This is a genomic window from Acetobacter senegalensis (assembly GCF_001580995.1).
Classification (GTDB): Bacteria; Pseudomonadota; Alphaproteobacteria; order Acetobacterales; family Acetobacteraceae; genus Acetobacter; species Acetobacter senegalensis.
The window spans coordinates 1-42,706 of the sequence record NZ_LHZU01000115.1; the positions used below are offsets into that span (position 1 = coordinate 1).

Here is a 42,706-nt window from a genome sequence, read left to right on the forward strand (position 1 = left end):
CCGGAACCCACCCTGACCCCGGCCCCGCCGGATATCGAGATCCACCCCTTCCCCGTGCCGCCGCAGCCTGCGGTTGATCTGAACGCAAAGGGTGCGGTCACCACTATTCCCGGCGGCGTAAGGCTGACCTTTGCACCGGGCTCCTCCGCCCTGAACCCGGAGACCCATCAGGCCATTCTGGCGTTTGGGCAGCGTCTGTCTGACAAACCCCATGTCCGCGCACTGATTGACGTCTACAGCTCCGGCGCTGCGGATGATCCCTCCCTGCCGCGCCGCATGGCGCTGGCGCGCGGTCTGGCGGCCCGCAGCGTGCTGATGAATGGCGGCACGCCCTCCACCCGCATCTATCTCCGTGTGATTGGTGTGCCCAAAACACCCGCTCCGGATGGCGTGCAGGATTACATGGACATTTATCAGTCTGACGCTGTCCCCTGACGATTCCCCTCTAAAAATCGGAACCGAAGAGCATGACCCGTCCTACACAGTATCTGTTCAGAATGATCGGGTTCCTCGTCTGCGTGGCGCTTGTGGCCGCCACGCTCTGGCGGCCCCTGCGGGATGCCTTCTTCAGCAACCCTCTGCTTGACGGCCTGATTCTGGGCATTCTGGCGGTGGGCGTGGGCTGGAACATGATGATGGTCCGCCGCCTGATGCCGGAAGTGCGGTGGGTGGAAACCATTCGCCAGTCCCGCGCCGGGCTGACCACCGCCCCCGCACCCCGCCTGCTGGTGCCACTGGCCACAGCGTTGGGCTCCCGTCCTGATCATCGCGGGCAACCCATTGCGCTCTCCACACCGGCCATGCAGGCCGTGCTCGATTCCGTCTCCGGCAGGCTGGATGAGGGACGTGAAGTCTCCCGTTACATGACGGGCCTGCTGATCTTTCTGGGCCTTTTGGGCACCTTCTATGGCCTGCTGCTGACCGTGGCCGCCATTGCAGATGTGATTGCGGGCATGTCCGTTGGCAGCGGGGATCTGGATGCCATGTTCGGGCAGCTTAAAACCGGGCTGGCCAAACCGCTGCACGGCATGAGCACGGCGTTTTCAGGCTCTCTGTTCGGGTTGGCGAGTGCATTGGTGCTTGGGTTTCTGGACCTGACGGCAGGACAGGCCCAGAACCGCTTTTTCAACGAACTGGAAGAATGGCTGGCCGAACAGACCCGCTTTGGCGCGACGGGCTCCGCATCGGCCCCAGCCACGGAGGGCGGTGCGCCCATTCCCGCCTATATTCAGGCCCTGCTTGAACAGACAGCGGAAAATCTGGAATCCCTGCAAAATCTGGTGCGGGTGAGTGAAGCCCGGCGCGAGAAGGAAAGCGCTGTTCTAAGCAAACTGTCTGACCGGCTGGAAGGCACGGCCACCCAGACGGAGACCCTGCACAATATTGAGCGCCTGCTGCAAATACTGGTGCAGACTTCAGAGGAAGGCCGCACCCGCATGACGGCGGATTTGCGGAATGATCTGCGCGTACTGGCCCGCACCATTGCAGCCGCGGCCGATAACGCGCCTCATACCCCGAAAGCACCCTGACCATGGCCCGCCGCCGCAGAAAACTGCATGCCGGGCTGGATGCATGGCCCGGTTATGTGGATGCCCTTTCCACCCTGCTGATGGTGGTTATTTTTGTGCTGCTGGTGTTCGTGATGGGGCAGACCCTGCTCTCCGCGGCGCTCAACCGGCGTGAGCATGTGCTGGAAAAGCTGGAGGGACAGGCAGCCGAACTCTCACGCCAGCTTGATACGGAACACGCCCGCAACCATGCACTGAGCGATACCGTAACTGGCCTGCAAACCCAGCACCAGAAAGATGCCTCGGCCCTGGCCACCGATGCCGCCGCCATTGAAACCGCCAAAAAAACAGCCGATGCCGCCACGGCCCTGACCGTGGCCGATCAGGCACGCATCACCCAGTTGGATGATACGCTGACAGACCTCAACGCCCGCCTGGCCGTCTTGGGTGAGGCGCTTGATGTCTCGCAAAAAAACGTGCAGGCGCGTGATGCCAAAATTACGGATCTGGCCGCGAAACTGAATACGGCACTGGCGAACAAGGTGACGGAACTCAGCCGCTATCGCTCGGAATTTTTTGGCCGCCTGCGGGATATCCTGCACAACCAGAAGGGCGTGCATGTGGTGGGAGACCGCTTTGTCTTCCAGAGCGAGGTGCTCTTTCCCGTTGGCAGTGCTGATCTTTCTGCTGAGGGCAGGAAGGAAATCACCACGCTGGCGCATACGCTCAAAGAGGTGACAGCCCATATCCCTGCCGATATCCCATGGATTCTGCGCGTGGATGGCCATGCAGACCGGCAGCCCATTCACACTGCCTTCCCCAGCAACTGGGAGCTTTCAAGTGCGCGCGCCATTACCGTGGTCAAGCTGCTGGTGGCGGAAGGGATTGACCCGCACCGTCTGGCGGCCACCGGCTTTGCGGACTACCAGCCGCTCGACGCCCAGAACACGCCAGAAGCCTACGCCCGTAACCGCCGTATTGAATTCCGCCTGACAGACCGCTGAGAAGCGGCCTGCACATGCAGGAACGGATGCCAACAGGCAGAACCCGCCGCAAAGAGCGTTAGCCCAAACAGCCTGTTAGTCGTCTCTGCCTCCAACACACACGAGGCAGAGGCAGAGGCAGAGGCATAAAAAAAGTTTTCACACAGTTCTTTCGCGCATCTGGTATTTCAACAGGATACACACTCAACAGTGTCCTTATCTCTGAGCCAGAATAGGTTTTTTATGAGATCCCTTTCAAAGCGCACCGTGATTACAGCCGTTCTTTCAGTCACCACCCTTTTCAGCACCGGCATGGGCCTTCATTTCTCCGCAGCATGGGGACAAGCCGCCACACCACCGCCAGCCGCATCATCCTCCTGCCCTGTCGCTGCGCACATGCCCTCTGCTCCAGAACTCAAGGACATTGCCCGCACGGCCACAGACCGGGGGTTTTTATGGCAGGTGACCAGCGACGGTCATTCCTCATGGTTGTATGGCACCATACATGCGGCCAAGCTGAACTGGGCCTTTCCCGGCCCCCTCATACGGGCAGCCCTCCGCCGGAGCGACACCATTGCCGTGGAGCTCTCCCTGTCTGATCCCGCCACCTTGCAGGTATTACGCGATAAAGAAGACCCTGCCCGCCTTCAGCATCTTGTTGAAACACACCGCAAGGCCCGGCTGGATGAGATTGCCGCACAGCAATGCCTGCCGCCTCATGCGTTTGATGCGCTTGCCACAGGAATGGAAGCTGCCGCTCTTGTTTCCCTCAGTGGCCGCAAGGATGGGATTTATCCTGATTACGCCATTGATTCCGTCATACAGGGATATGCCCGTTCCGTACACAAACCCATTGTGCCGCTTGAAACAGCCACGGCCCAGCGGCAGTTACTGATTGGGACCACCGCAGCAGAAGAAGATGCCCTGATTGATGACGCCCTGCATGATCTCAGCTCTGATACAGGCCGTAAGGAGCTATTGGCCATAGCCACCATGTGGGCCAACAGTGACCTGAACAAACTTGAGCATTATCGGGAGTGGTGTGACTGCTTGAAGACCACGCAGGAAAAAGCCCACACCAAAGCCATGCTGGATGACCGCAATATAGAAATGGCAAAGAAGATCATCCAGATGCACACCAGCAGCCATAAGCTGTTTGTGGCGGTCGGTGCCCTGCATATGAGCGGCCCTAACGGCCTGCCCGCGCTGCTGCGCAAGGAAGGGTTCAAGGTCACGCAGATAGTACCCGCACCATCAGCGACAGCAAGCCAGCTTTAAAGGCCATATGGACAATCAGCGCGTCAGAACCGCGAGGGGATTTCGAGTCTGAAAAGGCGGATTTGATCAGATGCTGCAGGTCTGGCTGAACGAAATTCCAATGAGTTCAGCCGCAAAAGGACCCGCTTCATACTCCCCTGAAAGACGCTTCACGCTGTCTTTCAGACTTTCAGGAGAGCGTTTCTTCAATCAGCTTGCGGGCTTCCGTCGCCAGAACGTCCACACGCTCGTTTTCCGGCACGCCGGAATGGCCTTTCACCCAGTGCCAGGACACATCATGCTGTTTGGCAGCATCCAGCAGCCTGCGCCATAAATCCATATTGGCAACCGGATCACCCGAAGCATTGCGCCAGTTGCGACGCACCCAGCCCGTGTGCCAGCGGGTAATGCCGTTGCGCACATATTCGCTATCCGTATGCAGGCGCACCACACAGGGGCGCTTCAACGCTTCCAGCGCCTCGGCCGCGGCGGTCAGTTCCATACGGTTGTTGGTGGTTTCCGCCTCCCCGCCTGAAAGCTCCCGCTCCGTGCCCTTGAAGCGCAGCAGCACACCCCAGCCGCCAGGGCCTGGGTTCGGGCGGCATCCGCCATCGGTCCAGATTTCCACCACATCTTGCGTGGCTTCTGGCGCATTTGCCGGTGCGTTTTCAGACGCCATATCCATCCACATTCTCCGTCGCCAGATGGAAGCGTAGCCGCTTGAGGTAATCCAGCGGGTCTTTGGGGGTTACCAGCGCATCCGCTGGGGTATTGATCCAGTCGTACAGCCGCGTCAGCAAAAAGCGCATGGCGGCACCCCGGGCCAGAACAGGCAGGGCCGCAAGTTCCGGCGCGCTTAACGGCCGAATATCCTGATATCCCTGCAAAAGCTGGCGGGCAAACGTCACGTTAAAGGAGCCATCCACATCAAAGCACCAGGCGTTCAGGCAGATGGCAATATCGTAGGCCAGAATATCAGTGCAGGCGAAATAGAAATCAATCAGGCCGGAAACGCTATCATGCAGAAAGAACACGTTATCCGGGAACAGATCAGCATGAATCTGCCCGCGCGGCAGGTCCGGGTTGCCGTCACGGCCCGGCCAGAGGGGCAGAATATGGGCAAAAGCGGCATCAAGCTCTGCTTCCAGCCCCCGCTGAACGGTTTCTGCTCCACTGCGGCAGGAATTCAGCAGCGGCTGCCACGCCGCAGGCCCAAGGCTGTTGTGCCGCACGGGAGCGTAGCTGCGTCCGGCCTCATGCAGTTGGGCCAGCGCCCGCCCCAATGGGCGACAATGGCAGGGGCGGACCTTACGGGGCCACACGCCGGGCAGAAAAGTGGTAATGGCGGCAGGACGGCCCGCCAGTGTTTTCAGCGTGGCGCCTGTTTTATCTGCCACAGGCTGCGGGCAGGTCACCCCCTGCACCGCCAGATGCTGCATCAGGCCGAGAAACCAGGGGAGTTCACGCACATTCACCCGCTTTTCATACAGGGTGAGAATAAAATCCCCCTGTGTGGTGCGCAGTTGAAAGTTGCTGTTTTCCACCCCTTCGGCAATGCCACGGAAGGCAACCAGCCCCCCGATGGCATAGTCAGCAAGAAACGCCTCAAGCGCCTCGTCACTCACATCCGTGTAAACGGCCATATAGCAGCAGCAGCCTCTTTTTAACCGAGCGGGGCCGGCAGACGGAAGGTCACGTTTTCTTCCTTCACCGTGCGTTCATCAATGCACAGCGTGTACCGCTTGGCCAGTTCCGCCACCATTTCCTGCACCAGCGCTTCCGGCGCGGAAGCCCCGGCCGTAATGCCCAGCGTGTCCACACCTTCCAGCACGGACCAGTCCAGCGCATTCAGGCGCGGCACCAGCAGCGCACGGGTAGCGCCAGAACGTTCCGCCACTTCCCGCAACCGCTGAGAGTTGGAGGAGTTGGGAGAGCCGATTACGATCACCAGATCACATTCCGGCGCAATGGCCTTCACGGCTTCCTGGCGGTTGGTGGTGGCGTAGCAGATATCCTCACGCCGGGGGCCTTCAATCAGCGGGAACCGCTCACGCAGGATATCCACAATTTCCGCCGTATCATCAACGGAAAGGGTGGTCTGGGTGATAAAGGCCAGACGGGAAGGATCAGCAGGCTGCACGCTGCGGGCTTCATCCGCATCATTGATCAGCGTCACGGCACCCGGCGGCAACTGGCCCATGGTGCCCACCACTTCCGGGTGGCCCGCATGGCCGATCATCAGAATATGGCGGCTTTCCGGGCCACCACCGGCAAAGTGGCGCTCGGCTTCACGATGCACCTTGGACACCAGCGGACATGTGGCATCCAGATACAGCAGATTGCGGCGCTCGGCTTCAGCCGGAACGGTCTTGGGCACACCATGGGCGGAGAACACAACATGGCCATCGGGCGGAACCTCATCCAGTTCCTCCACAAAAATGGCGCCCTGGGCTTCCAGCTCTTCCACCACCGTACGGTTGTGAACAATTTCATGCCGGACATACACCGGCGCGCCATAACGGCGGATGGCTTCCTCAACCACACGGATGGCGCGATCGACCCCGGCGCAGAACCCGCGCGGGCCAGCCAGAAGCACTTTAAGAGATTTGCCATGAGAGGCCGTGGCGGTCTCTGCTGTGGCAAGGGTTTGAGTTTGATCGGGCATGGTGTTCCCCAAACTTGCGGCGGACGGTATAGAAGAAGTGGCTATGACAAAGCATATTGAAAAAAGGCTATGCCCGAAACCCGGAGAAGGCACGGTAACCGTGCGCATGGCCTACGCAAAGCGCGGGGCGGATGCAAGCCGTTTTCGGGCATCGGAGCCCCACGTTTGATAGGTGTGTCTGTCTTTAGTCCTTTTTTGGTCCTGTTTTCTGCCTGTTCAACCCTTTAACTGATGAGCCCGGATTCGCACATGCCGCATGACCTTTCCCACCCACACCGCCTGCTACCGCGCGTTGCGCTGTCCGGCTTTGTGGCACTTGGCCTGCTGACCGCACTGGCCGGATGTGGAGATGAAGAAAGCCAGTCCGTCTCATTCGCGCCCAGCTGCCCGCTGACCCATATCCCCCCCGAAGCGGCGGATTACTACCAGTATGAAGGCAAAACCTTCACCTTCCCGCATCTGGTCACGCGTGCCAGCATTCTGAAGTTGCAGGGTGATTGTCTGGCCGCAGGCCGCAAGGACCTGCAAACCCGAATCGCGCTGCGGTTTGTGGTCAGCCGTGGCATGGCCGCGCATGACGGCACGGTCACCCTGCCGTGGTTCATTGCCGTGGTGCATGGCGATAAAATTGTAAACAAGCACGTGTTCCACCACACGTTCCAGTTCCCGGCCAATCTGTCCAGTTACACCACAGATACGCATGTGGTGACGGTTGATCTGCCCATTCCCCCCAAGAACACGGAATCCGACTACCGCTTTGAAGTGGGCTTCCAGTTGACCAAGGACCAACTGGATTACAATGAAACACACCTGAAAAAAGTGGACTATCAGGCCTACTAAGCCCCAATATCACCAAACCGTACCCTGCCTGAAAAAGGAGGATACGGTTTGCTACTGTGCCCGGACACGCACCTCCTGCCACCAACGCCAGCGGAAACGCCCTGATCTTCCCCCTATTGTGGGATAGGGCGACAGGGCGACAGGGCGACAGGGCGACAGGGCGACAGGGCGACAGGGCGATCCGCTGAGGCTTATGCGCGTGGCAAGCAAGCCAACAGTGCGCCTCATCAGCAGATAAATACCCCCGAAAGAGAAGCCTCTCCCCCACAAAAAAAGAGCGCCCTTACGGAGCGCTCTTTCCTCAACATTCTCTGATGAGATCACTCAGAGATCGTTGATTTTCCCTTTGACGGTGCCTTTGGCGTTTTCAGCCTCGCCTTTGAGCTTCTGCGCTTTGCCCTTGATTTCAAGCTCCTTGTCGTTGGTCACTTTCCCAACACCTTCCTTCACAGAGCCCACAACCTTGTCAGCGGCACCTTTTACTTTGTCAGAAAACTCACCCATGGATGCTCTCCTAAAGACTGGTGGGGCTGATCAAACCAGCCCCTTCATGGATGATAACGCGCCATGGTCTACCGGGTTCAGCGTCCCCCGCCGTTCCGTGCCGCCGCTCCCTTCACCCCGTCACTTGTGCGAGACTAGGTGGCCTCACAAGAACGACCTGTGAACACGCAGCCACGCTGGCCATCATCTGAGGAAACGTGCCTCACGCGAAGCAAGCGCCTCGCCAATGGGACGCATATATGCCGTAGGGATTTCCAGCGCACGCGCCAGTCCATTGGGCACCAGTTGACCATTAAGCGTGGAGAAAATTTCGGCCACGCAGCGCAACAGAAGTCACTTTGAAAGAGACGGGTTAGAAGGAGCCGCAGAACCACTCAATCTCCGCAACACACGCCATCCAGCAGCACGTCCAGCGCGGCACGGATCGGCTCCGGTCCAACCTTCTCTTCAAGAAGCTGACCATTGATGACCAGCATGGCCAGACCATGCACCTGTGCCCAGCTTGCTGCCGCCAGTGCATTGATAGCAACCGGACGGAAACTCCCGCTCCGTTGCCCCTCTTCCAACAGGCACAGAAGAATCCCGAATGTGTTCATAGCGGCGTCATGCAAGTTGGGGTCCGCTGCCTTGTCCGCATCGGAACTGAACATCAGACGATACAGACCGCGGTTATGGAGAGCGAACTCAATGCACGCCTGCGCACCCGCAACAAATTTCCCACGCATGGCCCCACGGGCGGAAGCCGTTGCCTCGGCCATGGCCTGCCCTAGCCGTTCAAAACCAATTCGCGCCAGTTCACGCAGCAGAACCTCTTTGTCACGAAAGTGCTTGTAGGGTGCAGCATGGCTCACCCCCGTGCGCCGCGCCACCTCCCGCAATGTGAAGGCCCAGTTCTGATCCGTAGCCAGCATGGCAAGCGCTGTCTCAATCAATGCGCGGCGCAGATCACCATGATGATAAGGGCGCTCTTTTATGTCACTCATTCGTGAGGTCCATGTTTACACAAGAAACTTTCATTGACACTCAATCGTTCTGCTTCATATCCTGCCAAGATAAGTTTCTCCTGTAAACATGGAGGGCGCAATGTCCGATACTGTTTCAACGCCTGCGCAGCCATCTGATCTCTCCCGCATTCTCGACCGCCAGCGGGCTGCCTTCCTCAATGATGGACCGCCAGGGCTGGAGCAGAGACGCGCCGATCTGCGCCGTCTGAAAGCGGAAATTCTGAAGCACAAAGTAGAGATTCTTCAGGCGCTGAATACGGATTTTGGGCATCGCTCCGTGCGGGAAAGCGCCATTGTGGAGCTGATCCCTCTGCTGCATTCAATCACCTATCTCATCCGAAATCTAAGGCACTGGATGAAGCCGGAACGTCGGCATGTCGCACCCTATTTCCAATGTGGCCGCGCATGGGTCATCCGTCAGCCGCTTGGGGTGGTGGGCATTATCGCACCGTGGAATTATCCGCTCTCTCTCGCCCTTGTTCCTCTGGCTACGGCACTTGCCGCCGGCAACCGCGTCATGCTCAAGCCTTCGGAACTTACGCCGACTACATCGGCAGTTATCGAAAAAATCATTCAGGCTATCTTCCCACCAGATCAGGTTTCCGTGGTCACGGGAGATGCCGAGGTGGGGGCTGCATTCTCGGCTTTGCCCTTTGATCATATCCTGTTCACTGGCAGCACGGCAGTTGGCAAGAAGGTTGCCGCGGCAGCGGCCCGCAACCTGACCCCGGTTACACTTGAACTGGGCGGCAAATCTCCCGTGATTATAGAACCCGCTTTTTCCATGAAGGACATGGCGGAGCGTGTCGCCTATGGCAAACTGACCAATGCCGGACAAACCTGCATCGCACCGGATTATGTGCTGGTCCATAAAGCGGATCAGGACGCTTTTGCCGCAGCCTTTCAGGAGGCCGCTACAAAGCTTTATCCGCAGGGTTATGCAGGATCTCCCGATTATACAGCCATCCTTAACCAGCATCATTATGAACGGCTGAACCGCCTGATTCAGGACGCCACAACGCTTAAGGCGCGTGTTATCCGGCTGGGAGATGATTCACCTGCCGATCATCTCCTCGCCCCCGTTCTTGTGCTGGACGCAACACCCGAAATGGCCGTCATGCAGGAAGAAATTTTCGGGCCTGTCCTACCTGTTCTGACATACTGGCATCCCGATGAAGCCATCGCCTTCATCAACGAACGCCCTCGCCCGCTGGCACTGTATTATTTTGGGAAAAAACGCCATGAACTCAACAGGGTTCTGAAATATACCATTTCAGGAAATGTCACGGTCAATGGCACATTGCTGCATTACGCTCAGGAAGATCTGCCCTTTGGCGGCGTGGGAGAAAGCGGCATTGGAGCCTATCACGGAAAGGAAGGCTTCATGGCCCTCACCCACCCACGCGGCATTTACAAACAGGGCCGCTTCAACGCTGCAACCCTCCTCCAGCCCCCGTTTGGAAAGCTGACTGATATCATCACAAATTTTATGACACGATGAGAAAAATAGTTTATATTTTTCATTCGTCACGAAGTTGTTCTAAAATATTTTTATCTCTAATCTTATGGTCTTTTTGCAACAAGGCGATCCGATAGAGAATGGAATTCAGGATATCGTCATCATATAGAGGCTGATAATCACCAATATCTTCTTCACGTGTCGAGTGCGAGAGTGTTTCTAATGTGAGGTGGCGATACTGAGGGACCATAATGACTTCACCGCTTCCAAGATGAATACGGTACTGGTGAAGCCTACCGGTAACGATAACATGCCGCTCGTCCAGTGTTACAGCCCCCTTTTCTTGTAAAGAAGGCAGCAGAGCTTCGATAATCTGCCGCCTGCTTTGGGCCAGCCCACCATAATGGGGTTCATCTGGCAATGCTATATCTGACAAACCCTGCTGGCGTCTCCATTTTCCTAGTTCTGGCACAGCCTGAATAGAAGATGCATCAAACTTCAGGTTACTTGCGGCAACACTCACCATAAGATCCAGATCTCGCATAACTTCCGAAAATACGATCTGATCTATATCTGCCAGCCGAACTGGTTTTTTCATGGGCGTCAGCTTTCGCCCTCCATCAAATCGCCAGTCTCCCCGATCTTTAAGAATACAGAACCTTACTCGATCAGTCATGATATGCGTAAAAGCCGGAGCAGATCGACCGAGGTCATTATACCCTACTCCTCCAGTACGGAATTCCGCATAAATGCCATGCGCCGGTATGATTAGCGACCACGGTGCACCCTCGCTGGATGGAATATGCGCGGTAAGGGTTCGGATGCGCCACCCGCGTTTACGCCCAATTTCTATTACCTGAGCCTGACCAAGAATACGTTGTGCATAACGGTAGGAGGAAGGAGAGCTTTCTCGCTCCGCTTGGGTTATTGTGTAGGTCTCACGCCATACTTGACGGATAGGTTGCCGGATATCCAAACGCTCCAGTGTCTCCCGCCACCGTGCAACAACACTCCCCTTGCAGTCATCGCTCATTTTTGAAGTAGGTGCCACAAGCTAAGAAGAGTATCGGGATGAAGCGGAGGCGCTTTATTACCATCTGGATCATATACTGTGGTCGCCTCCTTTCCAAACAGACATGTTCTAATAGAACCTCCCGGTTCAGCAACAAGCCATATCTGCCGACGCGCCAGCCAACCAAGAAGCGGGTGGATTAACCATCTTTCGATAAACGCCCTCAAAGTCCAGGTTTGGCCGGTCAGCCATGAACGCTCCAACCTGTAACGATGCACCAGCATATCCGCCGAAATTGCCTTGGCATCTGACCGCATACTTTTCAGAAGCGCCTTGCATTTTTCTTGTTCAAGGACAAATGGAGGCAGTTTTGAAATGCGATCTCCCTTTTCCCCCTCATAATAAATCGAACCCTGACCGGAACCAGTAATCGAGAGGACGGCCGCGTAACCGTCCGGCAAGTTCAACCGATGACAACTTGTTGAATCGAGTTCGTATTCCTGAGCAAGAAGTTCTTCCGCCTCAACTGTCGTAAGCCCTGAAGCTGCGGCCGCTTTTGCCAAAGATCTTTCCAGAGCATTGAACATTGTGGCATGCCTGACACGCGCGCGTAAGCGGACCATTCCCCGAATGGCGTCGGGTGTTCCAATCAGGCCTACCGTTGCAACCAGACGATTGAAAATAGCCACATCTTCCGCGGCCAAAGCCTTTTTACAGGCTGGAAGAAGCCATTCAAGATCCACAGCATCCGCAGCAGCGGCGATCATCCACAAACAACCTGCTATGATATCAGAGGAAATTGTCGGGGATGACAATGAAGAGGAACATGGATGACAATCTGGCTTTACAGATTTGACGGGAGGTGGATTTTTATAGCGCAATCCCTTTTGACGCCCTAACCTCATTATGCCGTTATTTTCGCCACCACCAAAACGAAATGAATAAAGCGAAGGGGAGAGAAGAAATGCTTCAGCAACCTTCCGAACAGACTGTGTTCTGGAAACTGCTCCTGTAACCAACCGAACAAATCTTGGCAAAATAGCAGCCCGATAAAGGGATGGCTGTTTCAACAAGTGCCAAGAGGTTAATATCTTTTCTGAAGACTCAAAAGCTTCTCGAACAAACGATCTTGCAAATTCAAGATCTTTTATCCCCTCTGGTTTTGCGAGATGCTCTTTATAACGTGCAAGCGTTTTTAACGATGGTTGAGGGGCTTCTGGAACCTGGAAAAGCTCCAACCGTGAATCCATTGACTCTGTGGAACTTGCGGCATCCTCCCGCAAAACCATTTCACGCGCCAACCAGAGAAGATGTGGTATATCCCGTTCCATCTTCTCACAATCCTGCAACGCCTGATCAAACCATTTTTCATCAGGCAGGCTCGTACCTGAATCACTGAAACTGTAGAAATACTCACGCAGGTTGTTTGGCGTTCTATTATAATATGAGCCATCCGACCTTCGGACGGGTTTTGGCAAAAAACTTGATGTTATGAAACCAAGCGCATTTGTCTGATACTTACGCGCAAAACTTCTATACCATGCAGGCGGCCGAGGCAGACTCTGTCTATTGAGCAATTCCGGCATCATGGCTGCAGCCAGTGGCATGTGCGCCAACGTTACATTCTGCAATAAAGGCTGTTGGGTTATCTTATAGCACGAGGATATTTTCTGCTCATAACGCTCAAGCCAGGCTTGTTGGAGCTTATCAAAAACCCGCGGGTCAACCTGTTTCATTTCAGCCATCCACCGAACCAAAGGGCGTTCGAGTTGACCGACTTCAAAAAGAACCATGCGTGTTATAGCCAGATCAGAATCAATCATATCTATTGCCATTATCTGCGCTCTCCCGTTCTATTCGGGCTCCCCAAAAAATGATTCGTATATTAAATAAGGCGCAAAGAAAATTTTCTAACACATCGTGTAGAAGCATGTAAAAATATTTAGCAGTTGAAATAGTAAAATTTTTCTAGCGCGAAAAATATTATATATTTTTGTTACAATATTATTAAAAACGTGTTTCTACCTCTATCAATCAGACTTACGCCTCATAGGGAAGGTTATCTCTATAAGCAGAATACGCTACCCACAGACTATACATATTCCTAACAACAATGAAATTTTTTCTATTTATCGAGGAAAAATTTAGGATAAAATTTCTATAGACGATATATTATCCCATAACGTTATTGTCTCTTCAAAAGAGAAATCAGGAGGTCCATTTGAGTAATCCCGAAGTTTTCCTGGTAGGAGACCTCTTGCGCGCAAGAAAAATCTTGCCTCACGAAAATAAAACTTTACTGAGAGATCTTCATGGTTCGTATTTCTTGAATAGATCTCCCGTTCTTCTACTGCATCGCAAAACAGCCCACAGGCAAGATTCCCCTTTTGGCATCATTGCCTACAAACAAAAAAATGGGGTATGGAAAGAAGACAAATGGCCAGTTCGTTTAAATAATTTTGAGCTTGTTGCCCGTCCCGCAGCAAGCAAAATATTAAACCCTTATCATACTTACAAAGGGGTTATTCAACCCCGATCTATTTCGATATATATGAACAAATACTGTTATTTCATAACCGGCCGATTGGCAGCTCCAGCTTTCGACGATCCTGATGTCGAGTGGCCTATTCTGCCTAAACCTTGCTTGGAAAGTCAACTTGGGTCAGCTGCCAGAAAAGTCTTGATGGAAGTACATGATTATGAGTGTCTGTGGGATGGAAAATCTTATCCTCATGCATTTATTGTAAAAATGAAGGAGCGGCATAAGCTGGCACATGACCTTCTTAAAACCAGACTTTCAGAAGCCTTTGGGCCGAAAGTCAATAAAGCGTCATCAAAAGATACCCTCTTAAAAATGAATATGCTTTTTGATTGCTTTCAAATGAAGCCGACAACCTGGACAGGTCAGGGCTGGGCTGGCCAGACTGCGGAAGCATTCATACATGTAGGCTTAGACGCTTCCGACCATGACCTGGGACGAGAAATCATGTCAATTTTAAACAGACCAAACGTAAAAACAGACTTTTACAAGAAAAATCACCCATTCCTTTCTCAAGTTTTGCCTTATCTTGAAAGCCACATTGTAGATGCTCGTTTTTAATAACATTCTTTACAGGATATAAGAATCCACACCTGAATCATAAACGCCTGCTATAAGCAGACGTTGGAGTTAACCTGTCACTCCCCTTCACTGACAAAGGCCACCTTCCTTGCAAGATCATCATCCTCATATATGTATACCTGTGGCACGATGCTTTCATTTGAAAAATACTGATCTCTTCCTGTAGTCTCACGTCCATCTTACCAGCATGAGGCCTGTCGATGGCTCCCGCGCCTTTTGATCCACCGCCTTCCCTTGGCCGTTCTCCGCAGGAGGATGAGCAGCCTGCGCTCTCTGCCCGCCCCCAGAAGCAGAAGAAAGCGGTTCATGCCAGAAGCTGGATTGTTAGCGCTGCCGCAGCCTGTTGTGGTCTTTATATGCTGGTTATGGGTATCGCCCATCGGCCCGATACGTCTCCAACCCAGACATCCGCATCATCCGGCAGCTACGCCTTTCTGGATGACAATCACAAGCCTGTCCTGAACAGAGTAGAGACACCACGCCTGCACGCTCCACCAGAAATGAGGGACAAAGGTATTTCCGGCATCAGTATTGTAGGGTGCGATATTGGCGAAGATGGCAAGGCCCATGCCTGCCGTATAGAACGAGGCACCAATCCTTATTTCAACCGCGCGGGCATGGAGTATATGGCCCGCGCGGTTTTCTTTCCTGCCATGGAGCACGGCAAACCGGTTACACGGCATTTTCGTATGCGGCTGTTTTTCGGCATAAAGCCGGAGCAGGCACAGTCCTTCGCCAAATATGGACCACCGCTTTTTACCGGCAGCCCCACTCTCCTGCCTTATCTTCCGTGAAAAAAGGTCTGCGAAAAGCACGAGTATTTAAGAAACAAGAAATCAGGTGCAGCCCATAGAAAACAAAGAGCCACTCGCCCACCCAGACCGTTTTTTGGAGTGCCCTTTGCAAAAGCGGAACTATAGAAAACGTGAGGATGGTCCTGTACGCTTTTTATTGAAACGGGGTAGCCTCTGCCGGTAGCCTGTCCTCTTGCTCCGCTCTCCTGACGAGGCTGCTTCATGGCTTCTGCCCCGCCTGACCCTGATGAAACCCAAAAACATCGGCCGCCTCCGGCAGAACCAGTCGCGCACCCGCTGTTACAAAAGCAGGAAGAGGCCCCCAATGCCAAAAGCTGGATACTGACCGCCGCAACGGCATGCTGCGGGCTGTATGTGCTGGTGATGGGGATGACACAGCCGACGCCACACCCTGCGCCGCCCCCGCCTACACAGTATAATGGCTTTGTGGATGATAACCGCGGACCACACCTCAACAAACTGGCCACACCCCCACCCTATTACCCGACGCTCATGGAGCAACGGAACATTACCGGTATGGCGATAGTGGGATGCGACATTGATGAAAAAGGGAAAGCCCATGGCTGCCACATTGAAAAAGGGACCAACCCTTATTTCAATCAGGCCGGACTGGATTTTATGAGCCACGCCGTTTTCTTCCCGGCAATGCAGCACGGCAAACCTGTAAGCCACCCTTACCACCAGCGAATCAAATTTCGCATGGGGGCACCCCAGTCCACCTCGAAATATGGTCCCCCTCTTTTTACGGGTGAGCCAATATTCCTGCCCTTCCTCCCATAAGAGTCTGGTTAAAAACTCAATGGTTGGAAAGTAATGCAGGCTTTTGGGGAATGAAAAACAGAAAATTTGCGGGCTTGATAAAACGTTGTTGGAATGCCCGCCCAACACACTCAGCCCCCAGAAACGTGGCCCGGCTGATCTGGCTGACGTTTCAAACAACCTGCGTGAAGAAGGCAGAACCCGATTGGCAGGAGAGACTGAAAGAGCACGGGCCTTTGCCGTCTCTCCTGCGGCAGATAACCCGTTACGTTATCGGCGTTTCAGGAAAGCGTGCGGCTGCCACGGCGGCTTTCTGGCGTTCAGCCAAGGCCTGCTCATCAAATTCCGCAATGATTTCATGGAACAGTTGATACCAGTTCATCTTCACCTTCAGGCGCATGAAGACTGAACCAAGCCCCACGGCAGAACGGTCCACCAGCACAAATTCGCGCGGCAGGCGGACGCCGCCCGTGCGTTGCAGGCCTTCATGCACTTTTGTCAGCACTTCGCGCCCGAACACAGGGTTGCTGTCTTCTTGAATGAACCGTTCACGGTCGTCCATCAGCGGAGCGTACAGGAAGCCCGCCCATTCATTCAGCACGTCCACCTTTTCAGGCGTCAGGTTCGTAAAGCCCCAGGCGGCATAAGCCTCGGTCGCCATGGCTTTATCGCCACTCTGCAAGGCCCGGTAGAGGTCAATGTTCCCCTTGATGAAGGACGGCTGGAAAATACGGATCGCCCCGAAATCCAGCAGGTTCAGCCCGTAATCATCGCGCAGGGTGAAGTTGCCCATATGCGGGTCACCATGCACCACGCCATATTGATACAGCGGCAGATACCATGCGCGGAACAGGGAGCGGGCAATCTTCTTTTTCTGCTCCTCGGTCAGTCCAGCTTCAATTGCGGCGTTCAGACTGCGGCCGCTCACCCACTCCATGGTCAGCAGGCGATGAGTGGAAAGTTCATCAATCGGCGCAGGAACCGTGATCTCCGGGCAGTCGGCCAGAATGGCGCGATACAGCCGCATGTTGGCGGCCTCCCGCGTGTAGTCCAGTTCCTCCCGCAGGCGTTCGGCCAGTTCCTCCACCACGTCATCCTGCCGGATGGCGTTATCCAGCCGGTGGTAGACACCAATGGCCATACGGAACTGCCGCAGATCAGACTCCACGGCGGCTTTCATGTCCGGATATTGCAGCTTGCACGCCACGCGACGGCCGTCTGTCAGCACGGCCTGATGCACCTGCCCCAGACTGGCAGCCGCCGCTGCTTCCCGCCCGAAGGAGCGGAAATGTTTTTCCCACCCCGGGCCAAGTTCCGCTGCCATACGCCGGCGCACAAAGTTCCAGCCCATAGGTGGGGCGTTGGCCTGAAGTTCGGCCAGTTCCTTGGCATATTCCTCCGGCAGGGCACCGGGAATGGTGGACAGAAGCTGGGCCGCCTTCATCAACGGGCCTTTCAGCCCCCCCAGCATGGATTTCAGATCTTCCGCGTGGGACGCGCCGCCAGACCGCAGGCCTATCTTGTGTCCGGCCATGCGGGCGGCAATGCCGCCTACCGTGCCCGTGGTCTGCACCATGCGGCGCAGTTCCCCGAACATGCCGCTGTTATCAAGATCACGTTCTGCCATTGCTCAGGCCTGCTCCAACTGGTCAATAAAGCCGGAAATCACATCCAGCCCCTTGCGCCAGAAATTGGGGTCGGACGCATCAAGCCCGAAGGGTGCCAGCAGTTCCTTGTGGCGCAGCGTGCCACCGGCTTCCAGCATGGCAATATATTTGTCCTGAAAGCCCGGAGTGCCATCCGTGAACACACCATACAGGGCGTTCACCAGACAGTCCCCAAACGCGTAGGCATACACATAGAACGGTGAGTGGATGAAGTGCGGAATATACGCCCAGAACACATCATAGTCCGGAGTAAAGTTGAAGGCCGGACCAAGGCTTTCCGTCTGCACCTGCCGCCAGATCTCGCCAATGCGTTCGGGCAGCAGTTCACCGCTTTTGCGTTCATCATGCACGCGGGTTTCAAATTCGTAGAACGCAATCTGGCGCACCACGGTGTTGAGCATATCTTCCACCTTGCCCGCCAGCAGGGTGCGCTTGCGGGCAGGGTCCTGCTCAGCATCCAGCAGGGACTGGAAGGTGAGCATTTCACCAAACACACTGGCCGTTTCAGCCAGTGTAAGCGGCGTGTTGGACAGGAAGTAACCCTGCCTGGCTGCCAGAACCTGATGCACGCCATGCCCAAGCTCATGCGCAAGCGTCATCACATCGCGCGTGCGGCCATGATAGTTGAGCAGAATGAAGGGATGCGCAGACGGCACGGTGGGGTGCGCGAACGCGCCAGGTGACTTGCCGGGTGCAGGTGGCACGTCAATCCACGGATGGGTGAGGAAGGTGTTGATCACCTTGCCCATGCGCGGATCAAACCCATCATAGGCTTTCTGTACAATCTGCTTGGCTTCGTCCCACGGGATCTTGCGGTCTTCACAGCCGGGCAGCGGGGCATTGCGGTCCCAATGCTCCAGCTTGTCCAGCCCCATCCATTTGGCCTTCAGCGCGTAATAGCGGTGCGCCAGACGCGGGTAATCCTGCCTTACGGCGGAAACCAGCGCATCCACCACCTCGTCTTCCACCATGTTGGAAAGATTGCGGGAGGATGTGGGCCGCGCATAATGGCGCAGACCATCAGAGATAGCCTTATCCTTGGCCAGTGTGTTGGTAATCAGCGCAAACAGGCGAATATTGGCCCCGAACACGGCCCCAACAGCCTTGCCTGCGCGTTCACGCACACCGCGGTCAGAATCGGAAAGCCGGTTCAGCGCATCGCCAACCGTCACCTCCTCGCCATCCAGCGTGACACGCAGGGCGGCAATGGTCTCATCAAACAGGCGGGACCAGGACTGCGCTCCGGTAACGGATTTTTCCAGCAGCACCTTTTCCACCTCATCAGAAAGCTGATGCGGGCGGAACAGGCGCGTGTCACGCAGGAAAGGCTTCCAGTGCGCCAGTGCGGGGTCCTGCAACTTCTGCTCCAGATCCGCATCTTCAATGCGGTTCAGTTCCAAGGTGAAGAACAGCAGATAAGCAGAGATATCGGTCAGTTTTTCATTGATGGACTGACTGAACCGGCTAATGGCTGCATCGGATGAATTGGCGGCAAACAGCAGGGAGGCGTAGGAGCCTGCCTTGCCCAGAAGCTCCTCAATAGCTTCCCCTTCCGCAATGGCTTTGGCCAGATCCGCGCCGGACAGATCTGCCAGCTTGCCCTGATACCGGGCAGCAAAGGCTTTGGCCTGCTTTTCAGCCGTAGCCAGATCCTGCGTCAGGGCGGGATCATCCATCCCGGCATACAGCGCGGAAAGGTCCCACCGGGGGAGCGCCGGAGCCTCGGCAGAGGCGGGAGAAGACACAGCCGTTTCAGCGGCCAGAGCCGGAAACTGCTGAAAACGGGGGAGAAGCGTCATGTGTTGCATGGGGCCACTGTAACGCGCAATTTTGCTACGCGCGACCCCACAGAATGCAAGACGGATCACACTGCGAACAGAACAGGCGGGGAGAAGGCTTTCGCCCCCTGCCCCGCCCGTTTGCGGCTGCCCTGTTCAGTGTGCCTTGCAGCCTGTTCAGGCAGACTGTTTCTGCGCTTCCTGCAGCACCTCAAAGCCGATAATCCGCGCATAATCCTGCGGGACAATCTGCCAGAAGCGCGGCAGAACCTCATCCCACTTGTGCAGCAGCATGGTGGCGTAGGGGGAGCCCGTTTCTTCAACGTGGCGTTCCACCAATGCTTTTAGTTTATCTGCCCATTCGCCCTGTGCAACGCGCGTCCAGAGCAGAGACTCCGGATTCACCTTGCGTTCAAAGCTGTTGTCATCATCCAGCACAAAGGCCATGCCGCCGGTAAAGCCCGCGCCAAAATTGTCACCAATAGGCCCAAGGATCACCACCGTGCCGCCTGTCATGTATTCACAGGCGTTAGACCCACAGCCTTCAATCACGGCAACCGCGCCAGAGTTACGCACGGCAAAGCGCTCACCGGCCTGGCCTGCGGCGTAAAGCTCGCCCGCCGTGGCACCATACAGCACGGTATTGCCGATAATGGCGTTCTGGTTGCACACCAGCAACGAGGACGGAGACGGCCGCACGCTGATGGTGGCGCCGGAGAGGCCCTTGCCCACGTAATCGTTGGCGTCGCCCAGCACTTCCAGCTTGATGCCCTGCACCGCAAACGCCCCCAGAGACTGCCCGGCAGACCCGCGCAACCGCACCGTAAGGTGGCCCGGCGCCAGCGTTTTCATGCCAAACTGCCGCACAATCAGAGAGGACATGCGCGTGCCAATGGCGCGCTGCGTGTTCTGCACATTGTAGTGCAGTTGCATTTTCTCCCCGTGGTCAAACAGCGGCTTGGCATCACTGATCATCTGCGCATCCAGCGTGTCCGGCACCTCGTTCCGGCCATCCAGCGTGCAGTAACGGGCAAACGGCCCCGGATCTGCCTGAGAGAGCAGAGAGTTCAGATCCAGATCATCCAGATAATCCGCACCACGGGAGACCTGCCGCAGCAGATCGGTCCGGCCGATCACCTCGTTCAGGGTCCGGAAGCCCAGAGACGCCAGAATATTGCGCACATCTTCCGCAATGAAGGAGAACAGGTTGATCACCTTCTCCGGCGTGCCTTCAAACTTCTTGCGCAGTTCTTCATCCTGAGAGCACACACCCACCGGGCAGGTGTTGGAGTGGCACTGCCGCACCATGATGCAGCCCATGGCCACAAGGCTGGCCGTGCCAATACCAAACTCCTCGGCCCCCAGCATGGCGGCAATCACCACGTCACGCCCGGTCTTGATACCGCCATCCGTGCGCAGCTTCACGCGGTGGCGCAGACGGTTGAGCATCAGCACCTGATGCGCTTCAGCCAGACCCAGTTCCCACGGCAGGCCCGCATATTTCACGGATGTCTGCGGGCTGGCCCCTGTGCCGCCGGAATGACCGGAAATGAGGATGGCATCAGCTTTCGCCTTGGCCACACCTGCGGCAATGGTGCCAATGCCAGACCGCGCCACCAGCTTGACGGTGACAGTCGCCTCCGGATTGATCTGCTTCAGATCATAGATAAGCTGCGCCAGATCCTCGATGGAATAGATATCGTGGTGCGGCGGCGGAGAGATCAGCGTCACACCCGGCGTAGCATGGCGCAGCTTGGCAATAAGCTGCGTCACCTTGAAGCCGGGAAGCTGCCCGCCTTCACCCGGTTTAGCACCCTGCGCCACCTTGATTTCAAGCTCACGGCAGTCATTCAGATACTGCGCGGTCACCCCGAAGCGGCCTGATGCCACCTGCTTGATGGCGGAGGATGCGTTATCACCGTTCGGGCGCGGCTTGGCGCGTGCCGGGTCTTCCCCACCTTCACCGGAATCAGACTTCGCGCCAATGCGGTTCATGGCGATGGAGAGCGTTTCATGCGCTTCCGGGCTCAGCGCGCCCAGCGAAATGGCAGGCGCAATCAGCCGCTTGCGCAGCAGAGTGATGCTTTCCACTTCATCTACCGGAATAGGCGTACGCCCTTCACGGAAGTCCAGCAGATCCCGCAGAGCCACAGGGGGCTGCGCCCGCACGGCATCCGCATAGCGTTTGTAGATGGTAAAACTGTCCGTTGCCACTGCGGTTTGCAGCATATGGATCAGCGTGCCATCAAACGCGTGCTGCTCCCCACTGCGCCGCATTTTATACAGGCCGCCCACCGGCAGGGCGAGGGTTGTGGCATCCCATGCCTCGCCATGGAAGGTCAGCACATTGCGGGCAATACCGGAGAGGCCGATACCCGAAATACGGGACGGCATGCCGGGGAAGAATTCCGCCGTCAGCGCGCGGGAAAGACCGACCGCTTCAAAATTGCACCCGCCACGGTAAGACGCCACAATGGAAATGCCCATTTTGGACATGATCTTGAGCAGACCCTTGTCCACCGCCTTGCGGTAGCGTTCCATGCATTCACGCAGGCTGAACGTGCCAAACAGGCCCCGACGGTGCCGGTCTGCAATACATTCCTGCGCCAGATACGGGTTAACCGTGGTGGCCCCTACCCCGATCGTGACGGCAATGGCGTGTACATCAAGCGCTGTGGAGGTCCGCACGTTCAGGGACGTGAAAGTCCGCAGGGACGTGCGCACCAGATGCGTGTGCACCGCGCCAGTGGCCAGAATCATGGGAATATAGGCACGGCTGGGAGACTGGTTCTCGTCACTCAGGAACACATGCGTGCACCCGCCGCGCACGGCTTCTTCCGCTTCACGCCGGATACGGGCAATGGCTTCGCGCAGTCCTGTCTCGCCATCCTTTACCGGGAAGGTGCAGTCAATCACGCAGCCAGAAGCACCGCAGAACGCCCGCAGGGATTCATACTCGCCAGAGGTCAGAACCGGGCTGGGCAGTTGCAGCATTTCACACTGGTCAGCAGACTGATCCAGAATATTGCCCAGATTGCCCAACCGGGTGGCAAGGCTCATCACCCGTGATTCCCGCAGGGAGTCGATCGGCGGGTTGGTAACCTGACTGAACCCCTGACGGAAATAATGCGCCAGACCCCGATAACGGGGAGAAAGCACGGCCAGCGGCGTATCATCCCCCATGGAACCAATGGCTTCCGTGCCATTTTCAACCATGGGCTGCAGGATGGTTTCCAGATCTTCCAGCGTGGTGCCGACGGCCAACTGGCGGCGGCGCAGTTCCTCGCCCTGATAATTCACAGGCTCGGTCACATCAGAGCGCACAATGGAACCAATTTTCTGGATACGCCCCACCCAGGAGGAAAATTCCTGACGGGCGGCCAGAAGATCCAGCAGTTCTTCATTGCCATACAGTTTGGGTGTTTGCAGGTCCACGCCAATCACGTCACCCGGCCCAAGGCGGCCACGCTTGACCACATTGGCTTCGGGCACCCGCACCATGCCGGTTTCAGACCCCACAATCAGCAGGCCATCAGCCGTTACGGTATAGCGCAGGGGGCGCAGGCCGGAACGGTCCAGCCCGGCGATCACCCACCGGCCATCCGTGGCGCACAGGGCGGCGGGGCCATCCCACGGTTCCATCACGGCGTTGCAGTAGGCAAACATGTCCCGGTGGGACTGCTTCATGGAGGAATTGCCCCCCACGCTGGCAGGCACCATCAGCGCCTTGGCCGCAGGCGCGTCCCGCCCGGAGAAGGTCAGCAGTTCAAACACGTTATCCAGAATGGCGGTATCAGACCCACCCGCCTGCACCAGCGGTTTGATATCCTCCATCCACGGGTCAAGCTCTGGATGAGACAGCCGTGTTTCATGGCTTTTCATCCAGTTGACGTTACCGGAAATGGTGTTGATTTCCCCGTTATGGGCCAGCCGCCGGAATGGCTGCGCCAGCTTCCATGTGGGGAAGGTGTTTGTAGAATAGCGCTGGTGATAAATGGCAAACCGGCTGACAAAGCGCTTGTCCAGAAGATCCGGATAGAACTCGGTCAGATGCTCGGCCAGGAACATCCCCTTATAGATGATCGAACGGCAGGAGAGCGAGCAGATATACAGGTCCACCTGCGCCGCAATGGCTGCTTTCTCGATCTTGCGCCGGATGACGTACAGATCACGTTCAAACGCATCTTCCGCCTTGCCGGGCAGATTGCGGATCATGATCTGTTCAATTTCCGGCCGGGTGGCGTTCGCCTTTTCCCCAATGCAGGACGTATCAATCGGCACCTGACGCCAGCCGTAAATGCCGTAACCAAACGCCAGAATCTCGGTTTCAATAATCTGGCGGCACTGTTCCTGCGCGGTCAGGTCCGTCTTGGGCAGAAACACCTGCCCCACAGCAATAATGGTGCCGTCTTCAGGCTGATCACCCGTGCTGGTGATGGCATCGGCAAAGAAATCCTGCGGAATTTCAACGTGAATCCCTGCGCCGTCACCCGTTTTGCCGTCAGCATCCACCGCGCCGCGGTGCCAGATGGCACTCAGCGCCGCAATGCCAGCTTCCACCACATCACGCCGGCTTTTGCCATCAAGGGCGGCAATCAGACCAACGCCGCAGGAATCACGTTCATCCGCAGGGTCATACAGCCCTTCAAGCGCGGCAACGTTGTTGTCCCATGCTTCCAGAAAAGCCTCGGCGCTTTCACCCATTCCGGTGTTCGGGAGCTTGTCCATATCCATTACCCCTGCTCCGCCACGGCATCGGCAGATGCGTTTGCTTTAATCCATTTATGAATGCGTTCGGCGGCATCCCGCCCATCCCGGATGGCCCACACCACAAGGCTGGCGCCGCGCACAATATCACCCGCGGCAAACACGCCCGGCAGGGTGGTCATGAAGCTATCCTGCCGCACCTTGAGCGTACCCCAGCGCGAAACTGCCAGATCAGGCTGTCCCCACAACTGCGGCAGGGGTTCCGGATCAAACCCCAGCGCCGTGATGACCAGATCCGCATCCAGCGTGAAAGAACTGCCTTCCAACGGCTCAACGGACTGACGGCCCGTAGGGTCCGCCATGCCCAGCTTCATGCGGGTGGCGCGCACGCCTGTCACATGGTCATCACCCAGAAACGCTTCCGGGGCGGCCAGCCAGACAAACTCCACACCTTCCTCTTCCGCATTTTTCACTTCCCGTGCGGAGCCCGGCATATTGGCCTTGTCACGCCGGTAGAGGCATTTCACGGATTTTGCCCCTTGCCGGATGGCGGTGCGCACGCAGTCCATGGCGGTATCCCCACCACCCAGCACCACCACGTTCTTGCCTGCGGCATCCAGCCCTTTGGCGTCTTCAGGCAACGTATCACCCAGAGAACGACGGTTGGAGGCGGTCAGATAATCCAGCGCGCGTTCAATGCCGGGCAGGCCAGCACCGGGGCCACCAATTTCACGGGCCTTGTACACGCCAGTGGCAATCAGCAGGGCTTCATGCTTCTTGCGCAGCTCCGCAAACGGGATTTCGCCTTCCGCGTCTCCAACGCCCTGCCCCAGATGGAAGGTGACGCCACTGTCTTCCAGCAGCCTGTGGCGGCGAGAGACAATGTCCTTCTCCAGCTTGAAGCCGGGAATACCATAGACCAGCAGGCCGCCTACGCGGTCATACCGATCATACACATGCACCTGATACCCAACGGCGCGCAGGCGTTCCGCCGCAGCAAGCCCTGCGGGGCCAGCGCCCACAATGCCAACGGATTCCGGCCGTTCGCGCAGCGGACGGGTGGGCTTGACCCATCCGTTCTCAAACGCGGTATCGGTAATGTACCGCTCCACCGCACCAATGGTCACGCTTTCAAAACCGGGTTCAATCACGCAGTTGCCTTCACACAGGCGATCCTGCGGGCAGATGCGGCCACAGATTTCAGGAAACGTGTTGGTGGCGGAAGAGACCTCATACGCCTCCTCCAGCCGACCGTTTGCGGTCAGCATCAGCCAATCGGGGATATTGTTGCCTAGCGGGCAGTGCACGGAACAGAACGGCACGCCGCACTGAGAGCATCGGCTAGCCTGCTCCGCTGCCTTAACCGGTTTGAAATCTTCATAAATCTCATCAAAATCGGCCCGCCGGTTCTGGGCGGTCCGTTTTTCAGGCTGCTGCTGCGCAACAGAGACAAATTTCAGCATCGGTGTGGTCATGCGGCAATTCCCGAAGAAAGGGCGCGTCAAGACAGACCTCGCCCCCAGACAAGCGAACCTCAGGTAGCGCCTTACCCCATGCAATGAAAAGACAGTATTGCTGTCCTTTCTTTCTTTTTTACCGATTCAGATCAAAATAAACCAAAAATCCTATATGATTTAAGTATCAAACCGGACCTATATACCCCTAACCTCTTACTCTGGAACCATAACACCAGATCGACCACCGCCAGCCCGATATCGGTCCAGATAGAAGGGCACAGTGTTCTCAATACTGCGCGGCGCGATACCGAGTTCCTCAAATCCCGGCTGGCCGGGGGGCACCACATTATCCTCGGACAACATCCGCAACTGATCACGCGTGATCAGCTTACCCGGCAGCCGCTCAAAAATACTGGCCTGCAAGGATGCCAGCGCAGAAGGCACAGTAAACAGCAGGCGGTCACGCTGCGTTTCCTTGAGCACCCACTGATAAATCTGCCGCATGGTGAGAACTTCCGGCCCGCCCAGAGACCAGATCTTCCCCGCCAGCGTGGTATCCAGCGCAATGCGGGCCAGTGCCTGCGCCACGTCTCCTACAAAAACCGGCTGCACACGGGTATTGGCGCCATATACCGGCAAGATCGGCAGATAGCGGGCCATGGTGCCGAACAGATTGAAGAAATGATCTTCCGGGCCAAAGATAATGGAGGGCCGCACGATCGAGGCGTGCGGAAGATGGCGCCTAACAGCATCCTCCCCGGCAGCGCGGCTACGCCCGTAAGCGGAAGCGGCTGAGGGAGAAGCCCCCAGGGCGGACATCTGAACAAAACTGTCCACACCGGCAGCGGCGGCAAGACGCGCCACACGCTCAGCGCCCAGCACATTCACGGCCTCCAGCCCCTGCCGGGATGTGGAGCCCAGCACACCTACCAGATTGACGACGATAGACGCGCCTTCCACCACGCAGGCCACGGAGGCATCATCCAGCACGGAGGCATAGAAAGGCGCAATCTGCCCCACCCGCCCCAGGGGGCGCAGAAGAGTTGCACGGTCGGGCCGCCTGCTGGCCACCCTTACGGTATAGCCGGCCTCGGCCAGATTCTGGACCACATACTGCCCAACAAAGCCATTGCCACCCAGAACTGTTGCAATCTTACCTGTGCTCATTCCCAAAAAACCTTCTGCTTCCCTCATCAGGGCTGGGGGCGTCCGGCACGCCTTAATCTTTTAGTGCGCGCCGTCACGTTTCGGTCCGCCCTCTGGCTCCTGCCCACCCCTTTGAAATACGGCCAAAAGCCTTTGGCAGGCGGGCGTTTCAGACTGTGTTCCATTCCACTCCACAGGGCCAGAGCGCGGCACCACACAAATCTGTCAGATATTTTTCATTTTCTCTGTTGACGGCCCCTCAAAGGCAGAGTAAATCCCCCTTCACCACCCCGGAACACTCCGGGTTGCCTCTGAGCCCAGATGGCGGAATTGGTAGACGCGCAGGTTTCAGGTATCTGTGGCCGCAAGGTCGTGGAAGTTCGAGTCTTCTTCTGGGCACCAACATATCGCAGTTTACTGCGAATGTTTACAGGGTTTGGTGTAATTTGGTCGAGTGACTGGTTCACTTGCCAAATTACACCCACCCCCTCTTCTCCTACAGTCCGATTTAATAGATCAAGCGCCTCAACGTTTGGTGCATGTGTTCTGTTCCCATACGCAGTCTTCTCCGCCCTGCATGCAAGAAGCGGCCCGAAGAAGCTGGGGCTAAGTATGAATTCGGCGTTTTACACTGACAAATGGCGTGAGCCTCACCATATGAGTGACACCAAGGGCGCGGCGTTCATGTGCAACACCAAGATCGGCAGGATCTGGTGATCGACCTCTCCCCGCTTTTGAAGCAGCCTCTCCACCCTGCAAGCTGGACCGCGCAGAGAGAGAGAGCAGGACTCGTTTACGCTATCAGGCAACAAGGCAGGAATGTGTCTATTTGTGTGCAGAAAGAAAGAACATCACAAATAAAATAAATAGAAAAAACAGGATGGAAAACATCCACACTATTTTGAAGCATAATTGACTCTCTCATCGAAAATGTTATGAGGGTTTATACAGCGTTAATATATTAGAAATAAATTTTAATGTTTCGTTTACAATTTTCTTATCGCAAAAGTATTTCCATAGTTTCATGAAAATATGGTAATCATAGTTTCCGATTATCTATCGCACCAATACGAGCAGAGCTGAAACATGGGACATATGGAAAAAGCAGCTGAAACTTATGCCAAAGCGCTTTTTCCTGCGTTGCAGACGGTCTCTCCTGCCACGCTTCTTGATCTGCAAAGCGCCATGCTTGATGCCACGCCGGACTGCATCAAAGTTTTATCGCGCGATGGCACGCTTCTGATGATGAATCGCGCCGGCTGCCTGGCGCTGAACGTTCCACGTGAATCAGGCTTTGGCATGCCCTGGCTCTCCCTTCTGCCGCCAGAGGTGTATGAGGAAGGGAAAAAGGCGCTCACAAAAGCCGCCGGGGGTGAGAGGGTCCGCTTTCAGGGCAAAAGTCGTAGCCCGGGCGGCTTCATGTATTGGGACAACATTCTTATTCCGCTGGTGACAACAACGGCTGAAGACGGCCTCACCATTTTATGTGTCTCCCGCGATATCACGCAGACAACCACCCTGCGGCTTGAACTGGAAGAAGCGTTGGAGCGGGAACGCGTGCTAACGCAGGAAATGCAGCACCGTATTGGCAATCTTTTTTCCATTGTAAACGGGCTCGTCTCCCTATCAGAAAGAGAAGCCGCGCAGGCAGGGGATGCACCAAGCGCCACCCATATTCTAAAAGACAAGCTCAGCGCACTTGCCCGCGTCTCCTCTCTGGCACGCCACGGAAAAGGGGATGATCCACTTCAAACGGAAGCCATGGACCTGCGCAGTATTCTTCAGGCGGTGCTGCAACCCTATGGCACGCGCTGCACACTGCATGGAGACGCCATCAAGGTCGCCAAAAATGAGGTGACATGCTTCTCTCTCATTTTCCATGAGCTTGCGACAAACTCCATGAAGTATGGCGCACTGAGCAGTTTCCACGGTCTTGTCTCTCTTGACTGGAAACAGGAGGACGCTCACCTGCGCTTCAACTGGACAGAAACAGGAGGGCCACCAGTTTCCGCCCCACCACACACATTCGGCTTTGGCAGCGGGCTGCTTGATCGCCTTGTTCGTTCTGCTGAGGGGAAGGTAAAAAGAGAATGGCTCCCCGAAGGGTTGAGCGTGAACCTGTGGTTTCCTAACACGGCGGAGTGACCTTATTCAGGGCAAGCCGCAGGGAAATAACAGCCTCCGAGAGAAATGATCCGTTTTTCCTTGCGCCAGAGAGGCCACGCCACCTACGCGGGCTATGGCTTTGACTTCCCCTCTGATCTTCCCGGCCCCCTGCCGATCCCGTTTGCACGACAACGCTCAGAGCGTGAACACCCCACAGGCCCACAAGGCGCATTACTGCCCTTAGAGCATAGGCCCGTCCCCCTTTAACCAGACGGGCCGCTTTTCCACTTATCCCCAGATTCTGCGGATGGTTGCGTGGGTAAGCCTGTGGATAGCGGGTACATTTTTAGGGGATTATGTCAGCAGACCAGAGCCGCCCCCAGAAAAGCAGCGTTCTCGGCCCGCAGCTTTTCCAGATCATCCCCTGTCGGATAAAGGCCACCCGGTAGCATGAGCTGCGGCCATAATACGCCATGCACTTCCATCAGGCGGGACCGTAGCCAGCGCCACGTACATTTTTGCCGCGTGCCCCATGTCAGCAATGTTACCAGATCATCATCCGCCGTTCCGGCATAATCCCAGACCAGCACACAATGTCCGCCCCACGAGCCGGGGCGCTGGTCTCCCGGGCTCAGGGTATCCCACACGCCGGGGGCCTGATCGGCCAGAGCCAGTTGCACTCCCACATAAGCAGCCCCCAGCCCAGCGATGATCAACCGCAAAGTGTTGAAGTCACCCTCCTCTGCCGTGCCCCATAAGGGATAGAAGGTCTGCGTGGTCAGCGCATATCCGGCCCGCCCGGCACATGCCAGAACATCTACTTCCACTCCCCCTTGATCCGTTACCGGACGAGCGGGATCATAGCCGGTGGAGAGGCTGTAAAAATGCAGGGCATCCTGCTCGGTTACGGCAACCTGAAACCCGGCAAGTGCCGCCGTGGCCCGGATATGGTTGCCCAGCCCAACCGATGTGCAGTCCCCCACCCGATCATTGCCCAGCAGGAGCGGTGCCGGGTCAATATGGTCGCGCACCAGACGCGCAGGTGCCTTCCGCGCCATCATCCGTAAACCGGACAAGCGCGGTTGCCCGGCCCGACGCTCCGCGGGCCGACATCCCAATTTTCTCTGCATAACGATCCTGAAAAAAGAAGAAGGCCGTACGGAGTGCCTGTTAGGCTCCTCCCTACGGCCTCAGATTAAAGCATGGGACAGTTTGGCTGGCCGGTTGCACCATTACCAGGCAACATCGCGCCAGAGAGCAAACGTGCATCCCTGCACACAGACAAACTTGATTACTGACGTAACTGGCGCCTCATGGTGGCGTCTTGCTGGGTCTATGCGTCTGACTGAAAGCAAGCGGGATAGAGACGCTTTTTACGCTCCCTACGCATCACGCTTTCAGATTACCCTTTTCGCACAATAATGTTGTCTATCCAGCATGCTTTTCTAGGCTTCCAACACGCGGTCAACGCATGGTGGAAACACCTATACCATGGAAAGGAGACGGTGCCAGAAACGGTGATTGTAAACCCGTCTACCAGCCTCCCCTACGGAAGGCTTTTCCCACAAAAAGCAAAATCGAACGGGCTTTATTTGTTGCGCATCGCCTTGGCGACCATCATGAAGAATACCGCAAGCGCCACGCTGACGGATACAATCAGCCGCGCGGCGGGTTTCTGCTGTTTCTGAAACTCTTCAGACAGTTTTTCCATGATCTGTATCCTCCTTGCTGTAGGGGCACAACGTTCGCCTGAACCTGTTGTTCCCTCCGGTCTATACCCTGTCAGGCGTCTGGCCACTGCCGCTGCCGTCTGCCCCATACGAACAGAATAACCAGCACTGTCTGCGCCCCCATACCCGCCAAAACGCATAGCAGATCACGCAGCACCATCAGCCGGACACCCCAAGCACAGCAAGAGCCGCACTCTCACTCATGCGTGACGACACATCGTTTGCACGCAAGCCCGTGCTCACCATGGCCTGCATAAGAGAGGTAATGGTCTCGGCTGCTGTCATGGCGAGGCTCATCTTGTCACGCACGGTTTGGGAAAGCCCAGCTTCTGCCTGCAACAACGTCCCGGCCGCGCTGAGCACGGTTTCAAAGTCTGCCAGAATGGACTGAAACGCCTGTTTAACGGACGCATTGTTGTAAGAAACCGTCAGACTTCCATTTGCCTGCGTTTTCAGACTATCAAGAGCAGCCAATACGTTTTGTGCACAGGCCTCCACCACAGCCACCAGTGGCGCGCCAATGCCCTGCGCCACATTCGGCACAGCCAGCAGCATCTGCGCAAAGTTGTATCCTGCCTGCGCATAGGCCTCCACCTTGGCGACATCCAAAGTAAAAGAGGTCACAGACCCATGAGTGGTTACAGTGCAGGCGGCCAGAAGTCCGCCCAAGCAGGCCACACTGCCCGACTGCATAAGAGTACGACGTGAAATGTGCGTCATAGTGCGTGTTCCATAAAAAAAGCCGCCATAAGGCAGCCGTGAGTGCGTTTGCGTTTGAAGAGAAAAATTACGATGTACTCTTGCCTGACGGGTCAGAAGACTGTGGGTGCACTGCCGTGTTCTGGCCTGTGGCGAGGTGATTTGCAGCCCACCCGAAATTCAGGCCGATAACAGACACAAGCTTATATGCCGCCATCCACCGTGACCCTTCCTGTGGCGCTGGCACTGCTGTTGCAATGGCCCCGCAGATAATCACCACTGTGCACAAAATGGTATCCCATGGCGCCGGGACTTCAGAAACCACAAGTGGCACAAGCGCAACAATACTGCTGATCTTGCCGCCGGTTACAAGAACCTGCTTCATGATCCTTCTCCTTTAAGGCCGATACGATAAAAGGCGTGATGGCCTATTGTTTTTCTGTAGAACCTTCCGCACGCCCAGACGGGCGGGGCTGTACGACGATCAAAATAATGGTCCGCACCATCCGTAAGATCAGGCAGTTGGCCCAGTTCCATCTGAAACGCCAGCAACAGGGCCTCATGAAACTGTGGGTTTTCTGCTGTTACAGTCAGTAGTTTTTCCCTGTTGGGGTCTTGGTGCCTCCAACAGGAAAACTGCGCCGGTGCCGTGCAGACGGAGATCACATCCCGCCCCCACCATCCCGGCTGAACCACACGGTTATGCACCACATTCAGCACAGCCTGCATGCCCTGAGAGCCTTCTCCCCGCGCCTCACCCCATGCTGTGCGGGCGGCAATATCAACGGGTGTGTTCATGCACCACCACCCAGAACATGCCTCCAGACATGCCACAGAGCATCCCCCATCCGGGCCCAGCCAAGGAGTGTGGTGGCACCTGCAATCACCGTTACGGTAATCCAGTTCGCCAGACGGATGCCGCCTTCTATACGGGCAAGGCGATCAGAAACTTCTGCGTCACGCCTATGGGTATTACGGCTCATGTCATCAACGCGGCTCATGATCTCCTGCCGTGTGCAGGCCGCATTATCATCAACAGCCTGCGTCAGATCCCGCCGTAATTCGGAAAACTGGCGCGAAAGAAGGTCCAGCCCATCGCGCAGATGATCATGCCTGCCTTCCACCCGCGCCACGCGTTCACGCAGCACGGCGACTTCCTCCGCCGTTGCGCATCGATTATCTTGCATGATGTGTGTCCAGAAACAGAAAAACCACCCCGAAGGGTGGTTTCAAAAATGGAAATGTCTGCAAGAGACATCTCCCAAGCTGAATCTGTCTTAAGGCTGACCACGCGCGCACTCAAGCTTGGTGGCGGCATCCCTCCGACACAGAAAACCTTTCAGGCACACACAGATGCAGCTGCGGGAAAGTATGGTTTCTTCGGCTCCCCCTTCTCCCCAAATGGGCTGTGCAACAAACGTTACCAGAGTGCTACCCAGACCATGCCAGCATGGTTGCGCATCACGTCTTTGTCGCTCCTTTACAGGTCTGCCGTGAAGGAGAACTTGAACGTTCTTGGCAAACCCTGAAGCAGATAGCCATTGAATGCGGAAGACCAGTAACGGGTGTTTGCAATATTATCCACCCCAAACCGCAGGGTAAGAGGCTTGTGCTGCACCGCAAATGTATAGCGCATACCCAGATCAAACCGTGTCCACACAGGCAGGTGCAGTGTGTTGGCCGTGTTCACCCACTGCTTGCCGGTATTGACCACACGCCCCACCACGGTGCCGCCTTTGAGGAACGGCAGATCATATTCCAGATTGCCGTTAATGGTGTAATTGGGCACCCCGATCGCGGTATGGCCGTTATCCCCCCCACCTTCCGTACGGCGCAGTTGTGCATCAATCAGCGTGGCGCCCCCATTAAAACGCAGGCCGGGCAAGATCTGCCCATTGATGCTCAGTTCCGCCCCCCGGTTGCGCTGCTTTCCATCCGCACGGAAAATCAATGCCCCTTCAGTCCCATACGGAGCCGTGTAGGAATTAGGTTGGGAGGTCTGATAAAAAGCCAGCGTGGTGGTGAAGCGCCCGATATCATACTTGGCACCAATTTCGTACTGCACACTTTTATAGGGCGGGAAAATCTGGCCCAGATTAACAACATTGCTGCCAGAGGCTGTTGGCCCCTGCGCCAGCCCTTCTATGCGGTTGAAATAAATGGACGTGCGGCGCGTTGGGTGAACAACCAGCCCCACAACGGGGGTAATGGCATCCCGATTATAATGGGCGGTCAGTCCTCCTCCGTTATAGTCATACCCATTGATCAGCATGTTCTGGTACCGGAAACCCGCTGTCAGCGCGATACGATCATGCCAGAAAGACATGGTATCTGAAAAATACAGGCTATAGAGGCGTGTCTGACTGTTGCGCTTGGGATTATTGATGTCTCCACCAACAAAATTCTGCTCCAGCGGTGCAGCGTAGTTGGGGTGATACAGGTTGGTTGCAATGGAAGACCCCCATGCCATGGCATAGGCCGTATCAAACTCCTCCCACAGGCCCGATCCGCCTGCATTCATCTCATGCTTGACCGGCCCGGTGTTGAAGTGCGCCCGCACGCCTGCGCGGGTACTTTCATTGGTCTGCACAACAGGAACATACATGCTGCCGCTGGTGCCATCTCCGGTGCGGCCGTCAGAAATGGTCAGGGAGGAATAATCCCCTTTCTCGTTCCCACCCATGCCGCCAAAAGCTGCATAAGCAGTGAGGTGTTTTGAGAAATCATGCTCTACATTCAGCATACCGAAGATGTAGTTCAGCTCATTATATGTCCATGCCTGCCCGTAATTTCGGGCCGCCGAGGGCACACGCGGAACCTTTGTTACGCCGCTGCCCAAAAACACGCCGGGCCGCCCCCACTCCACACCCTGGTTCTGATAGTTCATGTCAACCGAGATACGGGTGCGGTCATCATGCCAGTCAAAATCAGCACCCAGCGCGGCGCTGTGCCTGCGTTCGTGATCAATTGAACCCTGTCCGGAAAGACCTGCCACATTCAGGCGCAGCCCATAGGCTTTATCCTGCCCGAAACGTCGGCCCAGATCCACGCTGCCGCCACCCGTGGCCTTGCTGGTGTAATCTCCGGTTATACGGGTGATGGGGGTGTTTTCAGCATGTTTGAACATCAGATTGATGTTGCCACCAATGCCCGTGCCACCGGGGGCCGCCCCGTTCAGAAACGCACTGGCCCCGTTGAGCACCTGCACCTGATCATACAGTTGTGGGGACACAAGCTGGCGCGGCGTAATGCCATACAGACCGTTAATGGCAACATCATCCCCATACACGGGAAAGCCGCGGATAATGAACATTTCGGAAAAATTGCCATAGCCATACGTTGTGCGCACGGATGGATCGTTCTCCAGCACCTGCCCCAATGTCTGGGATTGCTGGTTGAGAATAAGGCTGGACGTATAGCTACGAATGTTAAAGGGCACATCCAGCCCCTTTTTGGTGCCAAGCGCACCCAACTGGCCACCGCTGATCACTTCCATCTGGTTGCGGCGTTTGGCTTTGACCAGAATCTGCTCATCCGTATTGGCAGGTGTGGTTCCCGTCTCTGCCTGTGGTGTGCTGGCAGCCGCCACCGTGGCGGTCGGCGGGGCAACGGCGGATGACCCGGCAGACTGCGGAAGCGTGCCAGCACTGCGGGCATTCCGCGCTGCGGCGGACGCTGGCTTAGCTGACACTTTGGCAACAGGCGTTTCTGCCGCATACACCGGCGCAGCGCCCGCCCCGGCAACAACGACAACCGTAGCCAGCAGGATGTGACGCCTACACCGGCCGGAAAGGAACAGGCATCTCATCATGATCATTCACACCTTCAGGAAGAACGTCTCTCGTGCCCCCGTTCATACGCAATTGATAGCTATTCGCAAATGTAATTATTGTCATATGGCCCAGAAGCCTCTGTTCTCCCCCTTTCAACCGCGGTAACAAAACGCCATGCCTGACACCGCCAGAAAACCCTTCGCCCGCCACACGGCCGCCGCCGTGAGCAGACAGAGTGAAAAACGCCGTGCTGTTTACAGGCGCATGGCATGGCTGGCCGCGGCAACGGTGCTTGCCTATCTGATGGCTCATTTTCTTGTCATGCATGCTGTGCTTGGTAACGGTCCGGAAAACAGACTCGCCACCACCATGGCGGAAGCCGTTGCCATAGCCCTGCTGCCGCTTTTGATTCTGTTGGGGTATGGCGCGCGCACCCACGCCTGGGGATTATGGGTTCTGCTTGTGCTGTGCGGCGGAATGGCGCTCTACAATCGCATCGCACCATGACAAACGTTTCTGCTCATGCGTGAAACATTTCGGGTTCATATGGGGTGGTTGCACAGTTGGGTCGGGTTTCTGGCCGGGCTGGTGCTGACATGCATTTTTGCAACAGGCACCCTGAGCGTATTTGACAAGGAAATAACGCAGTGGATGCAGCCGGAGGTCACTCTGGACCACCCACCGGCCCCTACTCCGCTTGCCCTGCAACGCGCAGCCGAAACCACAATGGCGGAACAGGAGAAAGACCTGTTTGCCTTCATAACGCTCCCCTCTCTTCGGGACCCGGTTATCCGCGTGCTGCACTATGACGGGCATGAGTTCATTGGCCCCGTGCTGGACCCTGTTGATGGCCATATCTTTCCCGCGCGCGCCACGGCCGGGGGGCAGTTTTTCTATGATTTTCACTTCGCCTTACGCAATGGCCCTGTGGTGGGGTGCACCATTGTCACGCTGCTGGGCGTATGCCTTCTGGTAGCTGTCGGGTCTGGTATCGCCATTCATATCAAGGCCATGTGGCCTGATCTTATCCTGTTTCGTCCCTTTGGGCCGCGCCCACGTGCGTGGCTGGATGCCCATCTTGTCACCGGTGTTCTGTTTCTGCCGTTCCTGATCATGATGTCCTACACAGGAACAGTTATACGGGCGCGCGGCATTCTGCCGCCCCACCCCTTCCTGCCCGCGCAGCAGACCGAGGCGCCTCCCGCTGCGGCGGCCAGCCCTCCGGCAAAAACAAACGTCTCAGCGCCACCTGCATCTGCCATCCGGCCGCCCACACCCCCGCTCGGGCCATTGATTGCGCAGGCTCAACAAATCCTGCAGGCGGAGCGCTGTGAGTTGATCCTGTTCTCCCCCACCCAGATCCGCATTTTCCGTAGTGATGATGCCAGCCTGTTCTTGACACGCGATCTGGTCACATTCAGCCGTACGGATGGACACGTCATCAGTTCCTTTATCCAGAAAGGTGCGGCGGCCCGTACTCTGGAGCTTCTGCACGGGCTGCATTACGCGCGTTTTTCTTCCGATCTGCTCCGCTGGCTTTATTTCCTCTCCGGGTTGGCCTGCACGGTGCTCATGGGCAGCGGTCTGGTGCTGTTTCTCATGAAGCGGCGTAAGGCATCCGGCCAAAAAATCCTGTTCCGTACAGCAGAAGGTCTGACTATTGGGCTTCTGGTGGGCCTTCCTCTGGCTATTACCGGACTGTTCTGGGCCAACCGCCTGCTGCCTCTTTCCATGAATGCGCGCATGGAAGCCGAAATTCAGGTGTTTTTCATGCTCTGGGCTTTCTCCGCCCTCCACGGGCTGATCTGCGCGCTCAGAAATACGGCGTACTCTGGCTGGCGCGCGCAACTTGTGGTGCTGGCATTCATGGCGCTTGGTCTTCCAGTTGTGGATGGTCTTACACACAGCCACGGCTGGCTACAGGATGCGGGCCGCTATTATACACTTGATGCGTTGGTCATGTTGACTGGACTGGCCGCACTAATCGTGTTTCAAAAACTGCGTAGGCAGCCCTCATGATCGCACTCTGTGTTTTCCTTGCGTGGGCCAGTGCTTTCTGGGCACATGAATGCCTGCAGCCCCGTACCAACAAGCTGTTCCCCCTCACAACAGGTAGCAAAAGGCTCTACCAATGTGTACGAGCCTGCGCCCCTGCGCTCGCACTTCTCCTTTGCCTTTACCGGGATTTTGAGGAGGGTGTTCTTTATTGTCTGGGTTTGGGCGCTGTAGCAGGGCTTGCCGTTAGTCTTCTTATGGCGGCCCTGAAGCACAAACAAAGTGGGCAGCTTTAAACAGGGCAGGCAGTCTTTGTGCTTACCGACAAAGCAAGGAATACACCTCCCTCCCCCGTTCCAATTTTACGCAGTTTGTGGACTATTCACATCATAGCAGTCTGCAAAGAAGACCGCTAATAATGCCTGTCAGGAAAGCGTGATACCCGAAGGCGAGAGCACGAAAACGGACACGTTCAGATACAAAAAAACCGCCAGATGAATCTGACGGTTTTTTCTGCAACCACGTAATTTGACGCTTTCTTACTTTCCGGAAAGCGGAGCATACGTGCTGGTAATGAACTTAGCCACGTTATCATGCAACTGGGCCAGAGAGTCCTGATGCGCATAGACCATGTGCCCGGATTCATACTGCACAATCTGAATATTCTTGCTCAGATCATGAGAAATCGGCAGATGCCGCATTTCATAAATCCCCTCGAAATACGGGGTTCCCAGATCATAATAGCCCTGGTTGAGCATCACTTTCAGGCTGGTGTTATGCTTCATGGCCGAGGCCAGATCAGGCAGCACATTTACAGCCCCATGGATGGGGAAATCCGTATTCGGCTGCGCGTGTGAGAAATCCCACTTTGTAATGGCGTCTGAGAAGAATTTGTATTCCTGATACCCATCACCCACCACGGAGCTATTGCCGTAATGCAGCGTGTTGCGCGCGTAATCATTAAACGCAGCAATATAGGCGGAAGACATGGCCGAAGATTGCGGATCATAAAACGGATATTGGGAAAGCTGGTCCATGGTGGGGCCAGAGAAGCGGCTATCCAGACGCCCTGTATCAACCCCTTTATCCCCAAGAAGGGTTTTTTCAAATTCTCCGCCGTTTACGCGCAGATCGGCCTTCTTGATGTAGTCCACAGGCAGGCCGGTATAGTCATGCAGTTTCTGGGCAATGGCATCCCGTTTTTCTGGCGTGATGCTGTTTCCATCCTGCAGGGCGGCCGTATAGTCCGTTAGCGCAAAATGCTCTACTTCCTGCAAGAAGCCCTTCAGATCGCTCGGCTGATTGGGAATACGCTTGTGATACCACGCCGTGGCGGCATAGCTGGGCAGGGCCAGCACATAAGGCTGATCCACCGAGGGGTTCATCTGCGCGGCATCAATATCGTTATCGTAGTTCAGAATTTGTGAGAGCAGGATAACGCCATTCAGATCAATGCCTTTATCATCCGCCAACTGGTTGGCAACAATGGCAGAACGGGTGGTGCCGTAGCTTTCCCCAAACAGATATTTGGGGGAATTGTAGCGCCCATAGCGGGAGAGAAACTGGGCAATGAAGTCCGTAAAGGCACGGGCATCTGCATCCGTGCCAAAGAACGTTTTTTCCTTGTCCGTGCCGGTCAGACGGCCATAGCCGGTGCCGGGCGCATCAATAAACACAAGGTCAGATACATCCAGCAGACTGTCATTGTTGTTCACAATGGCATAGGGCGCGGCAGGTGTGTGTGCATCATCCGCCGTAACAACCTTTTTGGGGCCAAACGCACCCATATGCAGCCATACGGTGGAGGAGCCGGGGCCACCATTATAAATGAATGTAATGGGGCGATTTTCCGGGCGAACACCTTTCTTGAAATAGGCCACATAGAAAATGGAAGCCGCTGCTGGTGTTTTTTTATCCTTGTCCTCATCAGGCAGAACGGCGTCATCCCAGCCTTTAGGATGCACAATCAGGGTGCCGGAGACAGCCTGATAGTCAATATGCGCCCCATGCACGGTAACGGAGCCGGTGGAGGTCACGCTCTGCGGTTTGGTAAAAAAGTCTGCCGCGCCATCCTTGGCCTTGGCAGTTTCAGCAGCGGGTTTAGCGTCTTCAGCCCATGCGGCTGGCTGCGCCACCAGCATACCGGCCCCCAGCACGGAAACGCTGGCCAGAAGGGAGGCCAGTTTTACGCCGGCACGATAGCTCTGTTTCATCTCTTTGCATCACTCAGTCATGTTATAATATTTCATTTTATAAACAAACCGAGCCACCCGCCAAGAGGGTTCCTTTCCGTTTGGTAACAATTTTACCGTTGTCTTTTACCCCAGCCCAACCCCGGCGGAGGCAAAATAGCGGTTGACCGCGTTACACATGGCCCCCGCCACCATGGCCCGGTGCCCGGCCTGCCGCAGTGCGGCTTCATCCAGCCGGTTGGACATGAAGCCCATTTCCACCAGAACAGATGGAATCTGGGCCGATTTCAGCACGGCAAATGCGGCATGCCGATGTGGGTGCGGCAACAGCGCAATACGCGTTTGGAAGGAAGACACCACGGCACTGGCCATATGGGCCGAACCACGGCGCGCCTCTTCCGTCACCAGACTGGCCAGAATCTGCTGCACTTCTGGCGATGCCCCCTGCACCAGCGGGCCGCCAAACCGGTCCGCACTGTTTTCTGTCTGGGCAAGGGCCGCAGTCTGACTATCTGATGCGCCATGGGAATGTGTGTAAACGCTTGCCCCCCGCACAGAGGCATTATGCAGCGCATCCGCATGCATGGAGATAAACAGAGAGGCTCCATGCTGCTGCGCCAGTTCCACGCGGCCATCTAACGGAATGAAGCGGTCAGACGTGCGCGTCATCGCCACGCGGTAGCGGCCCGTGCCCACCAGTTGGCGTTGCAGTTCCGCCGCCGCAGCTTCCGCCACGTGTTTTTCATACGTGCCAGAAAAGCCAATGGCTCCGGGGTCCTTCCCGCCGTGGCCGGGGTCCAGCATGACCAGAGGCAGGGCTGGCTTGGCCTTGCCCACAATGGCAGGGGCTGACAGCGTATGCTTTGCAGCGCCGCTACCACCATGCGTGGCGGCCTCCGCCACAGAACCAGCCGCCCCCAACATCACCAGACCTGCCCCGCCCCTGATGAGCCCGCGCCGCGTGGGCAACAGAAGGGAACCTGCCGAAAAACCGGCCTTGGCATGATATGGGAACACGCTGCTTTGCTCCTTTGGCTCCAGCCCTGCGGCATCCCCTTCAGCAGAACTGCCGGGAGAGACGCCAGTGGCGACCTGACACAAACCGCCCTCTGCAGCAAAGGGGCCTGCGGCCTCCGCTGCCTGGCCTTTCAGCCCGGATGCCGTAGCCCTATCGCTGGCCCGCACAGGGGCTGGCGCTCCCTCCACCGTATGGAACGCGGGCATGAAGAAAGGCTGTAATGGCTGGTGCTCTGGCGGCATGATTTCTCGCACCCTGAAAATTGCGACGATACTGAAGAAAGATAATGTCCAAACCATGACACCGTAGAAAGGTCTAAAAAACAGTTATTCTGAATGGCTTGCGGTTTGTTGCACTTTGCGTCATGGTGAGTAGGCATGGCCCAAGGCAGATTGCCCGTCATGCATCCTGTTTCCGCTCCTTTTCACGTCAAAGGGCGCGGCTGGCGTTACAGCGCCGCCCCGCGCGGATGGGAGCAGGAAATTTTGGTTGAAGGATACATGACCATCGCCCGGAGCCTATACGTTGAGCGCATGACCAGAGGGGAAACAGACTCCTGTTTTCGTGCCTCTGCCGTCACCTCACTGTCCGGGTTGGCCGCTGCCCCTCATTATGTCGTAAATACCTATTCTCGCCTGCCGGAAGAGCCCCCGTTCCGTGCCCACCCGCCCAAGCGGACGCACCGGACAGGCCGGCCACCGGCACACCGGAGTTTTTCTTTTTATGTCAAAGCGTATGCTGATCGATGCGACGCACGCGGAAGAAACGCGCGTTGTCGTTATGGATGGAAACAGACTTGAAGATTATGATGTTGAAGCGGCTGCAAAAAAGCAGCTCAAAGGAAACATCTACCTTGCCCGCGTTGTTCGCGTAGAGCCCAGCCTTCAGGCCGCCTTTGTTGAATATGGCGGCAACCGCCATGGTTTTCTGGCCTTTAGCGAAATCCACCCGGACTACTACCAGATTCCGGTTGCCGACCGTGAAAAGCTACTCGCGCTGCAGGCTGAAGAAGAAACCCTGCTGGATGATGCCGACAACGGGACCGATGAGACCGAAGCTGAAACGGATCTGACGGAGTCTGACGAGTCCGAAGACGCGGAAACCGAAGCCTCCGCCGAAGGGAACGAAGACGCTCTCCGCGCCAATGGCCGCAGCAAGACCCCTGATTATGTCGGCGGTGAAACCGATACCGGCGAAGAAGCGCTGATCCAGAAGCGGATTGCCCGCTTCATGCGCAACTACCGTATTCAGGAAGTCATCCGTCGCCGTCAGGTGCTGCTGGTTCAGGTGGTCAAGGAAGAACGCGGCAATAAGGGTGCGGCCCTTACCACTTATATCTCGCTGGCTGGCCGCTACTGTGTGCTGATGCCCAACGCGCTGCGTGGCGGCGGGGTTTCCCGCAAGATTACATCCGTGGCAGACCGTCGCCGCCTGCGGGATATTGTGTCCGACCTCAACCTGCCCCGTGGCATGGCCATGATTGTGCGGACGGCAGGTGCCCAGCGCCCCGGCCCGGAAATTACGCGCGACTGCGAATATCTGCTGCATCTGTGGGATGATATTCGTGAACTCACACTTCAGTCGGTCGCACCCGCGCTGATTTACGAGGAAGCAAGCCTTGTAAAACGCGCCATCCGCGATGTGTACACGCGTGAGATCAATGAAATTCTGGTGGATGGGGAAAGCGGGTGGAAAGCCGCGCGGGACTTCATGCGCCTGCTCATGCCCCAGCACGCCGAGAAGGTGCGCCTGTGGAACAAGGAAAACCAGCCACTCTTCACCCACTATCATGTGGAAGGGCATCTGGACGCCATGTTCTCGCCCGTGGTTTCCCTGCGGTCTGGCGGGTATCTGGTTATCAACCAGACAGAAGCCCTTGTTGCGATTGACGTGAACTCCGGCAAGGCCACAAGCCAGCGCAACATTGAAGAAACAGCCTTCCGCACTAATCAGGAAGCGGCTGATGAAGTCGCGCGCCAGCTCCGCCTGCGTGATCTGGCTGGCCTGATTGTGATCGACTTCATTGATATGGAGTCCCGCCGCCACAACACCATGATCGAGCGCCGCCTGAAAGACGCGCTGCGCCATGATCGCGCCCGCATCCAGATGGGCTCTATCTCCCATTTCGGGCTACTGGAAATGTCTCGCCAGCGGCTTCGTCCGTCCGTGGCGGAAGCCGCGTTCACGCCCTGCCCGCACTGTCAGGGCACCGGCATGGTGCGTGGCATTGAAAGCTCGGCCCTGCATGTGCTGCGCGCTGTGGAAGAAGAAGGGGCGCGCCGCCGCGCGTCCGCCATTACGGTGCATGTGGCCGGAGAGATTGCGCTGTATGTGCTGAACAACAAGCGCGACTGGCTGGCGGAAATCGAAAAACGCCACCACATGGAAATCCTGTTTGCAGCGGATTCCTCTCTGCCTATCCCGGAAATCCGGATTGAGCGCCGCCAGCCCCCACGGATAAACCGTGCGCCAACCGTTCTGGCACCCATTGAAAATGTGGTGGCAGATGAA

Annotated in this window: 35 protein-coding genes, 1 tRNA gene and 1 pseudogene; 16 read left to right on the forward strand and 21 right to left on the reverse strand. The window is 56.4% G+C overall.

Annotated elements, in window-relative coordinates:
* From AD948_RS05310 to AD948_RS05325, 4 genes and pseudogenes are all read left to right on the forward strand, one after another.
* Nucleotides 1–435: pseudogene (locus tag AD948_RS05310) on the forward strand (hypothetical protein); the annotation flags it as partial.
* A 32-nt stretch (nt 436–467) separates the two neighbouring features.
* Entirely contained in the window at nt 468–1,529 is a 1,062-nt protein-coding gene (locus AD948_RS05315) for a hypothetical protein (RefSeq protein ID WP_006559967.1), read from the forward strand.
* Between the two features lie 2 nt (nt 1,530–1,531).
* The gene (locus AD948_RS05320) at nt 1,532–2,512 is read left to right on the forward strand and encodes a peptidoglycan -binding protein (RefSeq protein ID WP_061471022.1); all 981 of its coding nucleotides are present in this window, start codon (nt 1,532–1,534) and stop codon (nt 2,510–2,512) included.
* A 222-nt stretch (nt 2,513–2,734) separates the two neighbouring features.
* Nucleotides 2,735–3,769: a TraB/GumN family protein gene (locus AD948_RS05325; RefSeq protein WP_248845928.1), complete on the forward strand. Its 1,035-nt coding sequence runs from the start codon at nt 2,735–2,737 to the stop codon at nt 3,767–3,769.
* Nucleotides 3,770–3,938: 169 nt separating this feature from the next.
* Here the strand turns inward: AD948_RS05325 and rnhA are convergent, their stop codons facing one another.
* The 3 genes from rnhA to ispH are packed head-to-tail and all read right to left on the reverse strand — an operon-like array spanning nt 3,939 to nt 6,413.
* Nucleotides 3,939–4,427, reverse strand: coding sequence for a ribonuclease HI (gene rnhA, locus AD948_RS05330; protein WP_058989083.1), 489 nt, complete (start codon nt 4,425–4,427; stop codon nt 3,939–3,941).
* Nucleotides 4,417–5,391: a homoserine kinase gene (locus AD948_RS05335; protein ID WP_061471023.1), complete on the reverse strand. Its 975-nt coding sequence runs from the start codon at nt 5,389–5,391 to the stop codon at nt 4,417–4,419. The genes rnhA and AD948_RS05335 overlap by 11 nt, the downstream gene beginning before the upstream one ends.
* 20 nt (nt 5,392–5,411) lie before the next feature.
* Nucleotides 5,412–6,413 (reverse strand): 4-hydroxy-3-methylbut-2-enyl diphosphate reductase, encoded by a 1,002-nt coding sequence (ispH, locus tag AD948_RS05340; protein ID WP_006559972.1) that lies wholly within the window; start codon nt 6,411–6,413, stop codon nt 5,412–5,414.
* Here ispH and AD948_RS18085 point away from each other — a divergent pair.
* Together AD948_RS18085 and AD948_RS05345 are read left to right on the forward strand one after the other, a co-directional pair.
* Nucleotides 6,412–6,582, forward strand: coding sequence for a hypothetical protein (locus tag AD948_RS18085; RefSeq protein ID WP_006559973.1), 171 nt, complete (start codon nt 6,412–6,414; stop codon nt 6,580–6,582). The genes ispH and AD948_RS18085 overlap by 2 nt on opposite strands.
* An 80-nt stretch (nt 6,583–6,662) precedes the next feature.
* Complete coding sequence (locus AD948_RS05345; RefSeq protein ID WP_035382328.1) at nt 6,663–7,253, forward strand: hypothetical protein; 591 nt, start codon at nt 6,663–6,665, stop codon at nt 7,251–7,253.
* A gap of 324 nt (nt 7,254–7,577) precedes the next feature.
* Here the strand turns inward: AD948_RS05345 and AD948_RS05350 are convergent, their stop codons facing one another.
* Both AD948_RS05350 and AD948_RS05355 read right to left on the reverse strand, forming a co-directional pair.
* Nucleotides 7,578–7,757, reverse strand: coding sequence for a CsbD family protein (locus tag AD948_RS05350; RefSeq protein ID WP_006558300.1), 180 nt, complete (start codon nt 7,755–7,757; stop codon nt 7,578–7,580).
* Nucleotides 7,758–8,131: 374 nt separating this feature from the next.
* A complete protein-coding gene (locus AD948_RS05355) occupies nt 8,132–8,740 on the reverse strand; it encodes a TetR/AcrR family transcriptional regulator (protein ID WP_061471024.1) in 609 nt (202 codons plus the stop codon).
* Nucleotides 8,741–8,828: 88 nt separating this feature from the next.
* Here AD948_RS05355 and AD948_RS05360 point away from each other — a divergent pair, with 88 nt between their 5' ends.
* The gene (locus AD948_RS05360) at nt 8,829–10,262 is read left to right on the forward strand and encodes a coniferyl aldehyde dehydrogenase (RefSeq protein WP_211264439.1); all 1,434 of its coding nucleotides are present in this window, start codon (nt 8,829–8,831) and stop codon (nt 10,260–10,262) included.
* Nucleotides 10,263–10,281: 19 nt separating this feature from the next.
* Here AD948_RS05360 and AD948_RS18625 read toward each other — a convergent pair whose 3' ends face one another.
* Both AD948_RS18625 and AD948_RS18845 read right to left on the reverse strand, forming a co-directional pair.
* Nucleotides 10,282–11,253 carry a DUF7737 domain-containing protein gene (locus AD948_RS18625; protein WP_276325352.1) on the reverse strand — a complete coding sequence of 324 codons (972 nt, stop codon included), beginning with the start codon at nt 11,251–11,253 and terminating at the stop codon, nt 10,282–10,284.
* Complete coding sequence (locus AD948_RS18845) at nt 11,250–13,055, reverse strand: DUF4132 domain-containing protein (protein ID WP_276325353.1); 1,806 nt, start codon at nt 13,053–13,055, stop codon at nt 11,250–11,252. The genes AD948_RS18625 and AD948_RS18845 overlap by 4 nt, the downstream gene beginning before the upstream one ends.
* 398 nt (nt 13,056–13,453) lie before the next feature.
* Here AD948_RS18845 and AD948_RS18090 point away from each other — a divergent pair, with 398 nt between their 5' ends.
* From AD948_RS18090 to AD948_RS05380, 3 genes are all read left to right on the forward strand, one after another.
* Nucleotides 13,454–14,332, forward strand: coding sequence for a hypothetical protein (locus tag AD948_RS18090; RefSeq protein WP_156478941.1), 879 nt, complete (start codon nt 13,454–13,456; stop codon nt 14,330–14,332).
* Between the two features lie 221 nt (nt 14,333–14,553).
* Nucleotides 14,554–15,147, forward strand: coding sequence for an energy transducer TonB (locus AD948_RS05375; protein WP_061471027.1), 594 nt, complete (start codon nt 14,554–14,556; stop codon nt 15,145–15,147).
* A 222-nt stretch (nt 15,148–15,369) separates the two neighbouring features.
* Nucleotides 15,370–15,948 carry an energy transducer TonB gene (locus AD948_RS05380; RefSeq protein ID WP_061471028.1) on the forward strand — a complete coding sequence of 193 codons (579 nt, stop codon included), beginning with the start codon at nt 15,370–15,372 and terminating at the stop codon, nt 15,946–15,948.
* Nucleotides 15,949–16,192: 244 nt separating this feature from the next.
* Here AD948_RS05380 and AD948_RS05385 read toward each other — a convergent pair whose 3' ends face one another.
* The 5 genes from AD948_RS05385 to AD948_RS05405 all read right to left on the reverse strand — a co-directional run bounded on the left by AD948_RS05385 (nt 16,193) and on the right by AD948_RS05405 (nt 26,703).
* Complete coding sequence (locus tag AD948_RS05385; protein WP_006558310.1) at nt 16,193–17,554, reverse strand: ABC1 kinase family protein; 1,362 nt, start codon at nt 17,552–17,554, stop codon at nt 16,193–16,195.
* Nucleotides 17,555–17,557: 3 nt separating this feature from the next.
* A complete protein-coding gene (locus AD948_RS05390; RefSeq protein ID WP_006558311.1) occupies nt 17,558–19,393 on the reverse strand; it encodes a M3 family oligoendopeptidase in 1,836 nt (611 codons plus the stop codon).
* A 156-nt stretch (nt 19,394–19,549) separates the two neighbouring features.
* Entirely contained in the window at nt 19,550–24,106 is a 4,557-nt protein-coding gene (gene gltB / locus AD948_RS05395) for a glutamate synthase large subunit (RefSeq protein WP_061471029.1), read from the reverse strand.
* Nucleotides 24,106–25,554 carry an NAD(P)-dependent oxidoreductase gene (locus AD948_RS05400; protein WP_045541598.1) on the reverse strand — a complete coding sequence of 483 codons (1,449 nt, stop codon included), beginning with the start codon at nt 25,552–25,554 and terminating at the stop codon, nt 24,106–24,108. The genes gltB and AD948_RS05400 overlap by 1 nt, the downstream gene beginning before the upstream one ends.
* A gap of 195 nt (nt 25,555–25,749) precedes the next feature.
* Nucleotides 25,750–26,703, reverse strand: a complete 954-nt coding sequence (locus AD948_RS05405; RefSeq protein WP_045541621.1) for a complex I NDUFA9 subunit family protein — start codon at nt 26,701–26,703, stop codon at nt 25,750–25,752.
* A 294-nt stretch (nt 26,704–26,997) separates the two neighbouring features.
* Here AD948_RS05405 and AD948_RS05410 point away from each other — a divergent pair.
* Nucleotides 26,998–27,084, forward strand: a tRNA-Leu gene (locus tag AD948_RS05410).
* Nucleotides 27,085–27,777: 693 nt separating this feature from the next.
* Nucleotides 27,778–28,827 carry a sensor histidine kinase gene (locus tag AD948_RS05415; protein ID WP_169797386.1) on the forward strand — a complete coding sequence of 350 codons (1,050 nt, stop codon included), beginning with the start codon at nt 27,778–27,780 and terminating at the stop codon, nt 28,825–28,827.
* A gap of 320 nt (nt 28,828–29,147) precedes the next feature.
* Here AD948_RS05415 and AD948_RS05420 read toward each other — a convergent pair whose 3' ends face one another.
* The 7 genes from AD948_RS05420 to AD948_RS05445 form a co-directional block, all read right to left on the reverse strand.
* Nucleotides 29,148–29,918, reverse strand: coding sequence for a hypothetical protein (locus tag AD948_RS05420; RefSeq protein WP_082782313.1), 771 nt, complete (start codon nt 29,916–29,918; stop codon nt 29,148–29,150).
* Nucleotides 29,919–30,376: 458 nt separating this feature from the next.
* Nucleotides 30,377–30,499 (reverse strand): hypothetical protein, encoded by a 123-nt coding sequence (locus AD948_RS18850; RefSeq protein ID WP_254909390.1) that lies wholly within the window; start codon nt 30,497–30,499, stop codon nt 30,377–30,379.
* A 178-nt stretch (nt 30,500–30,677) separates the two neighbouring features.
* On the reverse strand, nt 30,678–31,238 hold the full coding sequence (locus tag AD948_RS05425) for a hypothetical protein (RefSeq protein ID WP_061471032.1): 561 nt from the start codon (nt 31,236–31,238) through the stop codon (nt 30,678–30,680).
* 67 nt (nt 31,239–31,305) lie between these two features.
* A complete protein-coding gene (locus AD948_RS05430) occupies nt 31,306–31,602 on the reverse strand; it encodes a hypothetical protein (RefSeq protein WP_061471033.1) in 297 nt (98 codons plus the stop codon).
* Nucleotides 31,599–32,015: a cell wall hydrolase gene (locus AD948_RS05435; RefSeq protein ID WP_061471034.1), complete on the reverse strand. Its 417-nt coding sequence runs from the start codon at nt 32,013–32,015 to the stop codon at nt 31,599–31,601. The genes AD948_RS05430 and AD948_RS05435 overlap by 4 nt, the downstream gene beginning before the upstream one ends.
* Complete coding sequence (locus AD948_RS05440) at nt 32,012–32,404, reverse strand: hypothetical protein (protein WP_006558323.1); 393 nt, start codon at nt 32,402–32,404, stop codon at nt 32,012–32,014. The genes AD948_RS05435 and AD948_RS05440 overlap by 4 nt, the downstream gene beginning before the upstream one ends.
* Nucleotides 32,405–32,697: 293 nt before the next feature.
* Nucleotides 32,698–35,034 carry a TonB-dependent receptor gene (locus AD948_RS05445; RefSeq protein ID WP_156478942.1) on the reverse strand — a complete coding sequence of 779 codons (2,337 nt, stop codon included), beginning with the start codon at nt 35,032–35,034 and terminating at the stop codon, nt 32,698–32,700.
* Nucleotides 35,035–35,164: 130 nt separating this feature from the next.
* On the opposite strand from AD948_RS05445, the gene AD948_RS05450 reads away from it, so the two are divergent.
* From AD948_RS05450 to AD948_RS05460, 3 genes are read left to right on the forward strand one after another with little or no spacing between them, the layout of a single operon-like run.
* On the forward strand, nt 35,165–35,497 hold the full coding sequence (locus AD948_RS05450; protein ID WP_061471035.1) for a hypothetical protein: 333 nt from the start codon (nt 35,165–35,167) through the stop codon (nt 35,495–35,497).
* 15 nt (nt 35,498–35,512) lie between these two features.
* Entirely contained in the window at nt 35,513–37,009 is a 1,497-nt protein-coding gene (locus AD948_RS05455) for a PepSY-associated TM helix domain-containing protein (protein ID WP_061471036.1), read from the forward strand.
* Nucleotides 37,006–37,281 carry a hypothetical protein gene (locus AD948_RS05460; RefSeq protein WP_061471037.1) on the forward strand — a complete coding sequence of 92 codons (276 nt, stop codon included), beginning with the start codon at nt 37,006–37,008 and terminating at the stop codon, nt 37,279–37,281. Before AD948_RS05455 ends, AD948_RS05460 begins: the two co-directional genes overlap by 4 nt.
* A 243-nt stretch (nt 37,282–37,524) precedes the next feature.
* On the opposite strand, the gene AD948_RS05465 is transcribed toward AD948_RS05460, so the two are convergent.
* Nucleotides 37,525–39,198 (reverse strand): S10 family peptidase, encoded by a 1,674-nt coding sequence (locus AD948_RS05465; protein WP_006560171.1) that lies wholly within the window; start codon nt 39,196–39,198, stop codon nt 37,525–37,527.
* A gap of 105 nt (nt 39,199–39,303) precedes the next feature.
* Entirely contained in the window at nt 39,304–40,101 is a 798-nt protein-coding gene (locus AD948_RS05470) for an N-acetylmuramoyl-L-alanine amidase family protein (RefSeq protein WP_156478944.1), read from the reverse strand.
* An 817-nt stretch (nt 40,102–40,918) separates the two neighbouring features.
* Between AD948_RS05470 and AD948_RS05475 the strand changes: the two genes are divergently transcribed.
* Nucleotides 40,919–42,706: Rne/Rng family ribonuclease (locus AD948_RS05475; protein WP_156478943.1), on the forward strand; the 1,788-nt coding region annotated here is incomplete at its 3' end.

What these genes read in the sequence shown, in the direction of transcription:
- AD948_RS05315 (WP_006559967.1), top strand. Translation starts at nt 468, where the DNA reads ATGACCCGTCCTACACAGTATCTGTTCAGAATGATCGGGTTCCTCGTC.
- AD948_RS05320 (WP_061471022.1), top strand. Translation starts at nt 1,532, where the DNA reads ATGGCCCGCCGCCGCAGAAAACTGCATGCCGGGCTGGATGCATGGCCC.
- AD948_RS05325 (WP_248845928.1), top strand. Translation starts at nt 2,735, where the DNA reads ATGAGATCCCTTTCAAAGCGCACCGTGATTACAGCCGTTCTTTCAGTC.
- rnhA (WP_058989083.1), bottom strand. Translation starts at nt 4,427, where the DNA reads ATGGCGTCTGAAAACGCACCGGCAAATGCGCCAGAAGCCACGCAAGAT.
- AD948_RS05335 (WP_061471023.1), bottom strand. Translation starts at nt 5,391, where the DNA reads ATGGCCGTTTACACGGATGTGAGTGACGAGGCGCTTGAGGCGTTTCTT.
- AD948_RS18085 (WP_006559973.1), top strand. Translation starts at nt 6,412, where the DNA reads ATGGTGTTCCCCAAACTTGCGGCGGACGGTATAGAAGAAGTGGCTATG.
- ispH (WP_006559972.1), bottom strand. Translation starts at nt 6,413, where the DNA reads ATGCCCGATCAAACTCAAACCCTTGCCACAGCAGAGACCGCCACGGCC.
- AD948_RS05345 (WP_035382328.1), top strand. Translation starts at nt 6,663, where the DNA reads ATGCCGCATGACCTTTCCCACCCACACCGCCTGCTACCGCGCGTTGCG.
- AD948_RS05350 (WP_006558300.1), bottom strand. Translation starts at nt 7,757, where the DNA reads ATGGGTGAGTTTTCTGACAAAGTAAAAGGTGCCGCTGACAAGGTTGTG.
- AD948_RS05355 (WP_061471024.1), bottom strand. Translation starts at nt 8,740, where the DNA reads ATGAGTGACATAAAAGAGCGCCCTTATCATCATGGTGATCTGCGCCGC.
- AD948_RS05360 (WP_211264439.1), top strand. Translation starts at nt 8,829, where the DNA reads ATGGAGGGCGCAATGTCCGATACTGTTTCAACGCCTGCGCAGCCATCT.
- AD948_RS18625 (WP_276325352.1), bottom strand. Translation starts at nt 11,253, where the DNA reads ATGAGCGATGACTGCAAGGGGAGTGTTGTTGCACGGTGGCGGGAGACA.
- AD948_RS18845 (WP_276325353.1), bottom strand. Translation starts at nt 13,055, where the DNA reads ATGATTGATTCTGATCTGGCTATAACACGCATGGTTCTTTTTGAAGTC.
- AD948_RS05375 (WP_061471027.1), top strand. Translation starts at nt 14,554, where the DNA reads ATGGCTCCCGCGCCTTTTGATCCACCGCCTTCCCTTGGCCGTTCTCCG.
- AD948_RS05380 (WP_061471028.1), top strand. Translation starts at nt 15,370, where the DNA reads ATGGCTTCTGCCCCGCCTGACCCTGATGAAACCCAAAAACATCGGCCG.
- AD948_RS05385 (WP_006558310.1), bottom strand. Translation starts at nt 17,554, where the DNA reads ATGGCAGAACGTGATCTTGATAACAGCGGCATGTTCGGGGAACTGCGC.
- AD948_RS05390 (WP_006558311.1), bottom strand. Translation starts at nt 19,393, where the DNA reads ATGACGCTTCTCCCCCGTTTTCAGCAGTTTCCGGCTCTGGCCGCTGAA.
- gltB (WP_061471029.1), bottom strand. Translation starts at nt 24,106, where the DNA reads ATGGATATGGACAAGCTCCCGAACACCGGAATGGGTGAAAGCGCCGAG.
- AD948_RS05400 (WP_045541598.1), bottom strand. Translation starts at nt 25,554, where the DNA reads ATGACCACACCGATGCTGAAATTTGTCTCTGTTGCGCAGCAGCAGCCT.
- AD948_RS05405 (WP_045541621.1), bottom strand. Translation starts at nt 26,703, where the DNA reads ATGAGCACAGGTAAGATTGCAACAGTTCTGGGTGGCAATGGCTTTGTT.
- AD948_RS05415 (WP_169797386.1), top strand. Translation starts at nt 27,778, where the DNA reads ATGGAAAAAGCAGCTGAAACTTATGCCAAAGCGCTTTTTCCTGCGTTG.
- AD948_RS05420 (WP_082782313.1), bottom strand. Translation starts at nt 29,918, where the DNA reads ATGCAGAGAAAATTGGGATGTCGGCCCGCGGAGCGTCGGGCCGGGCAA.
- AD948_RS18850 (WP_254909390.1), bottom strand. Translation starts at nt 30,499, where the DNA reads ATGGAAAAACTGTCTGAAGAGTTTCAGAAACAGCAGAAACCCGCCGCG.
- AD948_RS05425 (WP_061471032.1), bottom strand. Translation starts at nt 31,238, where the DNA reads ATGACGCACATTTCACGTCGTACTCTTATGCAGTCGGGCAGTGTGGCC.
- AD948_RS05430 (WP_061471033.1), bottom strand. Translation starts at nt 31,602, where the DNA reads ATGAAGCAGGTTCTTGTAACCGGCGGCAAGATCAGCAGTATTGTTGCG.
- AD948_RS05435 (WP_061471034.1), bottom strand. Translation starts at nt 32,015, where the DNA reads ATGAACACACCCGTTGATATTGCCGCCCGCACAGCATGGGGTGAGGCG.
- AD948_RS05440 (WP_006558323.1), bottom strand. Translation starts at nt 32,404, where the DNA reads ATGCAAGATAATCGATGCGCAACGGCGGAGGAAGTCGCCGTGCTGCGT.
- AD948_RS05445 (WP_156478942.1), bottom strand. Translation starts at nt 35,034, where the DNA reads ATGATCATGATGAGATGCCTGTTCCTTTCCGGCCGGTGTAGGCGTCAC.
- AD948_RS05450 (WP_061471035.1), top strand. Translation starts at nt 35,165, where the DNA reads ATGCCTGACACCGCCAGAAAACCCTTCGCCCGCCACACGGCCGCCGCC.
- AD948_RS05455 (WP_061471036.1), top strand. Translation starts at nt 35,513, where the DNA reads ATGCGTGAAACATTTCGGGTTCATATGGGGTGGTTGCACAGTTGGGTC.
- AD948_RS05460 (WP_061471037.1), top strand. Translation starts at nt 37,006, where the DNA reads ATGATCGCACTCTGTGTTTTCCTTGCGTGGGCCAGTGCTTTCTGGGCA.
- AD948_RS05465 (WP_006560171.1), bottom strand. Translation starts at nt 39,198, where the DNA reads ATGAAACAGAGCTATCGTGCCGGCGTAAAACTGGCCTCCCTTCTGGCC.
- AD948_RS05470 (WP_156478944.1), bottom strand. Translation starts at nt 40,101, where the DNA reads ATGTTGGGGGCGGCTGGTTCTGTGGCGGAGGCCGCCACGCATGGTGGT.